General features: G+C 71.0%; 55 protein-coding genes and 1 pseudogene (1 of these 56 running past the window's edge). 20 read left to right on the plus strand and 36 right to left on the minus strand.

Going from position 1 to position 55,268, the window contains the following annotated elements; genetic code table 11:
• Positions 1-365: 365 nt before the first annotated feature.
• The 4 genes from pcaDC to EEJ42_RS27450 all read left to right on the plus strand — a co-directional run bounded on the left by pcaDC (position 366) and on the right by EEJ42_RS27450 (position 4,701).
• Positions 366-1,556, plus strand: coding sequence for a bifunctional 3-oxoadipate enol-lactonase/4-carboxymuconolactone decarboxylase PcaDC (gene pcaDC / locus EEJ42_RS27435; protein WP_123103981.1), 1,191 nt, complete (start codon positions 366-368; stop codon positions 1,554-1,556).
• A 90-nt stretch (positions 1,557-1,646) separates the two neighbouring features.
• Entirely contained in the window at positions 1,647-2,921 is a 1,275-nt protein-coding gene (locus EEJ42_RS27440) for an ABC transporter substrate-binding protein (protein ID WP_184503300.1), read from the plus strand.
• The gene (locus EEJ42_RS27445) at positions 2,921-3,835 is read left to right on the plus strand and encodes a carbohydrate ABC transporter permease (RefSeq protein ID WP_123103983.1); all 915 of its coding nucleotides are present in this window, start codon (positions 2,921-2,923) and stop codon (positions 3,833-3,835) included. The genes EEJ42_RS27440 and EEJ42_RS27445 overlap by 1 nt, the downstream gene beginning before the upstream one ends.
• A gap of 29 nt (positions 3,836-3,864) precedes the next feature.
• Positions 3,865-4,701: a carbohydrate ABC transporter permease gene (locus tag EEJ42_RS27450; RefSeq protein ID WP_123104090.1), complete on the plus strand. Its 837-nt coding sequence runs from the start codon at positions 3,865-3,867 to the stop codon at positions 4,699-4,701.
• Here EEJ42_RS27450 and EEJ42_RS27455 read toward each other — a convergent pair.
• Both EEJ42_RS27455 and EEJ42_RS27465 read right to left on the minus strand, forming a co-directional pair.
• Positions 4,659-5,735 (minus strand): ArsR/SmtB family transcription factor, encoded by a 1,077-nt coding sequence (locus EEJ42_RS27455; RefSeq protein WP_123103985.1) that lies wholly within the window; start codon positions 5,733-5,735, stop codon positions 4,659-4,661. The two genes, EEJ42_RS27450 and EEJ42_RS27455, sit on opposite strands and share 43 nt — an antisense overlap.
• A 526-nt stretch (positions 5,736-6,261) precedes the next feature.
• Entirely contained in the window at positions 6,262-6,972 is a 711-nt protein-coding gene (locus EEJ42_RS27465) for a maleylpyruvate isomerase family mycothiol-dependent enzyme (RefSeq protein WP_246097426.1), read from the minus strand.
• Between the two features lie 112 nt (positions 6,973-7,084).
• Here EEJ42_RS27465 and EEJ42_RS27470 point away from each other — a divergent pair, with 112 nt between their 5' ends.
• A complete protein-coding gene (locus EEJ42_RS27470) occupies positions 7,085-7,708 on the plus strand; it encodes a LysE family translocator (protein ID WP_123104094.1) in 624 nt (207 codons plus the stop codon).
• A gap of 139 nt (positions 7,709-7,847) precedes the next feature.
• Here EEJ42_RS27470 and ppdK read toward each other — a convergent pair whose 3' ends face one another.
• Positions 7,848-10,574 carry a pyruvate, phosphate dikinase gene (ppdK, locus tag EEJ42_RS27475; protein ID WP_123103987.1) on the minus strand — a complete coding sequence of 909 codons (2,727 nt, stop codon included), beginning with the start codon at positions 10,572-10,574 and terminating at the stop codon, positions 7,848-7,850.
• A 493-nt stretch (positions 10,575-11,067) separates the two neighbouring features.
• Here ppdK and EEJ42_RS27480 point away from each other — a divergent pair, with 493 nt between their 5' ends.
• Positions 11,068-12,417 (plus strand): MGH1-like glycoside hydrolase domain-containing protein, encoded by a 1,350-nt coding sequence (locus tag EEJ42_RS27480; protein WP_123103989.1) that lies wholly within the window; start codon positions 11,068-11,070, stop codon positions 12,415-12,417.
• Positions 12,418-12,421: 4 nt separating this feature from the next.
• On the opposite strand, the gene dusB is transcribed toward EEJ42_RS27480, so the two are convergent.
• Positions 12,422-13,573, minus strand: coding sequence for a tRNA dihydrouridine synthase DusB (gene dusB / locus EEJ42_RS27485; RefSeq protein ID WP_123103991.1), 1,152 nt, complete (start codon positions 13,571-13,573; stop codon positions 12,422-12,424).
• A gap of 133 nt (positions 13,574-13,706) precedes the next feature.
• Here dusB and EEJ42_RS27490 point away from each other — a divergent pair, with 133 nt between their 5' ends.
• Positions 13,707-15,206 carry an MFS transporter gene (locus EEJ42_RS27490; protein WP_123103993.1) on the plus strand — a complete coding sequence of 500 codons (1,500 nt, stop codon included), beginning with the start codon at positions 13,707-13,709 and terminating at the stop codon, positions 15,204-15,206.
• Here EEJ42_RS27490 and EEJ42_RS27495 read toward each other — a convergent pair.
• Positions 15,173-16,051, minus strand: a complete 879-nt coding sequence (locus EEJ42_RS27495) for a helix-turn-helix transcriptional regulator (protein ID WP_123103995.1) — start codon at positions 16,049-16,051, stop codon at positions 15,173-15,175. The two genes, EEJ42_RS27490 and EEJ42_RS27495, sit on opposite strands and share 34 nt — an antisense overlap.
• Before the next feature lie 101 nt (positions 16,052-16,152).
• Here EEJ42_RS27495 and EEJ42_RS27500 point away from each other — a divergent pair, with 101 nt between their 5' ends.
• The 3 genes from EEJ42_RS27500 to EEJ42_RS27510 all read left to right on the plus strand — a co-directional run bounded on the left by EEJ42_RS27500 (position 16,153) and on the right by EEJ42_RS27510 (position 19,492).
• Entirely contained in the window at positions 16,153-17,634 is a 1,482-nt protein-coding gene (locus EEJ42_RS27500) for an MFS transporter (RefSeq protein WP_123103997.1), read from the plus strand.
• Positions 17,635-17,876: 242 nt separating this feature from the next.
• Positions 17,877-18,896 carry an aldo/keto reductase gene (locus EEJ42_RS27505; protein ID WP_123104000.1) on the plus strand — a complete coding sequence of 340 codons (1,020 nt, stop codon included), beginning with the start codon at positions 17,877-17,879 and terminating at the stop codon, positions 18,894-18,896.
• An 8-nt stretch (positions 18,897-18,904) separates the two neighbouring features.
• On the plus strand, positions 18,905-19,492 hold the full coding sequence (locus EEJ42_RS27510) for a TetR/AcrR family transcriptional regulator (RefSeq protein WP_123104002.1): 588 nt from the start codon (positions 18,905-18,907) through the stop codon (positions 19,490-19,492).
• A gap of 45 nt (positions 19,493-19,537) precedes the next feature.
• Here EEJ42_RS27510 and EEJ42_RS27515 read toward each other — a convergent pair whose 3' ends face one another.
• Complete coding sequence (locus EEJ42_RS27515; RefSeq protein WP_123104004.1) at positions 19,538-20,182, minus strand: response regulator transcription factor; 645 nt, start codon at positions 20,180-20,182, stop codon at positions 19,538-19,540.
• Positions 20,170-21,381, minus strand: a complete 1,212-nt coding sequence (locus EEJ42_RS27520; RefSeq protein ID WP_123104006.1) for a sensor histidine kinase — start codon at positions 21,379-21,381, stop codon at positions 20,170-20,172. Before EEJ42_RS27520 ends, EEJ42_RS27515 begins: the two co-directional genes overlap by 13 nt.
• A 172-nt stretch (positions 21,382-21,553) precedes the next feature.
• On the opposite strand from EEJ42_RS27520, the gene EEJ42_RS51150 reads away from it, so the two are divergent.
• Positions 21,554-22,078 carry a hypothetical protein gene (locus EEJ42_RS51150; protein WP_184503301.1) on the plus strand — a complete coding sequence of 175 codons (525 nt, stop codon included), beginning with the start codon at positions 21,554-21,556 and terminating at the stop codon, positions 22,076-22,078.
• Here the strand turns inward: EEJ42_RS51150 and EEJ42_RS27530 are convergent.
• Positions 22,017-22,319 carry a hypothetical protein gene (locus EEJ42_RS27530; protein WP_123104008.1) on the minus strand — a complete coding sequence of 101 codons (303 nt, stop codon included), beginning with the start codon at positions 22,317-22,319 and terminating at the stop codon, positions 22,017-22,019. The two genes, EEJ42_RS51150 and EEJ42_RS27530, sit on opposite strands and share 62 nt — an antisense overlap.
• Positions 22,320-22,455: 136 nt before the next feature.
• Positions 22,456-23,838 carry a glycine--tRNA ligase gene (locus EEJ42_RS27535; protein ID WP_123104010.1) on the minus strand — a complete coding sequence of 461 codons (1,383 nt, stop codon included), beginning with the start codon at positions 23,836-23,838 and terminating at the stop codon, positions 22,456-22,458.
• Positions 23,839-23,991: 153 nt separating this feature from the next.
• Between EEJ42_RS27535 and EEJ42_RS27540 the strand changes: the two genes are divergently transcribed.
• From EEJ42_RS27540 to EEJ42_RS27555, 4 genes are all read left to right on the plus strand, one after another.
• Entirely contained in the window at positions 23,992-24,960 is a 969-nt protein-coding gene (locus EEJ42_RS27540; protein WP_123104012.1) for a metal ABC transporter substrate-binding protein, read from the plus strand.
• A gap of 41 nt (positions 24,961-25,001) precedes the next feature.
• Positions 25,002-25,871 (plus strand): metal ABC transporter ATP-binding protein, encoded by an 870-nt coding sequence (locus EEJ42_RS27545; protein ID WP_246097427.1) that lies wholly within the window; start codon positions 25,002-25,004, stop codon positions 25,869-25,871.
• 1 nt (position 25,872) lies between these two features.
• Positions 25,873-26,760: a metal ABC transporter permease gene (locus EEJ42_RS27550; protein ID WP_184503302.1), complete on the plus strand. Its 888-nt coding sequence runs from the start codon at positions 25,873-25,875 to the stop codon at positions 26,758-26,760.
• 98 nt (positions 26,761-26,858) lie between these two features.
• On the plus strand, positions 26,859-27,278 hold the full coding sequence (locus EEJ42_RS27555) for a Fur family transcriptional regulator (protein ID WP_009718029.1): 420 nt from the start codon (positions 26,859-26,861) through the stop codon (positions 27,276-27,278).
• Between the two features lie 19 nt (positions 27,279-27,297).
• Here the strand turns inward: EEJ42_RS27555 and EEJ42_RS27560 are convergent, their stop codons facing one another.
• The 4 genes from EEJ42_RS27560 to EEJ42_RS27575 are packed head-to-tail and all read right to left on the minus strand — an operon-like array spanning position 27,298 to position 29,104.
• Positions 27,298-27,717 carry a VOC family protein gene (locus EEJ42_RS27560; protein WP_123104100.1) on the minus strand — a complete coding sequence of 140 codons (420 nt, stop codon included), beginning with the start codon at positions 27,715-27,717 and terminating at the stop codon, positions 27,298-27,300.
• 10 nt (positions 27,718-27,727) lie between these two features.
• Positions 27,728-28,147, minus strand: coding sequence for a helix-turn-helix transcriptional regulator (locus EEJ42_RS27565; RefSeq protein ID WP_123104014.1), 420 nt, complete (start codon positions 28,145-28,147; stop codon positions 27,728-27,730).
• Positions 28,134-28,616, minus strand: a complete 483-nt coding sequence (locus EEJ42_RS27570) for a hypothetical protein (protein WP_123104016.1) — start codon at positions 28,614-28,616, stop codon at positions 28,134-28,136. The genes EEJ42_RS27565 and EEJ42_RS27570 overlap by 14 nt, the downstream gene beginning before the upstream one ends.
• A gap of 38 nt (positions 28,617-28,654) precedes the next feature.
• The gene (locus EEJ42_RS27575) at positions 28,655-29,104 is read right to left on the minus strand and encodes a DUF2000 domain-containing protein (protein ID WP_123104018.1); all 450 of its coding nucleotides are present in this window, start codon (positions 29,102-29,104) and stop codon (positions 28,655-28,657) included.
• 49 nt (positions 29,105-29,153) lie between these two features.
• Here EEJ42_RS27575 and EEJ42_RS27580 point away from each other — a divergent pair, with 49 nt between their 5' ends.
• On the plus strand, positions 29,154-30,104 hold the full coding sequence (locus tag EEJ42_RS27580) for a helix-turn-helix transcriptional regulator (protein ID WP_246097428.1): 951 nt from the start codon (positions 29,154-29,156) through the stop codon (positions 30,102-30,104).
• On the opposite strand, the gene EEJ42_RS53180 is transcribed toward EEJ42_RS27580, so the two are convergent.
• From EEJ42_RS53180 to EEJ42_RS27630, 10 genes and pseudogenes are all read right to left on the minus strand, one after another.
• Positions 29,991-30,380 (minus strand): hypothetical protein, encoded by a 390-nt coding sequence (locus EEJ42_RS53180; protein ID WP_246097429.1) that lies wholly within the window; start codon positions 30,378-30,380, stop codon positions 29,991-29,993. The two genes, EEJ42_RS27580 and EEJ42_RS53180, sit on opposite strands and share 114 nt — an antisense overlap.
• A 198-nt stretch (positions 30,381-30,578) precedes the next feature.
• A pseudogene (locus EEJ42_RS54750) lies at positions 30,579-30,728 on the minus strand (RHS repeat-associated core domain-containing protein); the annotation flags it as partial.
• Positions 30,729-30,798: 70 nt separating this feature from the next.
• Positions 30,799-31,287 (minus strand): hypothetical protein, encoded by a 489-nt coding sequence (locus tag EEJ42_RS27595; protein WP_123104020.1) that lies wholly within the window; start codon positions 31,285-31,287, stop codon positions 30,799-30,801.
• Positions 31,288-31,291: 4 nt separating this feature from the next.
• A complete protein-coding gene (locus tag EEJ42_RS27600) occupies positions 31,292-35,560 on the minus strand; it encodes a DUF6531 domain-containing protein (RefSeq protein ID WP_123104022.1) in 4,269 nt (1,422 codons plus the stop codon).
• The gene (locus tag EEJ42_RS27605) at positions 35,557-35,916 is read right to left on the minus strand and encodes a hypothetical protein (RefSeq protein WP_123104024.1); all 360 of its coding nucleotides are present in this window, start codon (positions 35,914-35,916) and stop codon (positions 35,557-35,559) included. Before EEJ42_RS27605 ends, EEJ42_RS27600 begins: the two co-directional genes overlap by 4 nt.
• A 105-nt stretch (positions 35,917-36,021) precedes the next feature.
• Positions 36,022-37,422 carry a cytochrome P450 gene (locus EEJ42_RS27610; RefSeq protein ID WP_246097430.1) on the minus strand — a complete coding sequence of 467 codons (1,401 nt, stop codon included), beginning with the start codon at positions 37,420-37,422 and terminating at the stop codon, positions 36,022-36,024.
• 187 nt (positions 37,423-37,609) lie between these two features.
• Complete coding sequence (locus tag EEJ42_RS27615; RefSeq protein ID WP_123104028.1) at positions 37,610-38,449, minus strand: isoprenyl transferase; 840 nt, start codon at positions 38,447-38,449, stop codon at positions 37,610-37,612.
• 42 nt (positions 38,450-38,491) lie between these two features.
• A complete protein-coding gene (recO, locus tag EEJ42_RS27620) occupies positions 38,492-39,238 on the minus strand; it encodes a DNA repair protein RecO (protein ID WP_123104030.1) in 747 nt (248 codons plus the stop codon).
• 113 nt (positions 39,239-39,351) lie between these two features.
• Positions 39,352-40,752, minus strand: a complete 1,401-nt coding sequence (locus tag EEJ42_RS27625; protein ID WP_123104032.1) for an oxidoreductase — start codon at positions 40,750-40,752, stop codon at positions 39,352-39,354.
• Positions 40,753-40,860: 108 nt separating this feature from the next.
• On the minus strand, positions 40,861-41,601 hold the full coding sequence (locus EEJ42_RS27630; RefSeq protein ID WP_123104034.1) for a class I SAM-dependent methyltransferase: 741 nt from the start codon (positions 41,599-41,601) through the stop codon (positions 40,861-40,863).
• 449 nt (positions 41,602-42,050) lie between these two features.
• Here EEJ42_RS27630 and EEJ42_RS27635 point away from each other — a divergent pair, with 449 nt between their 5' ends.
• The gene (locus tag EEJ42_RS27635; RefSeq protein WP_123104036.1) at positions 42,051-42,254 is read left to right on the plus strand and encodes a hypothetical protein; all 204 of its coding nucleotides are present in this window, start codon (positions 42,051-42,053) and stop codon (positions 42,252-42,254) included.
• A 10-nt stretch (positions 42,255-42,264) separates the two neighbouring features.
• Here the strand turns inward: EEJ42_RS27635 and EEJ42_RS27640 are convergent, their stop codons facing one another.
• From EEJ42_RS27640 to EEJ42_RS27665, 6 genes are all read right to left on the minus strand, one after another.
• Positions 42,265-42,501 (minus strand): hypothetical protein, encoded by a 237-nt coding sequence (locus EEJ42_RS27640; protein ID WP_123104038.1) that lies wholly within the window; start codon positions 42,499-42,501, stop codon positions 42,265-42,267.
• Positions 42,482-43,213: a hypothetical protein gene (locus tag EEJ42_RS27645; RefSeq protein WP_123104040.1), complete on the minus strand. Its 732-nt coding sequence runs from the start codon at positions 43,211-43,213 to the stop codon at positions 42,482-42,484. Before EEJ42_RS27645 ends, EEJ42_RS27640 begins: the two co-directional genes overlap by 20 nt.
• Positions 43,198-44,874, minus strand: a complete 1,677-nt coding sequence (locus tag EEJ42_RS27650) for a hypothetical protein (protein WP_123104042.1) — start codon at positions 44,872-44,874, stop codon at positions 43,198-43,200. Before EEJ42_RS27650 ends, EEJ42_RS27645 begins: the two co-directional genes overlap by 16 nt.
• Entirely contained in the window at positions 44,871-45,743 is an 873-nt protein-coding gene (locus EEJ42_RS27655) for an ABC transporter ATP-binding protein (protein WP_123104044.1), read from the minus strand. The genes EEJ42_RS27650 and EEJ42_RS27655 overlap by 4 nt, the downstream gene beginning before the upstream one ends.
• A gap of 5 nt (positions 45,744-45,748) precedes the next feature.
• Entirely contained in the window at positions 45,749-46,651 is a 903-nt protein-coding gene (locus tag EEJ42_RS27660) for a zf-HC2 domain-containing protein (protein WP_123104046.1), read from the minus strand.
• A 76-nt stretch (positions 46,652-46,727) separates the two neighbouring features.
• Positions 46,728-47,294: an RNA polymerase sigma factor gene (locus EEJ42_RS27665; RefSeq protein ID WP_123104048.1), complete on the minus strand. Its 567-nt coding sequence runs from the start codon at positions 47,292-47,294 to the stop codon at positions 46,728-46,730.
• Positions 47,295-47,573: 279 nt separating this feature from the next.
• On the opposite strand from EEJ42_RS27665, the gene EEJ42_RS27670 reads away from it, so the two are divergent.
• Entirely contained in the window at positions 47,574-47,900 is a 327-nt protein-coding gene (locus tag EEJ42_RS27670; protein ID WP_123104050.1) for a hypothetical protein, read from the plus strand.
• A 203-nt stretch (positions 47,901-48,103) separates the two neighbouring features.
• On the opposite strand, the gene EEJ42_RS27675 is transcribed toward EEJ42_RS27670, so the two are convergent.
• The 4 genes from EEJ42_RS27675 to EEJ42_RS27690 form a co-directional block, all read right to left on the minus strand.
• Positions 48,104-49,435, minus strand: coding sequence for a M20 metallopeptidase family protein (locus tag EEJ42_RS27675; protein ID WP_123104052.1), 1,332 nt, complete (start codon positions 49,433-49,435; stop codon positions 48,104-48,106).
• A gap of 73 nt (positions 49,436-49,508) precedes the next feature.
• Entirely contained in the window at positions 49,509-50,024 is a 516-nt protein-coding gene (locus EEJ42_RS27680) for a GNAT family N-acetyltransferase (protein WP_123104054.1), read from the minus strand.
• 71 nt (positions 50,025-50,095) lie between these two features.
• Positions 50,096-50,644, minus strand: coding sequence for a Clp protease N-terminal domain-containing protein (locus EEJ42_RS27685; protein ID WP_123104056.1), 549 nt, complete (start codon positions 50,642-50,644; stop codon positions 50,096-50,098).
• Complete coding sequence (locus EEJ42_RS27690) at positions 50,644-50,853, minus strand: helix-turn-helix domain-containing protein (protein WP_055553048.1); 210 nt, start codon at positions 50,851-50,853, stop codon at positions 50,644-50,646. The genes EEJ42_RS27685 and EEJ42_RS27690 overlap by 1 nt, the downstream gene beginning before the upstream one ends.
• A gap of 103 nt (positions 50,854-50,956) precedes the next feature.
• On the opposite strand from EEJ42_RS27690, the gene EEJ42_RS27695 reads away from it, so the two are divergent.
• Positions 50,957-51,607 (plus strand): GNAT family N-acetyltransferase, encoded by a 651-nt coding sequence (locus EEJ42_RS27695; RefSeq protein WP_123104058.1) that lies wholly within the window; start codon positions 50,957-50,959, stop codon positions 51,605-51,607.
• 88 nt (positions 51,608-51,695) lie between these two features.
• On the plus strand, positions 51,696-52,802 hold the full coding sequence (locus EEJ42_RS27700; RefSeq protein WP_123104060.1) for a glycoside hydrolase family 18 protein: 1,107 nt from the start codon (positions 51,696-51,698) through the stop codon (positions 52,800-52,802).
• A 22-nt stretch (positions 52,803-52,824) separates the two neighbouring features.
• Here EEJ42_RS27700 and EEJ42_RS27705 read toward each other — a convergent pair whose 3' ends face one another.
• The 3 genes from EEJ42_RS27705 to EEJ42_RS27715 form a co-directional block, all read right to left on the minus strand.
• Positions 52,825-53,538, minus strand: a complete 714-nt coding sequence (locus tag EEJ42_RS27705) for a response regulator transcription factor (protein WP_123104062.1) — start codon at positions 53,536-53,538, stop codon at positions 52,825-52,827.
• Positions 53,535-54,938, minus strand: a complete 1,404-nt coding sequence (locus tag EEJ42_RS27710) for a sensor histidine kinase (RefSeq protein ID WP_123104064.1) — start codon at positions 54,936-54,938, stop codon at positions 53,535-53,537. Before EEJ42_RS27710 ends, EEJ42_RS27705 begins: the two co-directional genes overlap by 4 nt.
• An 86-nt stretch (positions 54,939-55,024) precedes the next feature.
• Positions 55,025-55,268 carry the end of an MMPL family transporter gene (locus tag EEJ42_RS27715; protein WP_123104066.1) on the minus strand. Its footprint extends 1,904 nt past the window's final position, so only the last 244 of its 2,148 coding nucleotides appear in the window; its start codon lies off the right edge, out of view; it ends in the stop codon at positions 55,025-55,027.

Raw genomic sequence — 55,268 nt, forward strand, 5'->3', positions numbered from 1 at the left:
GCCGGGGCTCCGCCCCTGGACCCCGCTCCTCAAACGCCGGAGGGGCTGGAAGGCGGGCCCTCCGCCCCCAACCGAGCTGGAAAAGGAGCGCCTCCCGAGGCGAGCTGGCGCACCTCCCCAAGCGGACCGGACGCGCACACCTGGTTGTGGGCAATCGTTCCGCGGAGGGGGCACCTCCCAGCGGTAGCTGGGGGAGGAACGGGTGGGCACAACCCACCCACCGGCCCGCACCCGGCGGCGAGAGCCCGGGGTCCAGGGGCAGCGCCCATGGTTCGGGAAGGGGCGGGGTGGGGGACAAGCACCCAGGCACCGGCACCCGCATCCCCACCCAAGCCACCACACCACCACCCCCGGAGAGCAACCCCGTGAGCGACACCCAGGAACTCAACGCCACCCTGGACGGCCCAACCACCGCCCCGCCCCTCATCCTCGGCCCCTCCATCGGCACGTCCCTCGCCGTCTGGGAGCCGCAACTCCCCACCCTCGCCCGCACCCACCGCACCCTGCGCTGGGACCTGCCGGGCCACGGCGGCTCACCGGCGACGCTGCTCCCCCACGACGGCAGCGCCACCATCGCCGACCTCGCCGCACTCGTACTCAACCTCGCCGACACGCACAACTGGGACCGCTTCGCCTACGCGGGCATCTCGATCGGCGGGGCCGTCGGGCTGTACCTCGCCGCCCACCACCCCGACCGCGTCTCATCCCTCGCAATCGTCTGCTCCTCGGCACACTTCGCCGAGCCCTCCGTCTGGCGGGACCGGGCGAAGCTCGTACGCGAACAAGGCACAGAAGCGATGGTGGCGAGCCGCCCGGGCCTCTGGTTCTCGCACGAGTTCGCCGACACCGACCGCGGCCGCGCCCTGCTCCAGGACCTCCGCGACACCGACCGCGCAGGCTACGCCGCGTGCTGCGACGTCCTCGCCGACTACGACGTACGCGACGTGCTGCCGTCCATCACCGCCCCCACCCTGGTCGTGGCGGGCCGCGACGACCCGGCCACCCCTCCCCCGCACGCCCGCGAGATCGCGGACGCGATCCCGGGCGCAAGCCTGGTGGAGGTCGCCCACTCGGCCCACCTGGCGGGCGCGGAGCGCCCGGAGACGGTCACCTCGGCCCTGGTCACCCACTTCGCGAACACCGTCACGAAAACGGCCACGGACGACACCACCCGGCACGCCGCCGGAATGGCCGTCCGCCGCGCCGTACTCGGCGACGCCCACGTGGACCGCGCGGTGGCCCGTACGACCCCGTTCACCGCCCGCTTCCAGGACTTCATCACCCGCTACGCGTGGGGCGAGATCTGGACCGGGGACGGTCTGGACCGCCGGATGCGCAGCGCCATCACCCTCACCGCGCTCATCGCGCACGGCCATGACGCCGAGCTGGCGATGCACATCCGGTCCGCGCTCACCAACGGCCTGACCCGAGACGAGATCGGCGAGGTGCTGTTGCAGAGCGCGATCTACTGCGGCGTCCCGGCGGCCAACTCCGCGTTCGCCACCGCCCAGCGGGTCTTCGACGAGATCGACGGCGAGAGCAGCACCGGCGGTTGACATACGGCCGCAACCAACCTGTCGTAATCCCGCCCCATCGTTGATCGTTGAGTCTGACGGCGACGACGCAGTAAAAGGGGGCGCGGTCACATGTCCATCAGCCGTAGGAGACTGCTCGGCACCGGCGGCGGGCTCGCCCTGGCCGGGGCGACGGGCGCGGGGTGCGGGTCCAACACCGGGCGGGGCGGGGACGACGGAAACGGCAAGCCGACCCTGTCGCAGTGGTACCACCAGTACGGCGAGCCCGGCACCGAGCAGGCGGTGAAGCGGTACGCGGACGACTTCGACGACGCCCGCGTCAAGGTCCAGTGGCGGCCGGGCAACTACGACCAGCAGACGGCCGCCGCGCTGCTGACGAAGTCCGGGCCGGACGTCTTCGAGGTCAACGGGCCGACGTTGGACCAGATCCGGGGCGGACAGGTGGTCGACCTGACGGACCTCCTCGAGGAGGCGAAGGACGACATCAACCCGGCCGTGCTCGCCCCCAAGACGTACGAGGGCAAGGTCTGGGCCATCCCGCAGGTGGTGGACATGCAGCTGCTCTACTACCGCACCAGCATGCTGAAGGACGCCGGGGTGGAGCCGCCCCGGACCCTGGACGCGCTGGTCGACGCGGCGAAGGAGCTGACCACCAAGAACGTCAAGGGGCTGTTCCTGGGCAACGACGGCGGCCCCGGCGTCCTCGGCGGCACACCGCTCAACGCCGCCGGACTGGAGCTGATCACCGAGGACGGGAAGGTCGGTTTCGACGACCCTGCCGCCGCCCGTACGCTCGGCAAGCTGCGCCAGCTGTACGCGGAGAAGTCGCTGCTGCTGGGCGCGCCGTCGGACTGGTCGGATCCGGCCGCGTTCACCCAGGGGCTGACGGCCATGCAGTGGTCGGGCCTGTGGGCGCTGCCGCAGGTGAAGAAGGCGCTGGGGGACGACTTCGGGGTGCTGCCGTTCCCCAAGGAGGGCGCGCAGGGGCGGCCCGCGGTGCCGGTGGGGGCGTACGGGGCGGCGGTGAGCGCGCGCAGCGAGCACAAGGAGCTGGCGAAGGCGTACGTCAAGTGGCTGTGGGTGGAGAAGACGGAGTACCAGGAGGACTTCGCGCTCACTTACGGCTTCCACATCCCCGCCCGGATGTCGCTCGCGCAGAAGGCACCCAAGCTGCGGCAGGGCGCGGCGGGCGAAGCGGTGCGGTACGCCACCGAGCACGGCCACGCCGAGCCGCTGCTGTGGACGCCGGCGAGCAAGGTCGCGTACCAGGACGCGCTGAGCCGCATCATCAAGGGCGGCGCGAACCCGGAGAGCGAGCTGCGGTCGGTGGTCCGCAAGACGGCGGCGGAGCTGCGCCGCGTGCAGAGCGCGCAGAAGAAGAGCTGATGCCGGGCAGATTGCCGGGGCGTCAGAACCGCACGCTCTGGTTCTGGATCTTCGTCGGCCCCTTCGTCCTCGGTCTGACCCTCTTCACGTACGTTCCCCTCGCCTGGAGCGCCTACCTCAGCCTCTTCGACGCGCACAACACGGTCACGCCGACCCGCTTCGTCGGGCTGGACAACTACACGGCGATGCTGCGCGACGACGCCTTCACCGGCAGCCTGGTGACGTTCCTGGTCTTCACGGCCTTCATCGTCCCGGCGACCTACGTACTCTCGCTCTCCCTCGCGCTGATGGTGAACCGGCTGCCCCGGGCGCAGGCGTTCTTCCGGTCGGTGTTCTTCCTTCCCGTGGCGTGCAGTTACGTCGTGGCGGCGCTGATCTGGAAGATGTCGATCTTCAACGGCGTGCGGTTCGGGCTGGCCAACACCGTCCTCGGCTGGTTCGGCGCCGATCAGATCGCCTGGCTGTCGACCACCGATCCGCCCTGGTACTGGCTGGTGATCGTCACCGTGCGGCTCTGGCTCCAGGCGGGCTTCTACATGGTGCTGTTCCTGGCCGGGCTCCAGCGCGTCTCGCCGCGGCTGTACGAGGCGGCCGCCGTGGACGGGGCCCGGCCGGGGTGGCAGGTGTTCCGGCACATCACCTTTCCGCAGCTGCGGGCGACGTCGGTGGCGGTGGTGCTGCTGCTGGTGATCAACGCGTTTCAGGCGTTCGACGAGTTCTACAACCTGCTGGCCGACTCGCGCGGCTATCCGCCGTACGCCCGCCCACCGCTGGTCTACCTCTACTACACGGCGCTCGGTCAGGGGCAGAACCTGGGCCTCGGCAGCGCGGGCGCGGTGATCCTTGCGCTGATCATCGCGGTGGTGACGGTCGTCCAGGCGCGCTGGTTCGGCCTGGGCCGCAAGGAGGACTGATGCACCCTCGTTCCCGGAACACGCACGACATACGGGACGCCCTGGTCGCCGTAGGACGCGCGGTGCGACTCATCCTGCTGATCGCCCTCGCGCTGCTGTTCCTGATCCCGTTCTATCTCCTCGTCCGCAACGGCCTGTCCAGCGAGGCGGACATCACCTCGCCCGGCTGGACGTTCTTCCCCACCGAACTGCACTGGTCGAACGTCACCGAGCTGTTCGAGGACCCGAACGTGCCGATGGCGCACGCGCTGCTCAACTCCTCCCTGATCGCCGTCCTCACCACCCTCGGCACCGTGCTGCTCGCCTCACTCGCCGGGTACGGGCTGGCCCGCATCCCGTACCGCTACGCCGACGCCGTCTTCTACTGGATCCTGGGCACCCTCATGGTCCCGGCCGCGGTCACCTTCGTCCCGAGCTTCGTGCTGGTCAGCTCGCTCGGCTGGATCTCCACGCTGCGCGGTCTCGTCGTGCCGACGCTGTTCAGCGCGGTCGCGGCGTTCATCTTCCGGCAGTACTTCCTGGGCTTCCCGAGGGAGCTGGAGGACGCGGCGCGGGTGGACGGGCTCGGCTACTGGCGTACGTACTGGCAGGTCGTGGTGCCGAACGCGCGGCCGGTCTTCGCGGCGGTCGGCACGATCGTCTTCATCGGCGCCTGGAACGCCTTCCTGTGGCCGCTGGTCATCGGCCAGGACCGGGAGGCGTGGACGGTCCAGGTCGCGCTGTCGACGTTCACCACCGCCCAGAGCGTCAACCTGCACGAGCTGTTCGTGGCGGCCGCCGTGTCGATCGTGCCGCTGCTGGTCGTCTTCCTCGTCCTCCAGCGCTACATCGTCGCGGGCGTCGAACGCACCGGCATCGACGACTGACGTCCCACACCCCGCGCCGGCGCCACCGGGACTCCGCCGCGCAGCAGGGCGGCGCCCAGCGGGGTGAGGGTGTGCAGCACGGCGCCGCCCTGGCGCAGCGTGTGGACGAGCCCCGCCTCGCGCAGCACGCTCGCGTGCTGGCTGGCCGAGGCGAGCGATACGCCGACCCGGCGGGCGAGTTCGCTCGTCGTACAGCCGCCGCCGACCTCCAGCAGCACCGCCGAGCGGGTGTGGCCGACGAGCTTGCCGAGGACACGCGTCTGGCCGGGCGCGGCGGGCACCGCGGGCGCGGGCGCGATACCGGCCCGCGGCTGGGCCGGGACGCCGCTCCGCGCGTGCTCCACGGGATAGACGAGAACCGGGGTCAGCTCCGGGTTGAGATACGTCACCGGCATCCTCCGGCAGAAGAACGACGGCAGGAGCAGCAGCCCCCGGCCGCGCAGCTCCAGGTCCCGGTCGACGGGGTAGTCCACCTCCAGCACGGGCGCGCGCCAGCGCATGGTCGGCGGCAGCGAGGACAGCAGCCCGTCGGCGCCCCCGTCCAGCAGCGCCCGGCCGCGGGCCGCCCGGTCGGCCTCGATGCGGGCCTGGATGTGCGGCCAGTACGGGGCGACAGCGGCCTCGTGGTACGAGCGCAGCACCGTCACCAGCCGGTCCAGCGGCCGCCGTTCACCCTGCGCCAGCCCGCGTATCCACCCCGGCAGGGCCCGGGCCGACGGCAGCCGGTCGATCTCGGCGTGCATCCGCTCGGCGGGCGTCGCGCGCAGCGCGTCCATGGCGGCGTCGCACCCGATGACGCCTTCGGCGGGCGTCAGGAAGTCGGGGAAATAGCCCCGCGAGGGAATGAGCGGCGCCAGCAGCCGCCCTTCGCCGTTGAGTCGGTTACGCGCCTCCGAGCGCCATTCCCCGTATACGGTCTCCGCACGGTTCTCGCGCAACCGGTGGAAACTTAAAACGGTCTCCCAGAGCGCGTCCGGGCGGATTGCCATCCGCAGCCGGGCCAGATCGAGTTCACTGAAATGAACACGTAGCACCAGACCCTCACAAGTGACATGGTGACCGCCCCCCGACCACCGTTGAGTATGCACGCTGGCACGGTCAGTGACCACGCCCTTTTGGCCAGATGTGAAAGGGGGAGCGCTACGCCCCGTCCAAGAGGAAAGCTGTTCTCCGGGAAAACCGGGCGCGCCGGGAAACACCACCGACGTCCGTCCGTAATTCAACAGGCGGTGCTCTGGGCCGTATTGCTCGTTCCCGTGGGGGGTGACGAGTGCGCAACGGCGACAGGGCACTTGTTGCCGCCCGATCCGATGCCGGGCGGCAACGGCTCCCGTGGGGGGAGTGAGAGGGGGCGGCACCTCCGCACAAGGTGCCGTCCCTTCATAGTGCGGCCCGAGGACACCCGAACGGTCATCGCCGCGGGCGTGCGACCAGCCGGACGTCCGGGCCGGACCGCGAGACGTCCAGCAGCTCGCACCGCAGGATGTCGTCCATCGTCTCGATGGTGCCGCCCTGGAGCGCGCTCACGGCGCACCTCCCGCACCCTGCCCGGTGACGACGTCACACGCGGTCCAGACGCTGTGGCGGGTGGGGCGGCCAGGGCCCGAGAGCAGGCAGCTCCTCCAACGCCACCGGTGACACCACGGGCGTACGTCCGGCCAGCCAGGCCGCCAGGTCGCGCACGCGCCCGGTGACCACCGCACCCGGCGACCCGTCACCGACGGACCACTGGCGGCGCACGTCCTCGGCACGGACGCGTGTGCCTGCCGGAAGGCGGACGAGGAGGAAGTCAATGGCATGTGCGGCCAGGTCGTCGGGCCAGTCCTCCGGCCGCACGCCGAGTTCCAGATCGACCATGTGGATCCATGCCTCGCGCCAGCGCGCGAAGACGGTGGCGGCAAGGTCCGCGTTGCGGAACGTGACCGGACGGCTCCAGTCCACGTCGGCGGCGCGCGCCCAGACCGCCTCCAGCCCGGCCGTGTGCGCGGCGAGTTCCGCGCGGTGCTCTGCGGCGCTGCGGCCGGCCGTAGCCTCGATGATCGCGTTGCGCTCGTCCACCCCGCCGTCATAACCCGCTACGAGCTCACCGCGCAGGGCGTGCTCCGCGAGACGGGCGAACATGCGCGCGTTGTCGGTGAGATGAGCGAGGACATGGCCGCGTGACCAGCCCGGAAGGGCGGACGCCTCCGCGACCTGCTGGTCGTTCAGTCCGGCCACGAGCCTTTCCAGCATCCGGTGGGCTTCGATCACTGCTGCGACAGGGGGTTGCATGACTCTCCGTCCTCCAGGGCACCGGCCACCGTACCGAGCCTTGTCCATCCGGTTCCGCGCCTTGCCGGGACGAGCCTTGTGGGGCATCGACACGCTCGGCGACGCTGCCTCGATGATGACTTCCTTCGTTGCGTTCGTCGGTGCGGCCTTTCTGATCGCCATGGTCCCAGGGCCGAGCACGGTCGTGATCCTGCGCCGAGCGGTGGTGAACGGCCGGCGGACGGGTATGGCCGCGGTCCTGGGTAATGAGTGCGGGGTGCTGCTGTGGGGCCTCGCCGCGGCCTTCGGTCTCTCGGCCTTGCTCCTGGCCTCGCAGGTCGCCTACGACGTCATCCGGGTTGCCGGCGCCGCGGTGCTGGTGTGGATGGGAGCGCGTGCCCTGTGGCAGGCGCGGCGAGCCGGCCGGCCGGATGAGGGACCGGCGGTAACAGCCGCGGTGCCGCTTCGGCGGGCGTACTGGCAGGGCCTGGTCACCAACGTCGCCAATCCGAAGGCCGGTGTGTTCGCCGTTTCCTTCCTGCCGCAGTTCGTGCCGCATGGAGCCCCCGTTCTTCCGACACTGCTCGCCTTCTCGGTGATCTGGGCCGTGGTCGACCTGATCTGGTACCTGCCGCTGGTCTGGCTGGCCGGACGGGTGGGAGGGGTGCTTCAGCGGCAGTCCGTTCGGCGCCGGATGGAACAGGTCTCCGGGGCGGTCCTGGTCGGGCTGGGGGTACGTCTGGCCACCGAGTCCTGACAAAGAGGGGGCGGCACCTCCGCACAAGGTGCCGCCCCCTTTGAGAGCCGGGGCCGGTGCCGGGTGAGGGTGGGTGTCCCGGCTGTGGTGCCCCGGTGGCCTTATCGGCTCGCCGCCGTCAGCGGCTCGGCGTTCGCCGTCAGCGGCCGTTGGCCGCCGCGCGGCCCGACTCCAGGCGGGCGACGGGGATGCGGAACGGGGAGCAGGAGACGTAGTCCAGGCCCACCTCGTGGAAGAAGTGGACGGACTCCGGGTCGCCGCCGTGTTCACCGCAGACGCCGAGCTTGAGGTCCGGGCGGGTGGCCCGTCCGGCCTGGGCGGCGGCGCGGACCAGGGAGCCGACGCCGTCCTTGTCGATCGTCTCGAAGGGGCTGACGCCGAAGATGCCCTTCTCCAGGTACGCGGTGAAGAAGCTGGCCTCCACGTCGTCTCGGGAGAAGCCCCACACGGTCTGGGTGAGGTCGTTGGTGCCGAAGGAGAAGAAGTCGGCGGACTCGGCGATCTGAGCGGCGGTCAGCGCGGCCCGGGGCAGCTCGATCATGGTGCCGAGGGCGAGCTTGAGGTCCACGCCGTGGGCGCGCTCGACCTCGGCGATGATCTGCTCGGCCTCCTCGCGGACGATCTCCAGCTCCTGGACGGTGCCGACGAGCGGAATCATGATCTCGGCACGCGGGTCGCCCTTGGCGTTCCGGCGGGCGGCGGCGGCCTCGGCGATGGCCCGGACCTGCATGGCGAACAGGCCGGGGATGACGAGTCCGAGGCGTACGCCGCGCAGGCCCAGCATCGGGTTCTGCTCGTGCAGCCGGTGGACGGCCTGGAGCAGCCGCAGGTCGTTCTCGTTGTGGTCCTTGCGGGACTCGGCGAGCGCGACGCGCACCGACAGCTCGGTGATGTCGGGCAGGAACTCGTGCAGCGGCGGGTCGAGCAGCCGGACGGTGACGGGCAGCCCGTCCATCGCCTCGAACAGCTCCACGAAGTCCTTCTTCTGGAGCGGCAGCAGCTCGCCGAGCGCGGCGTCGCGCTCCTCGTCGCCGTGGGCGAGGATCAGCCGCTCGACCATCTCGCGGCGCTCACCGAGGAACATGTGCTCGGTGCGGCACAGCCCGATGCCCTGGGCGCCGAAGCGGCGGGCGCGGGCGGCGTCCTCGGCGTTGTCCGCGTTGGCCCGTACCCGCAGGCGGCGGACCCGGTCCGCGTACGCCATGATCCGGTGGACGGCGCCGATCAGTTCGTCGGCGTCGTCGGCGCCCGCGTGCATGCGGCCCTCGAAGTACTCGACCACCGGGGACGGGACGACCGGGACCTCGCCCAGGTAGACCTTGCCGGAGGAGCCGTCGATCGAGACGACGTCGCCCTCCTCGATGACCAGGTCGTCCTTGCCGTCCGCGCTCGGCACGATCATGCGGCGGCGCTTGGTGTCGACCTCCAGGTCCTCCGCGCCGCACACACAGGTCTTGCCCATGCCGCGGGCGACGACGGCGGCGTGCGAGGTCTTGCCGCCGCGGGAGGTGAGGATGCCCTCCGCGGCGATCATGCCGTCCAGGTCGTCGGGGTTGGTCTCGCGGCGGATGAGGATGACCTTCTCACCGGAGCGGGACCACTTGACGGCGGTGTACGAGTCGAAGACGGCCTTGCCGACGGCGGCGCCCGGGGAGGCGGCGATGCCGCGCCCGATCTTCCGCACGGCGTCGCTCGCCGCGGCCTCCTCGTCGAAGCGCGGGAACATCAGCTGCGCGAGCTGCGCGCCGTTGACCCGGCGCAGCGCCTCGGCCTCGTCGATCAGGCCCTGGTCGACCAGCTGGGTGGCGATCCGGAAGGCGGCACCGGCGGTGCGCTTGCCGACCCGGGTCTGGAGCATCCACAGCTTGCCGCGCTCGATGGTGAACTCGATGTCGCACAGGTCCTTGTAGTGCGTCTCGAGCGTTTCCATGATCTGCATCAGCTCGTCGTACGAGCGCTTGTCGATCTGCTCCAGGTCCGCGAGCGGAACGGTGTTGCGGATGCCCGCGACGACGTCCTCGCCCTGGGCGTTCTGGAGGTAGTCGCCGTAGACGCCCTGGTGGCCGCTGGCCGGGTCGCGGGTGAAGGCGACGCCGGTACCCGAGTCGGGGCCGAGGTTGCCGAAGACCATGGAGCAGATGTTGACCGCGGTGCCCAGGTCGTGAGGGATGCGCTCCTGGCGGCGGTAGAGCTTGGCGCGGTCGCCGTTCCAGGAGTCGAACACGGCCCGGACGGCGAGGTCCATCTGCTCGCGCGGCTCCTGCGGGAAGCTGCGGCCGGTCTCCTGGGAGACGATCGTCTTGAACTCGGCGACCAGTTTCTTGAGGTCGGCGGCGTCCAGGTCGATGTCGACGGTGACGCCCTTGGCCTGCTTGGCCGCGTCGATGGCCTCCTCGAAGAGGTCGCCGTTCACGCCCAGCACGGTCTTGCCGAACATCTGGATGAGGCGGCGGTAGGAGTCCCAGGCGAACCGGTCGTCGCCCGCCTGCGCGGCGAGCCCGGCGACGGACTCGTCGGAGAGGCCGATGTTGAGGACGGTGTCCATCATCCCGGGCATCGAGAACTTCGCGCCGGAGCGTACGGATACCAGGAGCGGGTCGTCGGCCTGGCCGAGCTTCTTCCCCATCTTCCCTTCGAGCGCTTCGAGGTGCGCACTCACCTCGTCGCGGAGGGCCGTGGGCTCGGAACCACTGTCGAGGTAGACCTTGCACGCCTCGGTGGTGATGGTGAATCCCGGTGGCACGGGGAGACCGAGATTGGTCATCTCGGCGAGGTTCGCACCCTTCCCGCCGAGCAGGTCCTTGAGATCCTTGTTGCCCTCGGTGAAGTCGTAAACGAACTTCTGCTGATCTTGTGTTTCCGGCACGGGACTCGATCTCCTCGGCTCGGCTGCCCTGACGGCGGGGAGCGTACCCAGATCGAAGGCTCCTGAGTATGTCCACTCCACCGTCATTCGGCTGTAACCACCCGCCTGCCACGTGTTCGAAAGCGCACCGCCCAAAGGAGTGGCGCGGGTCACTCCTTCAAGAGTCGAACACATGCACACGCCATGCATGTCACCGACAGGCAATTGGTCACTGTGTGTTATCGCTGGTTCGAGGCTTCGAACATCGGGAGCATGGCACTGAGTGCCATGCATTGAGGAGGTGAGCACAGCGGACGACCGCCGACCCACCCCTCCACTTCCGCTCATCTGAGCGAAGGCTTGATCAGAGTGGCGAGAATCACCCCCCTCCAGAGTGCCTCGTCTCACTCTGCGGACACCAACGAGAGGATGCTCGCTCAGATGAGCGATTCGCAGGTGAGTGCCGGTCGCGGGGCCGGTATCGTGCCCCCACACGCCATGACGAGGAGGCCCCGTGACCAGCGCCCGGCGCGCGCTCGCGCAGGTGGTGCCCGGCGCGCGGCGCGTCCTCGACGAGAACTGGACCGGCTCCTCCACGGTCCCCTCCCGCGGCCTCTATCCGCACCAGTGGAGCTGGGATTCGGCGTTCATCGCGATCGGATCGCGTCATCTTTCGGTACGCCGTGCCCAGCGGGAACTGGAAACCCTGCTCACGGCCCAGTGGGACGACGGACGGATCCCCCACATCGTCTACAACCCCGCGGTGCCGCCGGGCGCCTACTTCCCGGGCCCCGACTTCTGGCGGCCGTCCACGGGGAACACCGGCGCGCCGCCCGGCGTCGCGACTTCCGGGATCATCCAGCCGCCGGTGCACGCGCTCGCCTGTCTGCTGGTGCACCACGCCGACCCGCGCGCCTCGGTGCGGTCCGGCTTCCTGGCCCGTACGTACCCCCGGCTCGCCGCCTGGCACCGCTATCTGACCGACCGGCGCGATCTGGGCGGCGGCGGTCTGGTGGCGGTGGTCCACCCCTGGGAGCCGGGCATGGACAACAGCCCCTGCTGGGACGCCCCGCTGGCCCGCGTCGAACCCGTACCGCCGGAGACGTTCCAGCGCGCCGACCTCGACCACGGCGCGGCCACCGACCGCCCCACGAACCTGGACTACGGGCGGTACGTGCGCCTCGCGGCGGACTACCGGGACGGGGGCTACCGGGACGGGGGCTACGAGGACCGCCCCGGCGCGGACCGCCCCGGCGCGCCCGCCTTCGTGGTCGAGGACCCGGGGGTCAACGCGCTGCTGATCGCCTCCGAACACGCCCTGGCCGAGATCGCGCAGAGCGTCGGCGCGGACCCCCGCCCGCACCACGCCGGGGCGGCCCGGCTGACGGCCGCCCTGCTGGACCGGCTGTGGGACCCGGCCGCCGGGCTGTTCCTGTGCCGCGATGTGGTGGGCGGTGGCCTGATCCCCGAGCTGAGCGCGGCGGGCCTGCTGCCGCTGCTCGTCCCGGAGCTGCCCCGGGCCACGGTCGACGCGCTGCTCCGTACCGCCGCGGGCGAGCACTTCGGGCTGGGCACCTCGGTGCGCCTGGTGCCCAGCTACGACCTGCGCGGCCGCGTCTTCGACCCGTCCCGCTACTGGCGGGGACCCGCCTGGTTCAACGTCAACTGGCTCCTGGAACGGGGCTTGCGGCTGCACGGCGCCGTCCCGGAGGCGGACGCGCTGCGGGCCGCGGCCCTGGAGGTGGCCGCCGCCTCCGGGTTCGCCGAGTACGTCGACCCGTACACGGAGGAGGCGCGCGGCACCCGGGACTTCAGCTGGACGGCGGCGCTGGCCCTGGACCTGGCGGTCGGCTCGTCCCGCTGAGCCCTCAGCCGCCCGAGGTGTCCAGCTCCGCGTCCGCGGTCACGCCCGCGCAGTCGTACGGGTCCGCCAGCCAGCCGTCCGGGAGCACCACCCGGTTGCGGCCCGAGGTGCGGCCGCGGGGGCCGTCGGCGCCGGGCGGCCACTCCTGGTCCAGGTCCAGCTCGGCCAGCAGGTCGTCCAGCTCGGCCAGGGACGAGGTGATCGCGAGCCGCTTGCGCATCTCGGAGCCGACCGAGAAGCCCTTGGTGTACCAGGCGACGTGCTTACGGAAGTCGATCACGCCGCGCTCCTCGTCCTCCAGCCACTCGGCGAGCAGCTCGGCGTGGCGGCGCATCACGGCGGCGACCTCCTTCAGCGTGGGCCGGGCGGAACCGGCACCGGCGCCGGCCCCGCCGCCGGGTTCGAAGGCCGCCACCAGGTCGCCGAAGAGCCACGGCCGCCCCAGGCAGCCGCGCCCGACGACCACGCCGTCGCACCCGGTCCGGTCCATCATCCGCACCGCGTCCTCGGCGGACCAGATGTCGCCGTTGCCCAGCACCGGGATCTCCGGGACGGTCTCCTTCAGCCGCGCGATGGCGTCCCAGTCGGCGGTGCCGCCGTAGTGCTGGGCGGCCGTGCGGCCGTGCAGCGCGATCGCGGTCACGCCCTCCTCGACCGCGATCCGGCCCGCGTCGAGGTAGGTGATGTGGTCGTCGTCGATGCCCTTGCGCATCTTCATGGTCACCGGCAGCGGTCCTGCGCCCGTCACGGCCTCGCGCAGGATCGCGCGCAGCAGGTTCCGCTTGTACGGGAGCGCCGAGCCGCCGCCCTTGCGGGTCACCTTGGGCACCGGGCAGCCGAAGTTGAGGTCGATGTGGTCGGCCAGGTCCTCGTCCACGATCATCCGCACGGCCTTGCCGACGGTCGCCGGGTCGACCCCGTACAGCTGGATGGAACGCGGCTTCTCGGTGCCGTCGAAGTGGATCAGCCGCATGGTCTTGGCGTCCCGCTCGACCAGCGCCCGGGTCGTGATCATCTCGCTGACGAACAGCCCCTTGCCGCTGCTGAACTCCCGGCACAGGGTGCGGAACGGCGCGTTGGTGATCCCGGCCATCGGTGCGAGCACGACCGGTGGCTGAACCGTATGCGGGCCGATCTGCAGCTGCGTCTGGGTCATGGGATGAGCTTCCTTCGGGGGCGGGTAGGAGGGTTCGTACGGGCCGGACCTCTCATTGTCCCGCACCCGCGCAGGGGATCCGCCCGGGCGGTTCGCACCTCCGTAATCCACGACATCGTTGTAGCGTTCAACCATGCCTGAGCTCAGCCCTCGGCGGCGCATGCTCGTGCTGGCGATCTGCTGCATGAGCCTGCTGATCGTCAGCCTCGACAACACCGTGCTGAACGTCGCCCTGCCCTCGATGCGGACCGATCTGAACGCCTCCGTCTCCGGAATGCAGTGGACGATCGACGCGTACACGCTCGTCCTCGCCGCGCTGCTGATGCTCGCCGGGTCGACGGCCGACCGGTTGGGGCGCAAGCGCGTCTTCCAGGCCGGGCTGGTGATCTTCACCCTCGGCTCCGCGCTGTGCAGCCTCGCCCCCAGCCTGGGGGCGCTGGTCGGCTTCCGCATGGTGCAGGCCATCGGCGGTTCGATGCTCAACCCCGTGGCCATGTCGATCATCACCAACACCTTCACCGAGCCCCGGGAGCGGGCCCGGGCGATCGGGGTGTGGGGCGGGGTCGTCGGCATCAGCATGGCCGCCGGGCCGATCGTCGGCGGGGTGCTGGTGGAGTCGGTCGGCTGGCGCTCGATCTTCTGGATAAACCTTCCGGTCGGGCTCGCGGCGGTGGCACTGACCGCCCGTTTCGTGCCGGAGTCGCGCGCTCCGAAGCCCCGCAGGCCCGACCCCATCGGCCAGTTGCTGGTCATCGCCGTCCTCGGCTCCCTGACGTACGCCATCATCGAGGCGCCGGGGCACGGCTGGGGCTCGCCGCTGATCTCCGTCTGCACGGCGGTCGCCGTCGTCGGGCTCGTCGCGCTGATCCGCTACGAGCGGCGGCGTCCCGAACCGCTGATCGATGTGCGCTTCTTCCACAGCGCGCCCTTCAGCGGGGCGACGGTCATCGCGGTGAGCGCCTTCGCGGCGCTCGGCGGCTTCCTCTTCATGAACACGCTCTACCTCCAGGACGTCCGCGGGCTCGACGCCCTGCACGCCGGGCTGTGGATGCTGCCGATGGCGTTCATGTGCTTCATCTGCGCACCGCTGTCCGGGCGGCTGGTGGGCCACGGCGGGCCCCGGCTGCCGCTGCTGCTGGCCGGGGTGACGATAGGAGCCAGCGGGGTGCTGTTCGCCGTGTTCGACGCCCAGTCCAGCAATGTGCTGCTGCTGACCGGCTTTGTGCTGTTCGGCATCGGGTTCGGACTGGTCAACGCACCCATCACCAATACGGCCGTCTCCGGGATGCCCCGTTCGCAGGCCGGGGTCGCCTCCGCCGTCGCCTCCACCAGCCGTCAGGTGGGGCAGTCGCTCGGGGTCGCGGTGATCGGCGCGGTGCTGGCCGCGGGCGCGGCGGCCGGGGCGGCGGGTGCGGTGCCGGGCCACAAGGCGTCGGCCGCGGCCGCTGCCGCGTTCGTGGACGCCGCCCGGCCCGCCTGGTGGATCATCGCCGGATGCGGTGCCGTCATCCTGTTGCTGGGTGCCCTGACCACCGGCCGCTGGGCGCTGGCCACCACCCGGCACGCCGCCGCGCTGTTCGGGGACGGCGGGCCGACGGGTCAGACCTCGGCCAATTCGAGCGCGAGGGCGTGAAGCTGCTCCAGCCGCTCACGGGTCTCGGTGTCCACCGGGGTGTAGGTGAGCAGCTTGGGCCCCTGGTTGGGGCCGGTCCACAGACTGGTCGAGGTCAGCCGCAGCACGCCCACCGTCGACTGCCGGAAGACCTTGATCTTGTCGCTGGGCCGCAGCACCTCATGGCGCGCCCAGATCTCCCGGAACTCCGGTGAGGCCTCCTCCAGCCGCCTCAGCAGCGCCTTCCAGGCGGGCTCGGCGACGTGTTCGGCCATCGCGGCGCGGAACTTGGCGGCCATCAGCCGGATCGTCTCGTCCCGGTCGACCAGGCTCGCGCGCCAGTCGTCGTTGGTGAAGGCCAGCCACATGCAGTTGCGGTCCTCCGGCGGCAGCGCGTCCAGGTCGCACATCAGCAGCCGGTAGGTGCGGTTGTACGCGAGGAGGTCGAACCGGGCGTTCTGCACGCACGCCGGGAACGGCTCCAGCTGCTCCAGCATCACCTGGAGCGACTGCGGGACTCCGGAGCACTCGCTCCCGGGGGTCGGATCGATCTCCCCTGCGAGGACGAAGAGATGCGCGCGTTCACTGCGGTCCAGCAGCAGCGCGCGGGCGATGGCGTCGAGGACCTGCACCGACACATGGATGTCCCGGGCCTGCTCCAGCCAGGTGTACCAGGTGACGCCCACCGTGGAGAGCTGGGCGACCTCCTCGCGGCGCAGCCCGGGGGTCCGCCGGCGGCGGCCGCGGGGCAACCCCACCTGCTCGGGAGTGATCCGCTCCCGGCGGCTGCGCAGAAAGGCCGCCAGCTCGGTCCGTCTGATCGCGGCCCCGCCGGTGGACGTGGCACCCTGCACCGTGATGGTCATGGCTCCAGAGTGCCCCAGGGCTCAGCCGGTTGCCAGGTACTTCTTGTACCAGGATAAAGACACTCTGGTACCCGGCTGAGCGCGGCGGGATCGTCTGAAGCATGACCGAAACAGAGATTCGTGCCAGAACCGCCGCCCCGGCCGCCCGGGGCACCGCCACGACGCCGTCCGCCGCGACACCGCACGGCGGGACACCTCACAGTGGGACGCTGAGTGGCCCGGGGCTGTTCACCCTGCTGCTCGGGGCGGCGCTTCCTCTGATCGACTTCTTCATCGTCAACGTGGCCCTGCCCACCATGGACCGCGACCTGAACGCGGGCCCCGCCGTCCTGGAACTGATCGTCGCGGGATACGGCGTGGCGTACGCGGTGCTGCTCGTCCTCGGCGGACGGCTGGGCGACTCCTTCGGGCGGCGACGGCTCTTCCTCGCCGGAATGGCGGCCTTCGGGGTGACCTCGCTGGCCTGCGGGCTCGCCCCGGACGCGTGGAGCCTGGTCGCGGCGCGCGTCGCACAGGGCGCCGCGGCGGCGCTGATGCTGCCGCAGGTGCTCGCCACCATTCACGCCTCCACCAGCGGCTCCCGCCGCGCCCGCGCGCTGAGCATGTACGGCGCGACGGCCGGTCTCGCCATGGTGGCGGGGCAGATCCTGGGCGGGGTGCTGGTGGCCGCGGACATCGCGGGCACCGGGTGGCGCGCGGTCTTCCTGGTCAACGTCCCGGTCGCGCTGATCGGCCTGGTGCTGGCCGTGCGTACGGTGCCCGAGACCCGCTCGGACCGGCCCGCGCCGGTGGATGTGCCGGGCACGGTGCTGCTGGCCGTCTCGCTGATCACGCTGATGGTGCCGCTGACCGAGGGACGGGCGGCGGGCTGGCCGCTGTGGACCTGGCTGCTGCTGGGCGTGTTCCCCTTCGCGGCGGCGGCGTTCTACGTGATCGAGCGCCGCGCCGACCGGGCCGGTGCCACTCCCCTGCTGCCGCCGAGCCTGTTCGCGCTGCGCGGGCTGCGGCGCGGACTGCCGATGCTGGTGCCCTTCTCGATCGGCTTCGGCGGCTTCATGTTCGTCATCGCGGTCGCCCTGCAACAGGGCCTGCGATACGGGCCGGTCGCGGCCGGTCTGGCGCTGGCACCGATGGCCGCCGCCTTCTTCGTGGCCTCGCTCATGGGGCCGCGTCTGGTCGGCCGGTACGGCAGCCGCGTGGTGACCACCGGCGGACTGCTCCAGGCAGTGGGCCTGGGGCTGCTGATGCTGGCCGTGGCGCGTGACTGGCCGGACCTGTCCCTGGCGGGGCTGCTGCCGGGGGTCGCGCTGGCCGGTTTCGGGCAGGGGCTCCAACTGCCGGTGCTGGTCCGGATCGTGCTGTCCGAGGTGCCGAACGAGCGGGCCGGGGTGGGCAGCGGCGTGATGGTCACGACCCAGCAGTCCTCGCTGGCGCTGGGCGTCGCCACGCTCGGCACGCTGTTCCTCGCGCTGGTGCCGTCGGTGGGAATGGGCGACGCGCTGGTGATCACGCTCGCGGCGCAGCTCGCGGCGGTCGCGCTGACCGTGCTGCTGAGCTTGCGACTGCCGCGCGTGGTGGCGTGAGCGGGCCGGTGGGCAGAGCAGACGGGCGATGACGGTCGGGCGATGACAGGCGGGCGATAGCGGCTGAGCGATGACAGCCGAGCGATATCAGACGGGCAATGACAGCCAGGGGATGACGGTCAAGGGATGACAGACAGGCGATGACGGGTAGGCGATGACAGATATTGAAATCTGTCATCGCATCTGCCACGCTTGTCAACGCACCCGTATGGAACCCCCGAGTCCCCGCAAGGAGCACCCCCATGCAGATGCGCCAACTCGGCACCACCGGCCCCCAGGTCTCCGCGATCGGCCTCGGCTGCATGGGCATGTCCGCCCTGTACGGCCCCACCGACCGCGCCGAGTCCCTCGCCACCATCCACGCCGCGCTCGACGCCGGGGTCACCCTGCTGGACACCGGCGACTTCTACGCCATGGGCCACAACGAACTGCTCATCAACGAGGCCCTGCGCACCGCCCCCGTCGGCCACCGCGAAAACGCCCTGCTCAGCGTGAAGTTCGGAGCCCTGCGCGGCCCCGACGGAGGCTGGTCCGGCTATGACGGCCGCCCGGCCGCCGTCAAGAACTTCGCCGCCTACTCGCTCCAGCGCCTCGGCGCCGACCACATCGACATCTACCGCATCGCCCGCGTCGACCCCGACGTCCCGATCGAGGAGACCGTGGGTGCCATCGCCGAGCTGGTGGAGGCCGGGTACGTACGGAACATCGGGCTGTCCGAGGCGGGCGCGGAGACCATACGCCGGGCCGCCGCCGTCGCCCCCATCTGCGACCTCCAGATCGAGTACTCGCTGATCTCCCGCGGCATCGAGGACGAGATCCTGCCGGTCTGCCGCGAACTGGGCGTCGGCATCACCGCGTACGGCGTGCTCTCCCGGGGGCTGATCAGCGGCCACTGGAGCCGGGACCGCAAGCTCGCCGAGGGCGACTTCCGCAGCTTCAACCCGCGCTTCGGCGCAGAGAACGTCGACCACAACCTCGGCCTGGTCGAGGCCCTGCGCAAGGTCGCCGACGACAAGGGCATCAGCGTCGCGCAGACCGCCATCGCCTGGGTGCTCGCCCAGGGCCCCAAGCACGCCACGGCCATCGTGCCGTTGATCGGCTCCCGCACACGTGCACAGCTGACGGAGGCGCTCGGCTCCCTGGGCGCTACGCTCGACGCCGACGACCTGGCCGCGATCGAGGAAGTCGTACCAGAAGGTGCTGCCGCGGGCGACCGCTACCCGGAGGCGCAAATGACCTTCCTCGACAGCGAGAAGAAGTAAGGGACCCGATGCCGCCGCCCGAGACACCCCTGACCCCCGACCGCGTCCTCGAAGCCACCGAGGACGTGCTGCGCCGCTTCGGCCCGGCCAAGGCCACGGTCGTGGACGTCGCCCGCGCGCTCGGGGTCAGCCACGGCAGTGTCTACCGCCACTTCCGCACCAAGGCGGCCCTGCGCGAGGCGGTCACTGAGCGGTGGCTCGACCAGGCACACGACGAACTGTCCGCCATCGCCCGCGCCAAGGGCCCGGCGGCCGAGCGCCTGCGCGAGTGGCTGGCCACCCTCTTCGCCGCCAAGCGGCGCAAGGCGGGCGACGATCCGGAGCTGTTCGCCACGTATCTGTCCCTGGCCGCCGAGAACAGCGGCACCGTCGCCCGGCACATCGAGACGATGGTCGGCGACCTCACGAAGATCGTGGAAAGCGGCCTCGCGAGCGGCGAGTTCACAACGCGCAACGCCCGCAAGACGGCCCAGGCCCTGTGGTCCGCGACGGCCCACTTCCACGACCCGGTCTACGCCAACGAGTGGTCGGACCCCGGCGCGGAGCTGGCCTTCACCGACCTCTTCAACCTGCTGCTGAACGGCCTGCGGGCGTAACCGCACACGAGACGCCCCGGCCCCGGGCCACCTCGGCGGCCGGGGTCAGCTCACCCCCAGGAACCGCAGCACCGCCAGCACCCGGCGGTGGTCCGCATCGGCGACCGGCAGGTCCAGCTTCACGAAGATGCTGTTGATGTGCTTGGCCACCGCGGACTCGCTGACCACCAGCGCCGCGGCGATCCCCGCGTTCGACCGGCCGCCCGCCATCAGCTCCAGCACGTCCCGCTCCCGGCGCGTCAGCCGGTCCAGCGGGTCGCTGTGGCGGCGGACGAGGAGCTGGGAGACGACCTGCGGGTCCAGCGCGGTGCCACCCCCCGCGACCCGCCGCAGCGCGTCGATGAACTCCTCCACGTCCGCCACGCGTTGCTTTAGCAGATAGCCGATCCCGCTCGTGTGCGCGGTGAGCAGATCGGCCGCGTAGCGCTCCTCCACGTACTGCGAGAGCAGCAGCACCGCCGTGTCCGGCCACTGCTGCCGGATGAGCAGGGCGGCCCGGACGCCCTCGTCCGTGAAGCCCGGCGGCATCCGCACGTCCACCACGGCGATGTCCGGTCGGTGCTCCTCCACCGCCGTCAGCAGCCCCTCCGCGTCCGCCGCCTCCGCCCTCACCTCGAAGCCCGCCGTCTCCAGGACTTTGACCAGGCCGATCCGCAGCAGGACCGAGTCCTCGGCGATCACAGCACGCACGGCAACTCCACGGTGATGACGGTCGGGCCCCCGCGGGGGCTGCTGATCTCGAAGGTGCCGTCCACCGAACCCGCCCGCTTGGCGAGCCCGGTGAGGCCCGTACCCCGGGCGGCATCGGCCCCGCCCTCCCCGTCGTCGGCGACGACGACCCGGAGCGTGTCCCCGGTGCGGACGACCGTGACGTCGGCCCGCTCCGCCCGGGCGTGCTTGGCGACGTTGGCGAGGGCCTCGGAGACGACGAAGTACGCGACGGCCTCGACGGTCGGGGCGGCTCGTTCCGGCACGTGGACGTGGAGCCGGACCGGCAGCGGGGCGCGCGCCGCGATGCCGGAGAGGGCGGCGTCCAGCCCGAGTTCGTCGAGGACGGCCGGGTGCAGCCCGCGCACCAGGCTGCTCAGCTCCTCGATGGCGCCCTTGGCCTCCCGGTGCGCCTCCTCGATCACCTGCCGGGCTTCATCCGGCAGATCGGTCAGGGTCGCCTTGGCCAGGCCCAGGTTGACCGCCATGGAGACCAGCCGCTGCTGGGCGCCGTCGTGGAGATCCCGTTCGATGCGGCGGCGCTCGGCGTCGGCCGCGTCGACCGCGCCCGCGCGGCTCTCGGTCAGATCCTCGACCCGGCGCTCCAGTTCCTCGGTCGGCAGAGGGCCCAGCAGCGCGGTCGCGGCGCGCGTGTCGAGCCGTACGAGGGCGCCGATGAGCGCGTAGGCGAGGGCCAGCAGGATCACGCCGCTGGCCGTCACAAACGCGGCCTGGGTCGAGTAGCCGACGTGGTCGACCCGCCAGGAGAGCGGGAGGCCCCATACCCAGATGTACACGGTGGCCGCCGGCAGACCGACGAGGGCCATCGCGACGGCCAGCACCCCGCCGAAGGCGACGGCCGGGCCCGCCAGAAGGTGGTACCAGAGCTGCCGCCAGGCCCTGCCGGGACCGGTGATCTCGATGTCGGGCAGCGCCCTGAACCGCCGCCGCTGGACGCGCGTCAGCACCGGCGTGGCCACGGCCGGAACGATGAGGGGCACGGTGAGCGCGACCATGATCCCGACCAGGTTCGACGTGTCCTCGTAGATCAGCCACGGTATGGCCATCGGCACCGCCCAGGCCACGAACTGCACCGCCGCGCCCGAGACACCGAACACGAGGTCGCGCCGCAGCCGGTGCAGGCGTTCGCGTACGGACCGCGGCACGGTCGGGAGTCTCATACGGCGACTCTAGAGCGGCGCCGGGCGGCCGCGCGCTGGAGCTCAGGCCCGGAAGGGGGGTGCACCTGGTGCCACCCCGCCTCGGCAACTGCCATGAACGACACCGGCGGTGGCGCCGACCAGGCTTCCGGACAGGCCCGAACCCCGGGCCGTCCGGAAGGAGATCCGTCCCATGACCGCCCTGTACGCCCCCGCCCGGCCCGGCCGGAGCACACGTCGCTCCCGCCTGGCGTGGATCACCCGGGTACGCCCCGAGCCGGTGCTGCTCGCCGCCGGGGTGGCGCTGGTCCCCTGGCTGTACGTACTGGCGCGGACGCTTCCGTCCACGACCCAGGTCAGCCACTGGAACCTCGCCTGGGTGGGCCTGGACGCGCTCGAGTCGCTCGGGCTGCTCTCCACCGCCGTCCTGCGCATGCGCGGGGACGACCGCCACCGCGTCACCGCGGCTGCCACCGGCACGCTGCTGGTGGTGGACGCGTGGTTCGACACGGTGACGGCCGCTTCGGGCGGGGAGCTGGCCGGTGCCCTGGCGATGGCGCTGGGCGCGGAGCTGCCGCTGGCCGCGGTGTGCGCGGCGCTCGCGCTGGGCGCCCCGCGTCGGGGCACGCCGCCGGTCAGCCCTCACACCCCGCGGGTCAGCCCTGGGACGCCGCCCACCACAGCATCACCGCTGCCACCGCGAAGCACGCGAACATGATCAGGAGGGCTTGGCGGCGGGCGGCCGCGTCGGCCGTCATGCGAGGGGAGCCGAGGGCGCCGTGGGCCTGGGCGAGGTGGTCGAGGCCCTTGTGGCGGGCGCCGCCGTAGGTGATCTGTTCCTGCCAGTCACAGTGCAGGCAGCCGAGGAGCCGCCGCTGTCCCCGGCCGTAGCCATAGCTGACCTCGAAGACGGTGCCGTCCTCGCTGGTGGCCGTGATGTGATGCGTCACGCCTCGCATGGTTGGTGAACCCCCGTTCCTGCCGAACCCCTGCCGAACCGAACCTGCCAAGCCGACGACGGGCTCCGGCGCCGCGGCATTCTATCCGCGGTGCCGGAGCCCGTCCTCGTGCTGTGCGCCCTGTCGTACGCGCTGGTCAGCAGCCGATCAGTCGGCCGCCCAGGTACGACTGGATCTGGTCGAGGGAGACCCGCTCCTGCTTCATCGTGTCGCGCTCGCGCACGGTCACCGCGTTGTCGTCGAGCGTGTCGAAGTCGACGGTGACGCAGAAGGGCGTGCCGATCTCGTCCTGACGGCGGTAGCGGCGGCCGATGGCGCCCGCGTCGTCGAACTCGATGTTCCAGTGCTTGCGCAGGTCCGCCGCGAGCCCCTTGGCCTTCGGGGACAGCTGCGGGTTGCGGGACAGCGGCAGCACCGCGACCTTGACCGGGGCGAGCCGCGGGTCGAGCCGCATCACGGTGCGCTTCTCCAGCTTGCCCTTGGCGTTGGGCGCCTCGTCCTCGATGTACGCGTCGAGCATGAAGGCCAGCATGGCGCGGCCGACGCCCGCCGCCGGCTCGATGACGTACGGGGTCCAGCGCTCGCCGGCCTCCTGGTCGAAGTACGACAGGTCCTGGCCGGACGCCGCGGAGTGCGCCTTGAGGTCGTAGTCGGTGCGGTTGGCCACGCCCTCCAGCTCACCCCACTCGGAGCCGCCGAAGTTGAAGCGGTACTCGATGTCGGCGGTGCGCTTCGAGTAGTGGGAGAGCTTCTCCTTCGGGTGCTCGAACCAACGGATGTTGGCTTCCTGGAGGCCGAGGTCCCGGTACCAGTTGTAGCGCTGCTCCATCCAGTACTCGTGCCAGGTCTCGTCCTCACCCGGCTTGACGAAGAACTCCATCTCCATCTGCTCGAACTCACGGGTGCGGAAGATGAAGTTGCCCGGCGTGATCTCGTTCCGGAAGGACTTGCCGACCTGCGCGATGCCGAACGGCGGCTTGCGGCGCGAGGTCTGCTGCACGGCGAGGAAGTTGGTGAAGATGCCCTGGGCGGTCTCGGGGCGCAGGTACGCGACCGAGCCGGAGTCCTGGGTCGGGCCGAGGTGGGTGGAGAGCAGCCCGGAGAACTGCTTGGGCTCGGTGAAGCTGCCCTTGTTGCCGCAGTGCGGACAGTTGAGGTCGGCCATGCCGTTCTCGGGCAGCTTGCCGTGCTTGGCCTCGTAGGCCTCCTCCAGGTGGTCCGCGCGGAACCGCTTGTGGCAGGAGGTGCACTCGGTCAGCGGGTCCGTGAAGGTGGCGACGTGGCCGGACGCCTCCCAGACCTCACGGGCGAGGATCACGGACGAGTCGAGTCCGACGACGTCGTCGCGCGAAGTGACCATGGAACGCCACCACTGGCGCTTGATGTTCTCCTTCAGCTCCACGCCGAGCGGTCCGTAGTCCCAGGCGGCGCGCTGGCCGCCGTAGATCTCGCTGCACGGATAGACGAAGCCACGGCGCTTGCTCAGGCTGACGATGGTGTCGATCTTGTCGGCGGCCACGGTGCTCTCTTCATTGATGACGACATTGGAGGACGCGAAGCGAATGCTTCAGGTTACCGGCGGCGGCACCCCCCGGATCAAATCGATACCGGAAATGATCAAGAACAAGACCCTTGTTGACAACCGTTTCCAATTTTGTTGAAAATGAGAGTCATGAACATACGCCGCCTCTCCCCCGCAGCAGCCCTCGTCGGGGCCGCCGCGATGGGCTTGACCACCCTCACAGCCTGCTCCTCCAACACCGGGGACGGAAGGACGGACGGCAAGCTCGACGTGGTCGCGTCGTTCTATCCGATGCAGTTCCTCGCCCAGCGCATCGGGGGGAACCATGTTCATGTCTCCACCCTGACCAAGCCCGGCGTCGAACCGCACGACCTGGAGATAAGCCCCCGGCAGACGGCCCAGCTCAGCGAGGCCGGTCTGGTGGTCTACCTCAAGGGGCTCCAGCCGTCCGTCGACCGGGCCGTCGGCCAGGCCAAGCCGCGACACGTCGCCGACGCCGCCTCGTACACCACCCTGGAGGACCACGGGACGGAGGTGGAGGGCGAGGAAGGCCACGGGCACGGCCACGAGGCGCACAAGGCCCATGAGGGCGACGCCGCCACCGATCCGCACATCTGGCTGGACCCGGTGCGCTACGCCCAGGTCGCCGAGGGCGTCGGCAAGGCGTTGCAGAAGGCGGACCCCGACCACGCCGCCGCGTACAAGAAGAACACCGCCGCCCTGGTGAAGCAGCTCGGCGCCCTCAATGACGACTTCAAGAGCGGATTGAAGGGCCGCAGCACGGATACCTTCATCACCACCCACGCCGCGTTCGGCTACCTCTCCGAGCGCTACGGGCTGCGCCAGGAGGCCATCTCCGGGCTCGACCCGGAATCCGAGCCGAGCCCGGCGCGGATGCGGGGGCTGCACACGACCGCCAAGAAGGACAAGGTCAACACCGTCTTCTTCGAGACGCTGGTGAGCGACAAGACGGCGAAGACCCTGGCGGGCGATCTCCATCTGAAGACGGACGTCCTCGACCCCATCGAGGGGATCGGCGACAAGTCCAAGGGCCGCGACTACTTCGAGGTCATGCGGTCGAACCTGACGGCCCTGCGCAAGGCGCTCGGCGCGGGATGACGCGCGATACGCCCGATACGCGCGAAACGACGGAGGAATCCATGGCCAAGGAACCCGGCGGCAGCGCACGGCCCGGCGAACCGGCGGAACGCGAGAAAGCGGCCCAGCGCGGGGCGGCGACCGAGCACGCCGCGACGGCGGGCGACGCCGACCCGGTCATATCCCTGCGCGGCGCCACCGCCTCCCTCGGCGGGCGCCCGGTCCTGCGCGGCGTCGACCTGGCCGTGGGCCGCGGCGAGGTCGTCGCGCTGCTCGGCGCGAACGGCTCGGGCAAGTCGACCGCCGTACGCGCCGTCGTCGGCCAGGTGCCGCTGACCGGGGGCGAGCTGGCACTGTTCGGCACCCCCGGGCGCCGGTTCCGCGACTGGGCCCGCGTCGGCTACGTACCGCAGCGGACGACCGCGGCCAGCGGCGTCCCCGCGACCGTCCGCGAGGTCGTCTCGGCCGGGCGGCTGGCCCGCCGCCGGTTCGGGCCGCCGCGCAAGGCGGACCGGGCGGCCGTCCGCCGTGCCCTGGAGCTGGTCGGCATGGCCGACCGCGCCCGCGACCCGGTCGGCGCGCTCTCCGGCGGCCAGCACCAGCGGGTGCTGATCGCCCGTGCGCTGGCCGGTGAACCCGAACTGCTGATCATGGACGAGCCGATGGCCGGGGTCGACCTGGCCAGCCAGGAGATCCTCGCCGGGACGCTGCGCGAACAGGTCGCCGCGGGGACCACCGTCCTCCTCGTCCTCCATGAGCTGGGCCCGCTGGAGCCGCTGATCGACCGCGCGGTGGTGCTCCGCGACGGCTGTGTCGTCCACGACGGCCCGCCGCCCAAGGCCGTCGGCCAGCATGCGCTGCCCGGCCACGATCACGTCCACCCCCACGCGGCGCCCGACGCCGAACCGATCCGGACAGGGTTGCTGACCTGACATGCTGGAAGTCCTCGACTACGCCTTTATGCAGCGGGCCCTGCTCGCTGCCGTCCTCGTCGGCGTCACCGCCCCCGCCGTCGGCATCTACCTCGTCCAGCGCCGCCAAGCGATCATGGGCGACGGCATCGGCCACGTCGCGCTCACCGGGGTCGCGCTCGGCTTCCTGACCGGCACCAACCCGGTCTGGACCGCCATCCTCGTCTCCGCCCTCGGCGCCGTCCTGATGGAGCTGATCCGCTGGTACGGCAAGACCCGCGGCGACCTCGCGCTCGCGATGCTCTTCTACGGCGGCATGGCGGGCGGCGTCCTGCTGATCAACCTCTCGCCGACCGGCTCCAACGCCAACCTCACCACGTACCTCTTCGGCTCGATCACCACCGTGTCGCAGCAGGACGTGGTCGTGATCAGCCTGCTCGCCGCGTTCGTCGTACTGATCACGCTCGGGCTGCGGCGGCAGCTGTTCGCGGTCTGCCAGGACGAGGAGTTCGCCCGGGTCACCGGGCTGCCGGTCCGTACGCTCAACCTGCTGCTGGCCGTCACCGCGGCGGTCACCGTCACCGTCGCCATGCGCGTCGTCGGCCTGCTGCTGGTCAGCGCCCTCATGGTGGTCCCGGTCGCCGCCGCCCAGCAGGCCACCCGCGGCTTCGCGATGACGCTGGCGCTGGCGGTCGGCATCGGCGTCGTGGTCACCCTGTCCGGCACGGTCTTCTCCTTCTACAAGAACGTGCCGCCCGGCGCGAGCATCGTCGTCCTCGCCATCGGCGTCTTCGCCGTCATCACCGCGCTCGCCGCGCCCCTGGCCAAACGCCGGGCCACCCAACGCGCCGGGCGGTCCGCGGCGGCGGCCGAGGGGCGGTGCACCCTGAAGGACGATGTGCTCGTGTAGCACGGAGTCATCCACAGCTCGTCCGTAGCGGATCCGTTAGCTGGCACAATGGCCAAGCAGACAGAGCGCTACGGGCAAGCGAGGTTGAGGAGGCAACTGTGGCGACCGCGGGTCCCCCAGTACGCGGCCGGTCCACCAGGCAGCGCGCGGCGGTGGCGGCAGCGCTGGACGAGGTGGACGAGTTCCGCAGTGCGCAGGAGCTTCACGACATGCTCAAGCACCGGGGCGACTCGGTCGGCCTGACCACCGTCTACCGCACCCTCCAGTCCCTCGCCGACGCCGGCGAGGTCGACGTCCTGCGCACCACCGAGGGCGAGGCCGTCTACCGCCGCTGCAACAGCGAGGAGCACCACCACCACCTCGTCTGCCGCTCCTGCGGCAAGGCGGTCGAGGTCGAAGGCCCGGCGGTCGAGAAGTGGGCCGACGCGATCGCCGCCGAGCACGGTTTCGTGGACGTCGCCCACACGATCGAGATCTTCGGCACCTGCGGCGACTGCGCGGCCCCCGCGACCGGCTGACGGCTGTCGCGGCTATCCGCTATCGCTTCGGCTGGTTGAACCGCAGCAGGTTCCCCGCCGGATCGCGGAAAGCGCAGTCGCGCACGCCGTACGGCTGGTCGATCGGCTCCTGCAACACCTCGCCGCCCGCCGCCCGGATGTGCTCGAACGTGGCGTCGACGTCGTCGGTGGCGAAGAGGACCCCGCGCAGCATGCCCTTGGCGAGCAGTTCCGCCATGGCCTGCTTGTCGGCGGGCGAGGCGTTGGGGTTCGCGGCGGGCGGTTCGAGGACGATGTTGACGTCCGGCTGCGACGGCGAGCCGACGGTCACCCAGCGCATTCCCTCGAAACCGACGTCCTGGCGCACCTCCAGGCCCAGGATGTCGCGGTAGAACTCGAGCGCTTTGTCATGGTCGTCGACGGCGATGAAGCAGGTCGAAAGCGTGATGTTGTTGTTCATGTCTGTCACGCTACGGCCGGGAAGCGGGCTTCGCTTCTCCATTCCTGACCGGTCTGGTGAAGACCTTGGCGACACACGCCGGAATCTCCGCACCGTGCTCATGATCGCGCGCCCGGTACGCGCTCGGGCTCTCCCCCACCAGCTCCGTGAACCGCGAGCTGAACGACCCCAGCGACGTACACCCGACCGCGAAGCAGACCTCCGTCACCGACAGGTCCCCCCGCCGCAGCAACGCCTTCGCCCGCTCGATCCTGCGCGTCATCAGATAGCTGTACGGCGTCTCCCCGAAGGCCTCGCGGAAGCTCCGCGCGAAGTGCCCCGTCGACATCAGCGCCCCGCGCGCCAGCGCCGGCACGTCCAGCGGCTGCGCGTAGTCCCGGTCCATCCGGTCCCGCGCCCGCCGCAACCGGACCAGGTCATCCAGATTCACTCCCAGAGGATCCCACGCCGCCCCAGACGGCTGCCAGATCCCGGCAGTGCACGACGATCACCGCATCGGTCAGGACGATCTCATGGCTGCATCCGGCGTCATGCGGAAGGATCTCGTCGAGCAGGACCGTGTCCGTCTCCATCCAGTCGATGGCGTGCTCGTACGTGATCGAAAAGTGCCGTACGCCGGTGTAGCGGATGCGCAGCCCCGCGTCGTGCTTCCACCTGTTCGGCACGAAGGTGAGCGTCAGCCCGCTGTCCTTGCCCCCGGGGATGTCGACCCCGGCCAGCCCCAGGTCCTTCACACACCTGGTGCCGCTCCCGAGGCGGTAATGCCCCTCATCGGAAGCGAACGCCCACGCCCCGGGCGGCAGAGCCGCCCGCAGCCGCGGCAGCTCCGCCAGATAGGCGGACGGATCGACCCGGAACCCATGCAGCTCCGGGTCCCATGCAGCCCTCGCGAATTCCATGATCCTCAGGCTAGCGACGGGGGCGGGCCCCGCCCCGCTCAGTGATGCATCCGCGCACCCTTGAGAACCTTGTCCACCGCGTTGCGCGGCCCGTAGACGGCCAGCCCCACCAGGTCGAGCTGGTCGGTGCCCACCGCCCGTACGGCCGCCCGGTTGTCCCGGTCGTTGCCCGTGCCGAACAGATCCGAGGTGAACACGGCCCGCGGCAGCGCGCGGGACAGCGCACGCCCGTGCGCGGTCGTCAGCGTCTCCTTCGTCCCCTCGAAGACCAGCACGGGCTGGCGGAACATCGGCAGATACGCGGTCCCGTCGGCGTCCGCGTACGGCTCGCCGATCACCTCGGGTTCCGTGGTACCGAGCCCGCTGACGAGGAACGCGGTCACATTCAGCCGCTGCCAGGTCTCCAAGTCGTCGCGCAGCAGTACGGCGATCTTCGTGTCGAACCGAACGGGGGCGCTCTCCGCCCCGTTCTCCTCACTCGTTCTCATGCTTCGAGACTGACGGCTGCGGGCCCTCGTCGTCTTGTACGTTCTTTGCATGGCGTCCCGACAGGAAATCTCTGCCTGGCGCCCGTCGGTCCCGGGCGTCAGCGAGGTCTTCCACGCCCACTTCACCGAGCACGCGTACCCCATGCACGTCCACGACGCCTGGACCCTGCTGATCGTCGACGACGGCGCCGTCCGTTACGACCTGGACCGCCACGAGCGCGGCACCCCGAACGACACCGTCAGCCTGCTCCCGCCGCAGGTCCCGCACAACGGCTCACCCGCCACCGCCCACGGCTTCCGCAAGCGGGTGATCTACCTCGACATGACCCAGCTGGACGCGAGCTACATCGGTCCGGCGGTCGACGGCCCGGACCTCACCGACCCCCTCCTGCGCCGACGCATCGCACAGTTGCACGCCGCCCTCGCCACCCCGGGCGACGAACTCGAGGCGGAAAGCCGCCTGGCCCTCATCAGCCAGCGCCTCCGCGAGCACCTGCGCCCCGGGCCGACCGCCGCCGACGCGATGCCCGACCGCGGCATCGCCCAGGACCTGCGGGACCTCCTCGACGAGCGCTACGTCGAAGCCCCCACCCTGCAAGAGGCCGCCCGCCTCCTCCACGCCCACCCCACCCACCTCGTACGCGCCTTCAGCACCGCGTACGGCATCGCCCCGCACCAATACGTAACCTCCCGCCGCATCGACCTGGCCCGCCGCCTCCTCCTTGACGGCCGTCCCCCGGGGGATGTCGCCACCGCGGTGGGCCTCTACGACCAGTCGCACCTGACGCGCCACTTCAAGCGGGTCGTGGGGGTAGCCCCGGGCCAATACGCCCGTACCACGGTGAGGTCCAGGACCCTACGGCGGCCGTCGTATGTGAAGTCGGTCTCAGACCGACCTCCCAGCCTCGTCGGCCGCCGATGTCGCCAGGGACGTGCGGAATCTGCCCAGCCAGCGGTAGCAGAGGTCGGGCGTGACGGCTTCGAACAGCTCAGGCGTTGAGATCTCGAACAGGAACTGCGTCAGCAGGTCCTCGTACCCCTCTTCGAACTCCACGTCTTCGTGAAAGTGCACGGTGTGAGCCCAGAGGGAGAGTTCGCCGGGCTCGGCCAAGCCCTCCGCGACCTTTTCCAACGCGGCCGCGACGGTGGCGCGGTCGAGGATGCCGACCGGTGACGCGTCTTCGTCCCGCACCGCGTGGATGAGGTCGGCCAGTGTGCCGCGCCAGCGAAGGAGGTCCTCAACCGCTCGCTTCCCATTCATGTCCACGCTGTCCATGGTCCCAGGCCAGAAACGATAACCCAACCGTCCCTCGCGTCGTGCGGACTCCGATGGCGGATGACGGCAATGCCGGCCCAACGGCGCAGAATCGTCTCTCTCATGATTCTGACTCCGTTTTGCGCGTTCCCGAGAACCTTGTTGGCTGCCTTCGTGGCCCGGCAGCCAGCTGGCCCGAGTCGATTCACCCAGGTGTGGGGGATTACGGACGTAGGTCGCCGGGTTGGGTGCGGGTTCGAGGCCGAGAGGGTCGGGGGTCACCTAGCGGGCAGTCTCGGGGTCGTAGTGGCGGAAGTAGTTGTAGTACAGGCCCGTTTCGGGGTCGGCGTATTGGCCAGGGAATCGGAGGGAACAGTCGGGCGGCGGGTGGGGTGGTCGCGGCGTCCTGATCAGGTGGTCAGCGCCTCACTGAGCTTCATCAACCGAAGCTCACGCTGAAAATGTCACCCCGGCCCGGGCAGTCATCGCGATCCATCTGATCGCCCACAACCATCACGGAGACATTCGTCTCTGGGGCCCGGTATTCGAGGTAACCGCCTTGATAGCGAAGCTCGAAAGTAGGTGCATCGGGGGTTTGGGACAACTCTTCTCGCAGCTCACTCCAGGAACAGTACTCGGGAAATTCAACACCCATATCCCGATGCCATTCGGCCGCCATACCCTCGTCATCGGCCGCCAGCCGATGAAGTTCGATCATGCCGCTGGTCATGACCCACTCACCCGTACCACCGGAGAAGTAGAGTTCCACGAACCCGTAGTCCCTGCGTAGCGTTCCGTATTCTACATCCTCGACTTCGATGAAGTCGGCCTTCACTGCCTGATCGACCTCTTCGATCGAGGCTCCGGGGCCGATGCTGTGAAGTCGACCAGTGGCGACGAGACCCACCAAGAAGGAAATTCCGTGCACGTGATCAGCCCTCCAGAAAGTCAATGAGTTTCTGCATTTCCTCGGAACGATTCTGTTTGTTCCCCCAGTTGTGGTCGTCCATGTGCTCCTTCGCCGATTTCGCCTTCGCCAGCAGATCGGCACGAAGCTTCGCGTCGTTGTTAACGGCGTCCACAGCTGTCTTCACACTCTTGTCGGATGCCCAACCGGTCGACTTGAGCCGGATTGGCTCTCCGGCGACCTTTCCGTCCTTGTCGATGTAGACGCGGACCTCGTCCTTCCCTACATGGACATGTGCCCCCTTGGTCGCCCAGTCCGACGCCACCGGGGAGACGCTCGGCTTGCAGCCCTTGCCCTTTAGCCCCAGGGGGTCGATCTCCGCATGGGGATTATGCACGTAGACATGGTGGTTGGGGGCGGGTTCAAGGCCGAGAGGGTCGGGGGTGACGTAGCGGGCGGTTTCGGGGTCGTAGTGGCGGAAGTAGTTGTAGTACAGGCCCGTTTCGGGATCGGCGTATTGGCCAGGGAAGCGGAGGGGGCAGTCCAGGGCGGCGGGTGGGGTGGGGAGGTGGGTGCCCCAGAGGGTGGTGCGGTGTTGCCAGGCCAGGGCGCCATCCGCGGTGACCAGCTCGGTCGGGGTGCCGACCAGGTCGGTGATGATGGCGTGGAAGCGGGTTTTGGCCTCGGGGCCGCCCTCGAATTTCGAGATGAGGGATTCGCCCGGCTGGTGAGTCGGCGTTCGGTGATTCGTCTGAGCGACGGGGCGGTGGGTGCCGGGGGCGTAGTCCCAGGTGGTGTGCATGCCGTTGGGAGTGGCCTGTTCCGCCAAGCGGGTGTCCTCCCAGATGAAAATCACCGAATCGGCGGTCGTGCCGTCCTCCGCGAGGCGGTGTTTGGATATGCGGCGGCCGAGGGGGTCGTACGCGTAGTGCCAGTGTTCGCCATCCGGCGTGGTGGCGTCGGTGAGACGGTCCTCGGCGTTCCAGGTGTAGGTCCAGGTACGGGTCTGGCCGTTGAGGAGTTTTCGGGTACGGCGGGTCAGGCGGCCCTGGGCGTCGTGTTCGTAGGTGGTGCGGCCCGCGCGGTGGAGGATCGTGCCGGTGAAGGCGCGGTCGCCGGGGGTTTCGTGGTCCGGTGCCGTGGCGTGGGTGAGGTTGCCCGCCGTGTCGTACGCGTACGTCTCGGTCCAGCCGTGGGCATGGACGGCGGTGACCCGGCCGACCGGGTCGAGGTCGAAACGGCGGGTGCCGGAGGTGAGTTCGCGGATCTCAGTCAGGTAGCCGTCGGCACGGTACGCGTAGGCACGGTGCTGGAGGAGGTGGTCGGCGGCCTCCGGACCCCGGGTGAGGGTCTGGGTGGTAAGGCGGTTGGCCTTGTCCCAGGTCTGGGCGAGGGACACCCCGTCGTCCAGACGGCGTTCCGTTTCGCGCCCTGCCGCGTCGTACGCGAAGGACAGCGCTCCTGCCCCATTGTCGACGCAGGCGGGGCGGCCTGCCGCGTCGTACGTCCAGGTGGAGCGCAGACCACTCGGAGTCGTGCGCTCGGTGCGTTGTCCCAGGAGGTCGTATGCGTACTGCGTGGTCCTGCCATTGACCGTTTCGGACAGGACACGTCCCAGGGCATCACGCTCGATGCTGACCTCGGCGTCGGCGTTGGCCGCGTGGATCAGACCGCCCAAGGCGTCATAGGCGTATGTGAGGGTCTCACCTGCCCCGTTGCGCTGTTCGACAGTGCGGCCCAGCGCGTCGCGGGTGAAGTGGAGCGTCTCGTCCGCACCGTTGGTGCGGGTCAGCAGGTCTCCGGCGGCGTCGTGGGTGTAGGTGAGGGTGCGGCCGTTGAAGTCGGTCTCGGCGGTGAGACGGCCCGCCGCATCGTACGTGTACGTCCAGGTCAGACCCTGTGGATTGGTGACCTGGGTCAGCCTCAACTCGGTGTCGTACGCGAAGGCATAGCTGGTGCCGTCGGGGTTGGTACGGGACACCGGGACGTCGAAGTGGGTCGTGGTCTGGCGGGTGGTGTTGCCTACCGGATCGGTGTGGGTGAGGAGGTTGCCCTCGCCGTCCCAGGCCCAGCTCTCGGTGGTGCCATCAGGGTGCTCGCGGCGGCTCGGTCTGCCCTCGGTGGTCCACTGGGTGCGGGTGGTGTCGCCAAGGGGGCCGGTGGCCTCGGTGATGAGGCCGAAGGCATCGCGGCGGACCGTGGTGGTGTGACCCAGCGGATCGGTGACAGCGGCCGGAAGCCCGGCCGCGTCGCAGGTGATGCGGCGGGTATGACCCAGCGCGTCGGTTATCCGGGCGAGATGCCCGTGATCGTTGTAGGCATAGTGGGTCGTCGCTCCGGCGGGGTCCGTGGTGGCGGTGAGATTGCCGACCCCATCGTAGGCATGGCGCCACGTGGTGCCGCCCGGTTCGGTGACCTCCACGGGCAGGCAGAGGTCGTTGTACGTGGCCCGGGCCTCGCTGCCGTCGGGGAGGGTGACGGCGGCGAGGTTGCCGTCCTCGTCGTAGGCGTAGCGGGTGGTGTGGCCCAGGGGGTCGGTGACCGAGAGACGGCGGTCGCCCCGGGTGTTCCACGTGGTGAGGGTGGTGTGGCCGAGGGGATCGGTCTCCTCGATGACCTGGCCGTCGCTGTTGTAGCGGTAGGTGGTGCGGTGGCCGAGGGAGTCGGTGTAGATGGTCGTGCGCGCGTCGTCGTCGTATTCGAGGGCGCCGTTGTAGACGCCGTCGCTGCCCTCGGTGCGGATCACCCGGCCGTCCGGGCCGTAGACGTACGCGAACGACGTGCCGTTGCGGTCGGTCCAGGACGCGACCCGGCCCTGCGCGTCGTAGGTGTAGCGCATCGGCTGGTTGCTGGAGTTGATGACCTCGGCGAGGTTTCCGGCCTCGTCGTACGCGTAGCGCATCACCATCGTGCCGGCACCGTCGCGGCCCTGGGGCTCGTAGATCGAGGGCGCCTCGTCGAGCAGGCGCAGGGCGGTGACGCGCCGGTGCTCGTCGGTGTCGATGGCCACGTAGTAGCCGCCGGAGTGGCGGAGCGCGAGAGGGTTGCCGGACAGGGCGCGTTCGATGTCGATGCGGGCGCCGTTGCGGTCCTGGAGGCTGTCCAGCCACAGGTGGACGGCGCCGGACTCCTCCGTCGGGGCCGGGCGGGTGAAGGTCCGCACGACGCCGGTCTGCGGATCGGTGACGGTCATGACGCCGTCCGGCTTCCCGTCCCATTCCAGCGGCCAGCGGGCGCCCTTCTCCGGCAGGGTGGGAACGTCGGGCTCCGGCACCGGGTACACGAGCCGCATGCCGTCGGCGGCGGCGAAGACGACGCCCTCGGAGTCGAGTTGGATGCGCTCGTCCAGCAGACAGGTCCAGGTCGGGCCGAAGCTGGTGCCGCCCCGGTAGGAGGAGAGGTGGGTGCGTTCGAAGACCAGCGGCAGGGACCCCGGCAGGGTCAGGTCGGTCTGCTCCATCAGCATCGCGCCGGTCGCGATGTCGATGGGTTCGCCGACCTTCGGAGTCTCCTTGGTGGAGCGGCCGGCGGGGCCCTTCTCGATGAGGTTGGGGCGGATACCGGGCGGCTTCAGCAGGCCGGGGACGCCGCCGGTCTTGGGGAGGACGCCGGGCTTGAGCACGCCCGCTCCGGCACCGAAGAGGCCGCCGTAGATCATGCCGTCCTTGGCGGCGGCGTTCACCTCGTCCAGGCTGAAGCCGTTCTGCTGGCCCAGGGCGATCTTCACGGGCTGGGCGACGGCGACGTCCACGGTCACCGAGAGAATGCTGGTGAAGGCCGCACCGACCAGCATCTCCGCGGCGATGGTCGCCACCGCCCCCTCGACCGCGACACCCAGGCCCGCCGCCATCGCGACGATCTCCGCGGCGACCGCGTCGGACGTGCCCCCGGTCACCAGGGTCAGCAGCCCGCCGCCGACGATCGCCACGGCATCGATGCTGATCTGCGTCCACAGCGCCTCGATCGCCTCATCGACCTTGTCGGCGAAGGTGTCCAACGCCTTGGCCATGCTGCGGGCGGACTTGGCGAGGTCGCTCAGCCAGCCCTCGTCCTTGCCCTTGGCGTAGCGCTCCCAGAAGGTCTCGAAGGCGTCGATCGCCTCGCCCTTGTTGTTGTGGATGAGGGTCGTGGCCGCCTTGTTGGACGCGGCTCGCACGTCGTCCACGCTGTCGGCGAAGGTGCGCCAGGCGTCGGCCGCGTGGCGCAGGGTGCCGGAGTTGGCGTCCGGCCACCACATGCCGAGCTTCAGCAGAAGCGCCTTGGCCTTCTCCTCGACCTCGCTCCCGAAGCTCACTTGTGGCCGTCCCTGCCAGGCGCGTTCTTCGCCTTGGTGAACATGCCCTCGATCAGCTTGTCGTTGTCCACGTGGCCGTCGGCCATGTCCTGCATCGCCTCGTGGATGCTGGTCAGGCCGAGGACGAGGACGCCGGTCGCCGACTCGATGTGCTTCTGGTTCGGCTTGTAGTGCTTCGCGAAGTCCTTGCCCGGCTTGTCGTCCCCCCACGGCTCGCCATAGCCGTCCAGCGTGTTGATCAGCGTGGTCAGCGCCTCGCTCAGCTTGACCGCCTGGTGGTGGAACGTCGGCGAGACGGACTTGATGTCCGCCACCTTGATGTCCAGGACCTCGCCCTTGCCGTGGCCGTCGCCCATGCCAGGTCTCCCCCTCCGGCCTTCGTGGTGCAAAGTCCCCAGCCTAGAGGGGGCGTGATCATGGCCCGTTCAATGTGGGCTCTGCAACGAGTAAAGAGTGACCGCCTACCCCCGGCGCAGGCTCGCCAGGAACCGCCAGAGCGCGGAGCGGGGGCGGGCCGGCTGGGCGGGCGCGGCCGCGGGCTCGGGGGACGGTGGGGTCAGCCCGGGGGCCGGAGCGGGCGCGGGCACGGGGAGTCCGGGGGACAGTGGCACCGGGGCCTGCCGCGCGCGCATCCGGAACCGGACCGGGAAGGACTTCAGGCCGCGTACGTACGTCGACGAGCGCCACGGCAACTGGTCGGCGGGCAGCCCCAGTTCGAAGTCGCACCGCTCGAACAGCCTGCCCACCGCCGTGGTCACGATCATGTCCGCGAGTTCCCGCCCCGGGCACTGGTGCGGCCCCGTGCCCCAGGCCAGATGGGCGCGCGAGCTGACCGACCTCTCATAGCTGTTGGTCGTCGTGAACATCGGGTCGCCGTGCGCGGCGGCGATCGAGGGTACGACCATGTCGCCCGCGGCGAGCCGGAAGTCCCCCAGGTCGGTGTCGGCCACCGGGTAGCGGGCGGTGAGGTTGACCCACGGGGGCGAGGCGATGTGCACGCGGTTGACCAGTTCTTCGGTGGGGCCCGCCATGAGGGCCGCCTGCGTCCCCGCCTCTCCGTCCAGCACCTCCAGCACACTGTTGGTGATGGCGTGGCTGACCAGCTCGGACGCGATGACGAGGATCGCGTACAGCTCGAGGCCGATCTGTTCCACCGTCAGGGGAGGGTCGGTGGCGAGCAGCCGTGTGGTCAGGTCGTCGCCCGGGTTCTCCCGCTTGTACGCGGCCAGCTCGGTCGTCGCCGCCACCAGCCGCCCGACGGCCGCACCGGCGTCCGGGCCACCGTCCACCATCCGCCACGAATCCATGAAGACGTCATCACCCTGGTCGACCGGGAAGCCGAACAGCCGGTTGACGACCATCAGCGGCAGCGGACGGGCGAACTGTGCGCCCAGGTCCACCCATCCGCTGTCGCTGCCGTCCGCGAAGAACGTGATCAGCTCGTCGGCGTGCCGGGAGATGGCCTTGTGCAGATCCCAGGACTGTGGCGCCCGGGTGTCCTGGAAGGGACCGAGCGCGTCGTCCACGGCGGCGCGCGTCGCCTTGCGCTCCTGATCGTCGCTCAGCAGCAGATGGCTGACCTGATAGGCGGGCAGATGCGGCCAGTCGGACGGCACCAGGCCCTCACGCAGCAACCGCCAGTGCTGGACGTTCTTCTTCCACTTGCTCTCGTCCCGCAGGACCTCCCACACCTCGCGGTAGCCGAGAACCAGCCACACCGGGACCCCGTGCAGGTCCACGGGCGCCACCGGGCCGTACCGGCCCCGCAACCGTGCGTAGACCGACCCGGGCCGGGTCTCGAAATCCCGGGTCATCAGCGGCTCAACGGCCAGGGACGCCAGCTCGGACGGGGGGAATTGCATGTTCGATGTCCTTGGTGCGACAGCAGTGCTCATTCCGGCCAGGCCTTGTGGTCCGTGGTGGGGGAAGAGCCACAGGGCATCCTGTCGCGCGACACGGAGCGAAAGCGACCCGCTACTGGGCAGACACACTAGCGGCCGGACCAGGGACTGAACAGAGCGGCCCGGGTCCGGACCTGCCGGAAGGCCCTCATGCCGACTGTGGGCCGTCCTCCTTCTTCAACTGCTCCTCGTTCGGGATCGCCCCGCCGAAGCGGCGGTCGCGGGAGGCGTATTCCAGGCAGGCGCGCCACAGGTCGCGGCGGTCGAAATCCGGCCACAGGACGTCCTGGTAGACCATCTCGGCGTAGGCGCTCTGCCAGATCAGGTAGTTCGACGTGCGCTGCTCGCCCGAGGGGCGCAGGAACAGGTCCACGTCCGGCATGTCGGGGTAGTAGAGGTACTTGGCGAGCGTCTTCTCGTTCACCTTCGACGGGTCGAGCTTGCCCGCGCGCACGTCCTCGGCCAGTGCCTTCGCCGCGTCCGCGATCTCGGCGCGGCCGCCGTAGTTCATGCAGAAGTACATCGTCATGGCGTCGTTGTCCTTGGTCTGCTCCTGCGCGACCTGGAGCTCCTGGGCCACCGACTTCCACAGCTTCGGCATCCGGCCCGCCCAGCGGATGCGGATGCCCATCTCGTCCATCTCGTCGCGGCGGCGGCGGATGACGTCACGGTTGAAGTTCATGAGGAAGCGGACCTCGTCGGGCGAGCGCTTCCAGTTCTCGGTGGAGAAGGCGTAGAGGGAGAGGTTCTTGACGCCGAGCTCCAGGCAGCCCTTGAGCACGTCCAGGACGACGCCCTCGCCGACCTTGTGGCCCTCCGTACGCGGCAGCCCGCGCTCCTTGGCCCAGCGGCCGTTCCCGTCCATCACGCAGGCCACGTGGTTCGGCACCAGCTCGCCGGGGATCTTCGGCGGGCGGGCGCCGGACGGGTGCGGGTCCGGGGCCCGGTACTCGCGCCGCTGTCGGCCCAGAATCCCGCGTCGTGCCATGGCTTCGCGTCTCCTCGTATGCGGTGTGCTGTGTGCTTGGTGTTATTTCTCTACGTACCGGAGCGACCTGAGGCCCCGCTCCAGGTGCCAGTGCAAGTACGCCGCGACGAGCCCGCTGCCCTCCCGGGCATGGCGCAGCTCACATGCGTCCGCCGTCTCCCAGTCCCCGGTCAGCAGCGCACCCAGCAGCGTCAGCGACTCCGCAGAGGGTACGACGCTTCCGGGCACCCGGCACTCTCCGCAGATGACCCCGCCCGCGCCGACCGAGAAGAACCGGTTCGGACCGGGCATCCCGCACTTCGCGCAGTCGTCGAAGCTGGGTGCGTAGCCGTTCACGGCGAGTGAGCGGAGCAGGAACGCGTCCAGGATGAGATGCGGCTCGTGCTCCCCGGAGGCCAGCGTACGCAGCCCGCCGACGAGGAGCAGATACTGCTGCACGGCGGGCTCGCCCTCATGGTCGGTGAACCGCTCCGCCGTCTCCAGCATCGCCGTACCCGCGGTGTAGCGGGCGTAGTCGGCGACGATTCCGCCACCGTACGGAGCGATCGTCTCGCTCTGTGTGCACAGCGGCAGCCCGCGGCCGATCAGCTCGCCACCGCGGGCGAAGAACTGCACGTCCACATGGGAGAACGGTTCGAGGCGCGCGCCGAACTTCGACTTCGTACGGCGCACCCCGCGGGCCACGGCGCGGACGCGGCCGTGGTTGCGGGTGAGCAGGGTGATGATCCGGTCCGCTTCGCCCAGCTTCTGGGTGCGCAGCACGATGCCGTCGTCGCGGAACAGACTCATGCGCCTCATTGTCCCTCAACGGGACAGGTGGTCGAACCGGCCCGGTGGCAGGTGGCCCGCGGCGGCGTCGGCTTGTGCGGCCGGGGCCGCCGTCAGGGCCGACGGCCCGCCCGTCAGCTGCGGTTCAGCACCCGCGTGACACCCGCGACGACCGCCGTCGTCAGCAGCCAGCCCGCCGCGATGAGCGCGTAGGCGAGCCACTGGACGGGATCCGACGGCCAGTACCAGGCGTTGCGCTGGCCCAGGCCGCCGATGGGGATCAGCAGGTCGAGGGTGTAGACGAGCGGGCTGAACGGGGCACCCTCCCCCGGTTTGACCGGTTTCGGGTGCGCGGCGCGGAAGACCGCCGTACCGAGCAGGGTGAGGGCGGTGAGCCAGAGTCCGGCGAGCCAGGGGCGGTAGCCGTAGCCGACCGTCGCGTCGAGCAGATGGCCCCAGACCCGGCCGAGGGGGCGCTGGGTGGCGCGGCGGTGGCGTTGCCTGGCCAGCAGGACGGCGCGCGCGTCGTCGTCGTGGCCGATGGCCTGGTACGTGGCGGCGAGCTGCTGGTACGGCTGGGGGCGGTAGCCGTCGGGGTCGCGCGTGACGAGCGACAGGCAGCGGTCGACGGGCAGGTGCGGCTCCAGCGCCCGGTAGGTGAGCCCGTCGAGGTGGACGGGGGCGGGAGACGTGCCGGGCGGGAGGTGCCATACGTCGAGGCGGCCGTGGCGCAGATCGACGGTGCCCTCCACCCGTGCGGTCCGCAGGTCCAGTTCCCCGGTCTGGAGGTGCCGGGCGTCCACCGCCTGCCCGGTGGGGTGCAGGATCGTGGCGCCCCGGAAGCTGACGGCCCGGCCGGCGGTGGCGCTCGTCAGCACGACCGCGCCCTCGGCGCGGAAGCCCTCGCCGCAGTCGATACGGGAGCCGACCTGGATGCTCTCGGCGCACAGGGCGTCGCCGCCGGGGTGGTGGAGGTGCGCACCCTCCAGGCGCAGCGCCTCCCCCACCCGCGCCTCGTGCAGCCGTATCTCGCCCTCGGCGCGGAACCCCTCCCGGCCGACGATGCCGCTGCCGACCTCCATCCGCGAGCCGTCGAGGGCCACCCCGCCGGGGTTGGACAGCCGCGCGCCCTGGAGGAGCAGGCTGCCGTCGATGCGGGCGCCCGCCAGGTTGACCATGCCCCGGATACGGGTCTTCATCAGGTCCAGGTTGCCCGCGACCGTCACGGTGTTGATCGAGAGTCCGGGCAGATACGAGCCGCCGAAACCGGTGACGTGCAGCGCGGCCCCGTACAGCTGGGGCGGCTCCTCGAACCAGCACTTCTCCAGCCGCAGCACGCAGCACGCCTCCGAGAAGACCAGCTTCAGCCGCCCCGTCACCCGGGCGCCGACGAGGTGGACGACCGGGGTCTCACCCGGCCGGGTGTCGGCGCCGCCGAGCAGCAGGGAACGGACGACCTCCGCCCGTACGGTGCGCCGGGGACCCCAGCCGGAACCGTCCTCCTCCGGCTCGTCCGCCGTCGCGGCGTCCCGCACGTCGACCTCGGCCCCCGTCGCGAACGCATCCCGGAGTCGCCGCTCCGGCTCGGTGAGCGTCGTGGGGCAAGTACGCCTTGCCAGTGGGGAATTGGCAACTCCGGGCGATCACCCGGCGATCGCGGCTCCGGCGGACGTCGGGCTCGCCCCCGGGCCCCGCTCCGCCGGGCGCTGGAGCTGCCAGACGTGGGCCGGGGGCAGGTTGGCCCACACCGCGCTGCGGCCGGTGGCGTAGTGGCGCTGGTAGTCGGCCAGCACCTCCTCGGAGGCCCGCTGCCGCCGCGCCTGGGCGCGGGAGGCCAGGGACAGCAGGGTGCGGGCCGGCCGGGTGCCGCAGTAGGCGAAGTACGTCAGCAGGCCGCCGGGGCGCAGGAGCTCCAGATACCGGCCCATGATCGCATCCACCTGGTGGGGGTCGAAGTTGGCGAAGGGCAGGCCCGAGATGATCGCGTCGTAGCGGTGGCCTATGTCCAGCTCCTCCACGTAGGCGTGGTGCACCCGGGCCTGACCGGGCTGTCCGGTCAGGACGGGGTGGGTGCGGACGAGGTGGCGCAGCCGGTCGGTGAAGCGGGGATTGGCCTCGACGATGTCCAGACGGCTGCCCGCGGGCAACTGGGGGATGAGGGAGCGGGTGACCGAGCCGGTACCGGCACCGACCTCCAGGACGTTCAGCCGCCGCCCCGCCTGTGCGCGCACCGGTTCGGTCAGCGCGTGGGCCAGCGCCCGGCCGCTGGGAGCGAGGGCCCCGGTGGTGCGTATGTCCCGGGCGGCCTCCAGGAGGAACATCCAGTTCCCGGCACCGCTCTGCGCGAGGACACGATTGTGCGAGGGGGTGATCGAGTCGTCCATGGCACGACGCTACAAACAGGCCACGCGACGGCCGATGCTTCTCCGTGTGACGGTGCCCACCCATGATGGCAGGGCGGCGGCGCGGAAGATCGGCGAGGGGGTTCCGGAGGGCCGACCGCCACGCGTTACGGGGCGAGTTGAGGCGGAAAACCGGGGCGGGAGCATGCGGGCGCCGTGCTCTAGTGGCGCTGGTCACACTCGCCGTTTCCGGGGCCGTGCATCGACCGCCCGTGACCGCTACCCGACGGTACGCACGGACATGGCAAACGCCGTACGGGCCACCCCTGGGCTGATCTCACAGCCTTGTGCTGGGCCGAGCCTGGTCCGGTCACAACCCGGGCCGGAGGCGGGAGTTGGGGCGGCAGGGCGGGAGCGGTTGCGCACACTGGATGCCACGGGGCGGGTCGGCGCACTGCTGACCTGCGCAGAAGCGACACCGGAGGTGTGCCATGGCGGCTGGTTGCCGCGACTGCGAGAGGTGTACGAAGTCATGGCTGGGGCGGGTGCTGGAGAACGCCGCCGTGGGGCTGATGCACGTGTGCACGATCGGCATCAGCTATCTGATCAAGAGGGGCTTCCGGCGGCACTGCCCCCAGTGCAAGCACCTGCTGTCCCGGCATGCGCGCAGGGCGGACGGCTCGTTCCGGGACTAGCGGTGCTGTGTCAGGTGGTGTCCTGCCGGTGGCGGATGCGCCGCAGGACGAGCACGGACACAGCCAGGGTGGCCAGGGTGGTGGCGTACACGATCAGCGCCGGAGTGTCGGTAAGGCCACCACTGCTGGTGGTGCGGCCGTCGGCGTCGGTGGTGCTCTGCCCGCCCACGACGGTGGTGAGGCCGACAACGAGGACGAGGAGCGGTGCGGCGCAGACGAGCAGGGCGTCACGGATGGATCGCTTCACGGGATTCTCCAGAAGGGGCGGGCTGTGGGGAGCCGGGTCGGGTGTGCCGGGTGGACGAGCGACGCGTGGTCGGACGGCCTTCGCGCAGGAGCACGGCCGTAACGCCGGCCGTCGTGACCAGCGCCACCGCCCACCCCCGGCGGGAGGAGTCCCAGCCCTCGGCGTATGGGGCGGCGAACAACACCGAACGGGCGGGCGTGAGGGTGAGGACCAGCGGCAGCAGCACGCTGCTCGGCGCGGCGAGCAGGCTGCCTCGGCCTGCTGCGGAGAGGCGGAGGCCGAGCGCGGCCACCATGACCGTCGCCGCCCCGAGGGCGGCCGCCTCCAGAGCTAGTCCCGGCACCGACCAGGCCACCCGCTCGTCCGGGCGCAGGGCGGGCCTCAACAGGAATCCGCACACCGTCCACGCCACGGCGAGCGGTGCCAGAGTCAGCGTCAGCCGCAGGACCCGCCGCGCTGCCAAAGACACGGGCAGTACCGCGGTGGTACGAGCCGCCGGGTCGTCCAGCGCGAACGCCGCGGGGACAGTGCACAGCACCGCGGCCACGCGGAGGAGCAGCGCTGCGTCCCCTGGCGCCGGATGGGTGGAAACGGCGAGCGGCAGCGAACAGACCACGACGGCAAGCGCGCTTCCCAGCACCATCGGTGTGCGGGGCAAGGTGCGCAGCAGATGGGGAACCAGGGCCCTGATCAGAGTCAGCTGACCGCGCATGCGGTGTCCTCCGATCCCTGCTCGCTGTCCTCCGGCACGGAAGCGCCCATCAGTTCGGCGGCCTCCTTGGTGCTCGTGCGGTCGTCGACGAGGGTGTCCCAGGATGACTTCAGCCGATCGCCGACCTCGTCCGCGGGCCGATCCAGCAGTTCTCGGACGACCTGGGCCTCCGGGCCGTTGACGGAAAGGGAGTCGGACGAGCCCAGCGTGGAGAGGGTGACACCGCCGATGCTGCGCTGTTCCAGCGAGCGCAGGGCCTCGGCCGTCTCAGGGGTGGCTTGCGCCGCGAGCCACAGGACGGTTACGGCGGGGGCGCGGCACAGGGTTTGCGGAGCTGCTTCGCCGCCCCGGGCGGGGCCGTCGACGACCACGCGGGCGGAGAACCGTACGGCGAAGGAGAGCATGGCGTCGCCCCCGATCTCATCGGTGCCCCATTGGGTGCCGACGGTGACCGCCGATGGGGTGTGGTGCCGGGCGTCGTCCTTGGCCCACGCTTCGAGCGGCGGCCGGCCGGTGACGCCTTCCCGGTCGGCCCCGAAGAACAGCCGCTGACGTACCGCGTAGGGACCGTTCTGCTGGTCGTCCGGCACCCTGCGAAGGATGCCGTCGGTGACCTGCCGCCAGTCCTTCGTACGTCCTTGGAACTCGGGGAAGGCGCAGAAGGTGACCTTGCCGTCGCGCCGACAACGCTGCTGATCTCCCGGGTACTTCTCCGCCGCGGTCCGGTGTTCGTCGAGGGACTCGGAGGGGGAGCGGTACTGTCCGGCTCCTGCCACGACGGCGGCCACCGCCAGGAGGGCCACCGCTCCGCGTGCCGGGAGGGTGCGCAGCCCCGCCCGGACGAGGGCGATCAGCGCCAGGAGCCCGCTCACCGCGGCCAGATAGACGAGATGTGTCAGGGCTGGACGGTCCCTCAGGTTCATGGGCAGCGGCGCCGCGAACTCGCTCTCCACGCCGAGCGGGCCCAGCCATTTCATGCCGCGTACCTCCAGCGCGCTGCACAGGACGAGCGCGCCGAAGAGCAGCACCGCGAACGGCCCTGCCGAGACCGCCGTGGTGAAACGGGCGAGCGCCGCACCGGTACACCCTGCGAGCACCACGACGGCTGGGCCCGTCGCGAGCTCGACCGGCGAGGGGGTGCCGACCGCGGTGGGAGCCAGGGCGTAGTAGGCGATGCGTGACAGGGTCACGAATGCGGCCAGCACCGCCAGCGGCAGGATGGCCACGAGGTGCGCCAAGGTTTGCCGCCACGGTGGCAGCGTGAGCACCTCGCACAAGGGTTCAGCGCCGTGCCGGTGCATACGGGTCATCGCCATGTGCGTCGTCAGGAGGGCTCCGGCTGCCAGCAGGAGCAACGGCATCTGGGTATAGCGGTCCTCGTCCTGCAGCACCGGGTACCTGCTGTCGAGTCCTGTGCTCAGCGCTTCGTACGCCCAGAGCGCGGCGTAGAGAAGGAGAGCGGCCACGACAGCTGGATGCCGTAGCGCCCGGCCGGACTCGGATAACGCGAGCGCCCACTGGGCGTGGCGCGCGCTCCGGGGTTCCGGTTCCGGGGGGAAGCTCTGACCGGGAGAGGGGGCGCCGACGATGGATGAGTCGTCGGCGATGACGGTGGTGCGGCGCTCTTCGGCCTGGTGCGCCTTGGCCTGGTTTCCGCTCACGCCGCGCCTGCCGATGCCTTTGCGCCGTCGAGCAGCAGCAGGTACCCGTCCTCGATGGTCGGCTCCACCAGAGTGGCGTCCGCCGGAGGGACGCCGATGTTGCGGAAAGTGCCGACGCCAGTGCGCCAGGCCGCGAGGGCCGTGGAAGCGCGCTCGCCGCTGCTCCAGACGCGCCCCTGCGCGAGCAAGGCCAGTTCCTGGGGGGAGCCCTGGAACTTCACGCCGCCGTGATCGAGGACTACGACCTTGTGGCACAGGGCGGCGACATCCTCCGTCTGGTGCGTCGAGAGCAGAACGGTTCTGCCCTCCCCCAGTTCGGCGATGAGTTCGCGGAAGCGGAGACGTTGCTCGGGGTCGAGCCCTACGGTGGGCTCGTCGAGGATGAGCAGCTCGGGGTTGCCGACGATGGCGGCTGCGAGACCGACGCGCTGGCGCATGCCGCCGGACAGCTTCCGGATGCGTTTACTGCGGTCGGCGGTCAGCCCGACCTCTTCCAGTACCCGGCGGGCCTCGTCGCGGCGGGCGCCCCGGTCGCTGATCTCCTTGAGGATTCCCACGTAGTCAATGAACTCGAAGGCTGTGAAGTGCGGAGGGAAGCCCGGGTTCTGCGGCAGATAGCCGAGCCGCCGACGCACGGTCTGACGGCCCGCGGCTGTCAGGGGATCGAGGCCCAGTACCCGCAGTGTGCCCGCGTCCGGGGTGCTCGCCGTGGCGAGGATGCGCAGCAGCGTGGTCTTCCCCGCCCCGTTGGGTCCCAGCAGGCCGGTCACCCCTTGTCCCAGGGAAAGGGACACGTCGCTGAGTGCGTTCAGGCGTCCGTACCGCACGTCCACACCCGACAGCTCAACTCGCGGTGCTTGATGTTCCATCCACCTCAGTCCTCTCGGCCCACGGCGGGGACCGTCCAGCCTTGGTTGCCGTACCTGTCGAATCCGTCGCGCAGCGCTATGACCGCGGCGGCGGCCAGCACGGCCACCGCCGCCATGGCCAGTTGTACCTCCGGCAGGAGTAGCCGTGTCCCGGCGACTACGTCCGGGTTGTAGGAGATCGTGAGACCCACCAGCCAGGTGCCGAGCGTCAGCCCAATGGCCGGAACGGCGTCCATGCGGCTCGACAGAGCGAGACAGACGGCTGTGAGCATGAGGGACGGGACGAGCCAGCCGAACAGGCACGACAGAGGCAGCGGCAGACCCGCCGCGCCCACAGCACTGAGGACCAGCATCATCATCTGCACGACCGCTGCCCGCAGCAAAACGACGCGGAGCCCGCTCAACGGCGAGACCGCCAGCCACACGTACGCCGGGTCGAAGCGCTGACCGGTGACAGCGGCCACGCCGACGGCCGACAGTGCGGGCGCGAGCGCGAAGAACAGCAGGGGCCCCGATGCCGAGTCAGCCCAGCGCGCCATGGCGACGGCCACCATGAGGAGCAAGGCCGCGCCGCCCCACCAGGACCAGCGCAACGAGGGCATGGCCGCGCACAGCCTGGCGGTGTGCTCCGGTACTCCCAGGCGCAGAGCGCATCGCTCCATCAGCCCCCTGGCCGGCTCGTCGGTGGCGCGATCTACCTGCTGCCAGAGGGAGAGCATGGTCTCGGCCTCCATCAGCGGGGCGAGCCGCGTCCGGCAGGTGGGGCACCTGTCCAGATGGCCTTCGATCAGGACGGCAGCCGCTCGGGGGAGCGGTCGCGCCGCGTATGCCTGGAGCAAGTCACGGTCCAGATGCCCCGAGCTGCGGTCCGGTCCCTCTTGCGCCGTCGCCGGTTCCGTCTCTGTCATCTGCCCCTCCTCCCTGTGGCCGCGGCTTGAGGCGCAGCCTTCGCTGCGCCGGTCTCCGTTGCCCTGACTGTCATGGTCATCGCGCCAGGTCTTCTCTGAGCCGGTGCCTTGCCCGTGACGCTCGGGACTTGACCGTCCCGGTCGGTACCCCCAGCCGTTCGGCGGCCTCCTGCACCGTCAGCCCTTCCAGAACGGTCGCCCGGATGACCGCCTTGAGTTCGGTCGGCAACAACTCCACGGCGGCCAAGGCATCGTCGCCCAGGTTGGCGAGGAGTTCCTCCTCCGCAGAGTCCACGTGACGTCTCGGGAGGCTCGTCAGGCGGCCCAGCAACCGGCCTCGCCGCTCCTGCCCCCGCCGCGCGTCGATCAGACGCCGTGAACCCACTCGCCATAACCATCCGCTCACGTCCGTCACTTGGCCGAGACCACGGGACGGACGGCGCTCACGAGGCCGCCAGACCTCGACGAAGACATCTTGGACCACTTCATCCACGAGCACCGGATCAGCACAACGCTGCCGCAGACGAGCCCGGAGCCAAGGGGCGAACCTCCGGAAGAGTTCCTCGAACGCCTCACGGTCCCCCTCAGCAACCGCGCCCAAAAGCTCGGCATCGGCATCGGCGCCCCTCCGTTCGACCGTCACACCCCCCTCGTCGTCCCGAACGACCGGCGTGGTTCACGACAGAAATGTGACCCGCATCACTGTCACTCGAGAACCCCCTGTCGGACGACCGAGTTCCATTTCGCAAACAACCAGGCGAGATGCGACCAAGAACACTCATCAGCGACCACTCAGCCATACAACACAGCCCAACCGCACCTTCATACCCTCTTGCCCACAACACGTCAGACCATAAGACTCACGTCGATCCACCTCGAACTGACCATCGAGGGAATCTACTGAAACAGTGGATATTTACGCATGCGTATTTCGCGAACCGTCAAGAGGGTCTCCGCCCTCGGCGTGGCGACCATCGCGCTCTCCGGTGTCACGGCCGTGGCTCCCGCCGCAGCCGCGGAGACCGGCGCCCAGGGCGCACCTCCGACCTGCGTGAAGGGCTGGGTGAACAGCGGCGTCCTCACTCAGACCGCATACGCCAAGAACAACTGTCCCAGGAAGACCTACCGGGTAAAGATCCTGTGGGACTTCGGGGTCGACGGTCCTTGTCAGACGATGGATCCGGGTGACCAGCAGAGCCACAAGGTCGCCATCGCTCCGCGCAACTTCGCCGGGTTAGGCCTCTGCTGAGCCACCGCTAGGCGCTAGAGCAAGCAGGCCGGGTATCGACCGCATTGCAGCTGCGGTCGATACCCGTTCTTGCATTATGGTCGCTTCTTTGTATCCGAGCCGCAGCGCGTGACCGCGAGACGCTGACAGCGATCATCTTTGCCCCCCCGGTGAACCGCACTGCAGCACTTCCCTTCCAGCTTCGGCCCATCGGGGCCGACCACTCAGTCTGGGAAGGAGAGAGCCCCATCAGACTGTGCCACGGTGCGCTCCGCGAGCAGGCCCGCCATCGTCCGTACGCCAAGGCCGATGGCGCGCTCATCCGGGGCGAAGTCGGGAAAGTGCGGATAGGCGGTGGTGACGGGTGCGCCGGGGGCACGGACGCCGAGGAAGGTATACGTACCGGGGACGCGGTCCAGGTACAGGGCGAAGTCCTCGCCGCTGAAGGGCGGGAAGGCGGCGTGCAGCTGGACCACCGCGTCCCGGCCGACTGAGTGGCGCAGGTGGCGGGCGAGCCTGCGGGCGTCGGGCTCCGGGCAGACCATGGCGGGGAACGGATCGGCGGGAAAGCCGACCGTGGCCCCCGGGTACGCGGCGGCCAGTCGGCGGATGTCCGCGCGGACCTCGGCGTACCGCTCCTCCGGCCAGCAGCGGGAGGACACGCTCACCGTGTCCCCCTGCGCGGTGGCCCGGACGGCCACGAAGCGGGCCAGCGGCCCGTGCGGCACCTGGGCGTCGGCGATCAGCCGCTCCAGGTCGGCCGGGGTCCGCGGCTGGGCCACCGTGGCGAGCACGGCGATGTCGGTGGCCAGGCGCCCGGCGGCATCGGCCGCGTCCGGTCCCGTGAGCGCCACTTCCGCCGTGTCCTGGCCGGGCAGCCCGTAGCCCGGCGTCACGGCGAACCGGCCGACGGGAAACGGTCCGCAGTGCAGCGCGTGGATCTCCTCGACGCCGGTGCGCTCCAGCACCCCCGCGTCGATCAGCGCGCGGGCCCCGGACAGGGCCTCCTCGGCGGGCTGGAAGACGAACACCACCGTGCCGCTCAGTCGCGTGCGCAGGTGCGCCAGGACCCGCGCGACGCCCAGGGCCACCGTGGTGTGGACGTCGTGCCCGCAGAGGTGGGCCGCCGCCGGGCCGCCGCCGATGATGTCCTTGGGCGGCACCGCGTCCATGTCGGCCCGGTACGCCACGGTCCGGCCCGGACGTACGCCCCGCAGGACACCGACCACGCCGTGGCCGCCCACGCCCGTGGCAACGGTCAGCCCGGCCGCCCGCAGCTCCCGCGCCACCACACCGGCGGTGCGCCGCTCCTGCCCCGGCGTCTCGGGGTGCCGGTGGAGGTCCCGCCGCAGCGCGATCAGCTCGCGCTCCAGGCGCGCCACCTCGGCGTCCACCGCCCCCTGCGCCACCCCCCGCTTCCTTCCGTGCGCGGCGGCCCGCCCCGCGGTCCCCCACGCCACTCCCGCGCCGGTTGCCGCCGTGGCGGCCAGCAGCGTACGGCGGGCGAGAGCGCGCCCCTCGAGAGGTCTGGCCGTTCGTTCTTCGTGGTGTGTCATCCCGCAACCATCGCCGCTCGCACACCCCGTGGCCCATCCGGCGGGCCACCGCTCGGGGGTGGGGCCAGCCCTCTCAGACGCGGTCGAACGGCTCGGCGTAGGCGAAGGGGCCCTTGAGGGTGGGTTGGTACGCGGTCAGGGGGCGGGCCTGGAAGTAGTCGCCCCAGGCCGGGTCGGGGGCCGTGATGCCGTACGCGGCCGCGGGGCGGAAGCCGAAGCGGCCGTAGTACGCGGGGCTGCCGAGGAGCGCGACCAGTGACTCGCCGAACGCGTCCGCCGCGCCCAGGATCGCGTGCATCAGCGCCAGGCCAACGCCCCGGCGCTGGTGGGTGGGGTGGACGCTGAGGGGGCCGAGCCCGAGGGCGAGATCGGGTCCGACGTGGCCGCGGGTGCACACCACATGGCCGATCACATCGCCGCGGTCGTCGGCCGCGACGAACGACAGGGCCGGCAACCAGGCGTCGCAGGTGCGGAGTTCATCGAGGAGGGTGACCTCGACCGGGACCGCGGCCTCCGACTTGCCGAACGCTGCCGCCGTGACGTCGCGTACGCCGGCGAGGTCGGAGGGGGTTTCTCGTCGGATCAGCATCGGCACAGGATGCGCGGCGGATCCAGCCCGGGGCAACCCATTTGTGCGGTACGGAGCCCCTGCGGGGGCCGCTACGCGGAGCGCGCGCGGGTGGCGAGGGCCCGTTCGGCCCGGACGTACGTCACGTCGTGGTCGGCGAGGACGTTCGCGGCGACACCGGGGCGGGCGAGGAGGGCGAGCAGGAGGTGTTCGTCGCCGATGTGCTTGTCGCCGCGGCCGTGCGCAATCCGCAGCGACCGTTCGAGCACCGACTTGGCCTCGGGGGCGAAACGGCCGCGGGAGCGGCGGCGGCGCGGCGCGGCGGCCAGGGCGCCGACGCCGTGCTTCTCCTCCACGCGGGAGACGATCGCGTCCACGTCGATGCCGAGCCCCGCCAGCGCCTCCGCGTCCGCGGGCGAGATGCCGCCGCGGCGGCGGGCCTCGGCCAGGGCGCGTTCGATCGAGCCGCGCCGGGCGGTGGCGCCCAGGGTGGCCAGGACGTGGGCGGCGGGGCTGTCCGCGCGGTCCAGCAACGCGAGCAGCAGCTCGGGCTCGCCGACCGTGGCGCCGCCCGTTTCGTCCGCCTGCCGGACGGCCCCGCGGACGACCTCGCGGGCACTGGTGGTGAACCTCTCGAACATCAACGCCTCCCGTGCTTCTTGTGAACGGCCTGGCGGCTGACGCCCAGTTCGGCCGCGATCTCCTGCCACGACCAGCCCTTGGCGCGGGCGCTGCGCACCTGTACGGCCTCCAGCTGCTCCAGCAGCCGGCGCAGCGCGGCGACGGCGCGCAGTCCGACCCGGGGGTCCCGGTCGCCGGCGCGCGCGGCGAGATCCGTTGCTTCGGTCATGCTGTCAATGTACGTTGACACGCCCTCGGACGTCAACTGTGATTGACAACCCGCGGCGGTAATGGGGTCGACGCGCCCTCCGCGGCTCCGGCAACCTCTCGCCATGGACCCCCATCACTGGCCCCTCTACGGGCTCCGCCTCCGCACCCCACGCCTTGAGCTGCGCCTTCCCGACATCGCCCTGACCGACGAGCTGGCCGCCGTCGCCGCGGGCGGGGTGCACGACCCGGCGGAGATGCCGTTCAGCGTGCCGTGGACCGACGCCGCCCCGGAGGAACGCGGCCGCGCGACGTTCCAGCACGTCCTGCGCACGATCGCCGAGTGGCGACCCGAGGACTGGACGCTGAGCCTCGCCGTCCTGCACGAGGGCACGGTGATCGGACGGCAGGACGTCACCGCCACCGGCTTCGCGGTGACGCGGGAGGCGCAGACCGGCTCCTGGCTGGGCACCGCCCACCAGGGGCAGGGCTTCGGCACGGAGATGCGCGCGGCCGTGGCGCATCTGGCGTTCGCCGGGCTGGGGGCGCTCGGCCTGACGTCGGCCGCGTTCATGGAGAACGGGCGCTCGCTCGGCGTCTCGCGCCGCCTCGGCTACCGCCCCGACGGCCTGGAAACGGTCGCCGTACGGGGCGAGAAGCGGACGCTCCAGCGACTGCGGCTGGACCGCGCGGCCTGGGAGGAGCGGCGCACCGTCCCCGTCGAGGTGCGGGGGCTGGAGCCGTGCCGGGAGATGTTCGCCGCGCCGCCCCCCTAGCATCCCCAGGGCCTGCGGGACAGGCCCGGTGCGGTAGCCGCGCCGTACGGCCGAAGGCGTCCGTACGGCGCTCGCTACTCTCCCGTACGTGACCAAGCCCCCGATATCCCCGGCCCTGGCCGCCGCCCGCACCCGGCTCCGCCGGGCCCGCTCCGCCGTCGTCCGCTGCTGGTCGCATCCCCGGCTGAGGTGGCCCAAGCGCGTCGTGGCCGCCCTCGTGGGGTGCCTGGTGCTGTCCCTGCTCGCGGCCGGGATCACGCTGCGGCTGAACTACGCGGGCGATCCGGAGCCCGGCACCCGCACCCGGGGCCGGGACGCGGTGTGGCTCGGCCACGCCTGGGTGGACGGCCGCAACGGCGACGCCGAACTCGCCGCCCTGGCCCGGCGGATACGCGGCACCGGCGTCCGCGACCTGTACGTCCACGCGGGCCCGCTGGACCACGACGGCACCCTGTCCGCGAAGCGCTACCCGCACGCCGGGTGGCTGCTGAAGGCCGTCCACCGCGAACTGCCCGGCGTACGGGTACAGGCGTGGCTCGGCGACGTCCTGGCCACCGAGGGCCCGACCGGGCTGCGGCTCACCGACCCGCGCAGCCGGGCCCACGTGGTGCGCTCCGCCCGCCAGGTCCTCGACGCGGGCTTCGACGGCGTCCACTTCGACCTGGAGCCGCTGCACTCCGGCGACCGCGACTACCTCACCCTCCTCGACGACCTGCACGCCCTCACCCGCGCCCGCCGCGCCCCGCTCTCGGTCGCCGCCCACCAGATCGACCCGCTGCCCGCGCTGCACTCGGTGGCGGGCTTCTTCTTCAACCACCCCAAGTGGTGGTCCCAGGCGTTCTTCGGACAGGTGGCGCGGCGGGTCGACCAGATCGCGGTCATGTCGTACGACACGTCGATGCCGCTGGAGAGCCTGTACGGCGGCTACGTGGCCCAGCAGACGGAACTCGCCCTGGAGGCCACCCCGCCGGGAACGGACCTCCTCATGGGCCTCCCCGGCTACCACACCAACAACTGGGGCCACCACGCCTGGGCCGAGACCGTCACCGCCGCCGTCCGCGGCACCCGCCTCGGCCTCGGCCGCGAGGACCGCCTGCGGAAGCGCTTCGGGGTGGCGCTGTACGTGGACTTCGCCGCCACGGACGCGGACTGGACGGCGTACCGCGAGGACTGGGGCGCCCGGGGTAAGGACTGACGCCCCCTCCTGGGGCGGCTGATCACGGGCCGGAGGGGGTGACCAGGCCCGATTCGTAGGCGGCGATGACCAGTTGGGCCCGGTCGCGGGCGCCGAGTTTGCCGAAGATGCGGCTGACGTGGGTCTTCGTGGTGAGGGGCGAGAGGCCCAGGGCCTGGGCGGCCTCGGTGTTGTTGAGACCGCGGGCGACGAGGGCGAGCACCTGGCGTTCGCGTTCGGAGAGGGCGGACAGGGCCGCCGGGGGCGGGGTGCCGGGGGGCGGGGCGTCCGGGAGGCGGAGGGCGCGGGCGATGAGCCGGGCGGTCGGGCCGGGTGAGAGCAGCGACTCTCCCGCCGCCACCGTTCGTATCGCGTCGAGCAGTTCGGTCGGCCGGGTGTCCTTCACCAGGAAGCCGGACGCGCCCGCGCGCAGCGCCTCGACGATGTGCTCATCGGTGTCGTACGTGGTCAGGATCAGGATCTTGACCCCGGCGAGGTCCTCGTCCGCGGCGATGCGGCGCGTGGCCTCGATGCCGTCGAGGTCGGGCATCCGGATGTCCATGACCACGAGATCGGCCCGGGCGGTGCGGGCCAGTTCGACGGCCTGCCTGCCGGTGCCCGCCTGGCCGACCACCTCCATGTCGCGGGCGGACGCGACGAGCATGGCGAAGGCGGAGCGGACCAGGGTCTGGTCGTCGGCGAGCAGAACGCGGATCGGGGTCGCGGCCCCGGGCGTCGAGTCCTGCGGGGTGGTCATGCGGTGGCCTCCGTGGGGCGTGAGGGGGCCGCTGCGCCCCTGCCGTACGGTAGCGCGGCGGTGATGGCGAAGCCGGGGCGGCCGTCCGGGCGCGGGCCCGCGGTCAGGGTGCCCGCCACGCTGCGGGCGCGCTCGCGCATGCCGACGAGGCCGTAGCCCCGGGGGCGGCCCGGTTCGGCGGGAAGGGCGGTCCCGTCCGGTGGGCCGTCGTCCACGGCGGCGACGCACAGCCCACACTCGTCCCGCGTCACGCTGATCCGTACGCGGGTACCGGGCGCGTGCCGCACGGCGTTCGTCAGCGCCTCCTGCACGATGCGGTACGCGGCGGCGCCGACGGCCGGGGACGGCTCCGACGCGTCCACATCGACGGTGAGTTCCACCCGTACGCCCGCCGCCTCCGCCGCCGCGGCCAGGTCGGCGAGTCCGGCCAGGCCCGGCAGCGGTCCCGTGCCTTCCCCGTCGTCACCGTCGCCGCCCTCGCCCGCCCGCAGCACCTGGAGGGTGGCGCGGAGTTCGGCGCGGGCGTCGCGGCAGGTACCGGAGATCCCGTCGAGTGCCTTGGCCATGGCCGCACGGTCGAGGCGGTCGGGGTCGGCGATCAGGACGTGCGCCGCGACCGAGGTCTGGACGCCGATGAGGGTGATGCTGTGGGCCAGCAGATCGTGCAGATCGCGCGCGATCCGCAGCCGCTCCTCGGCGACCCGGCGCGCGGCCTCCTCCTCGCGGCTGCGCTCGGCCCGCTCGGCCCGCTCCAGGATCGCGCCGATGTACTTGCGGTGCATACGCACCGCCTCGCCGAACACCACGACCGACAGCACCCAGCCGGAGCTGCGCAGCATGTCGGCAGCCCCGTGCGGCTTGCCGCTCAGGGACATCACCACCACCATGAACGTGATCACCAGGGAGACGGTGAGGAAGGACCGCAGCGGCGGACCGATGACGGCGAGCGTGTAGACGGCGATGAGCCCGGCGGGGACGACGGCGAGGTGCACGTTGTCCATGGCGTGGTACGGACCGACGATGAACACGACGGCCGCCGTGACCACCATCGGGCTGTGCCGCCGCCCGATGAGCACGGCGGCGCTGCCGAAGAGCAGCGCCCAGCCGAGGGCGTCGGGGCGGTGGCCGTTGCGGTCAGGGTTGAACAGGGCCACAGCGCACTGGAGGGCGAGCACCGCGCCGGCGATCACGGCGTCGGTGCGCCGCCGGGCGCGGGACTCGGCCCGGGTCTCGGCGGGGCGGGGGCCGCTGTGCAGGGCGTGCACGAACCGGCTCAGCCCCCGCGTCACGCTCCGGGACACGCTCTGAGTCTCGCTCCGGGACACGCTCTGGGGCACGCTCTGGGTCACGGGGTGTGCGGACACGGCTCCATCCTCGGGGATCGGCCCCGGGCCGACCATAGGCGCGTACGGGCTCACCGGGGCGGGCCCCGGGCCGGCCGTCCCCTGCGCGGCCGACCCGGGCACCCGCCTCCCCGCGGTACGGGTCAGGACTTCCCGGCAGGGGCGAGGGTGACCGGTTCGGGCCGGGCGTCCGCGTCCGCCGCTGCGGGGCGGGAGAGGGGGCCGGGCCACCAGACCCGCCGTTTCAGCAGCAGACTCGCCGACGTCACCAGATACGTCCGGACGAGGAAGGTGTCGAGCAGGACACCGACCGCGACCACAAAGCCCAGTTCGACCAGCATCACCATGGGCAGCGACGCGAGGACCGCGAAGGTCGCCGCCAGCACC

Origin of the sequence: Streptomyces botrytidirepellens, assembly GCF_003721215.1 — a bacterium.
GTDB classification, from domain to species: domain Bacteria; phylum Actinomycetota; class Actinomycetes; order Streptomycetales; family Streptomycetaceae; genus Streptomyces; species Streptomyces himastatinicus.

Excerpts from the sequence above, each read along its gene's own strand:
- EEJ42_RS27505 (WP_123104000.1), top strand. The coding sequence starts at position 17,877 with ATGCAGATGCGCCAACTCGGCACCACCGGCCCCCAGGTCTCCGCGATC.
- EEJ42_RS27655 (WP_123104044.1), bottom strand. The coding sequence starts at position 45,743 with ATGGAACATCAAGCACCGCGAGTTGAGCTGTCGGGTGTGGACGTGCGG.
- EEJ42_RS27660 (WP_123104046.1), bottom strand. The coding sequence starts at position 46,651 with ATGACAGAGACGGAACCGGCGACGGCGCAAGAGGGACCGGACCGCAGC.
- EEJ42_RS27495 (WP_123103995.1), bottom strand. The coding sequence starts at position 16,051 with ATGACCATCACGGTGCAGGGTGCCACGTCCACCGGCGGGGCCGCGATC.
- EEJ42_RS27540 (WP_123104012.1), top strand. The coding sequence starts at position 23,992 with ATGAACATACGCCGCCTCTCCCCCGCAGCAGCCCTCGTCGGGGCCGCC.
- EEJ42_RS51150 (WP_184503301.1), top strand. The coding sequence starts at position 21,554 with ATGACCGCCCTGTACGCCCCCGCCCGGCCCGGCCGGAGCACACGTCGC.
- EEJ42_RS27705 (WP_123104062.1), bottom strand. The coding sequence starts at position 53,538 with ATGACCACCCCGCAGGACTCGACGCCCGGGGCCGCGACCCCGATCCGC.
- EEJ42_RS27445 (WP_123103983.1), top strand. The coding sequence starts at position 2,921 with ATGCCGGGCAGATTGCCGGGGCGTCAGAACCGCACGCTCTGGTTCTGG.
- recO (WP_123104030.1), bottom strand. The coding sequence starts at position 39,238 with ATGAGTCTGTTCCGCGACGACGGCATCGTGCTGCGCACCCAGAAGCTG.
- EEJ42_RS27440 (WP_184503300.1), top strand. The coding sequence starts at position 1,647 with ATGTCCATCAGCCGTAGGAGACTGCTCGGCACCGGCGGCGGGCTCGCC.
- EEJ42_RS27695 (WP_123104058.1), top strand. The coding sequence starts at position 50,957 with ATGGACCCCCATCACTGGCCCCTCTACGGGCTCCGCCTCCGCACCCCA.
- EEJ42_RS27670 (WP_123104050.1), top strand. The coding sequence starts at position 47,574 with ATGCGTATTTCGCGAACCGTCAAGAGGGTCTCCGCCCTCGGCGTGGCG.
- EEJ42_RS27470 (WP_123104094.1), top strand. The coding sequence starts at position 7,085 with ATGATGACTTCCTTCGTTGCGTTCGTCGGTGCGGCCTTTCTGATCGCC.
- EEJ42_RS27675 (WP_123104052.1), bottom strand. The coding sequence starts at position 49,435 with ATGACACACCACGAAGAACGAACGGCCAGACCTCTCGAGGGGCGCGCT.
- EEJ42_RS27570 (WP_123104016.1), bottom strand. The coding sequence starts at position 28,616 with ATGGAATTCGCGAGGGCTGCATGGGACCCGGAGCTGCATGGGTTCCGG.
- EEJ42_RS27690 (WP_055553048.1), bottom strand. The coding sequence starts at position 50,853 with ATGACCGAAGCAACGGATCTCGCCGCGCGCGCCGGCGACCGGGACCCC.
- EEJ42_RS27605 (WP_123104024.1), bottom strand. The coding sequence starts at position 35,916 with ATGGGCGACGGCCACGGCAAGGGCGAGGTCCTGGACATCAAGGTGGCG.
- EEJ42_RS27630 (WP_123104034.1), bottom strand. The coding sequence starts at position 41,601 with ATGGACGACTCGATCACCCCCTCGCACAATCGTGTCCTCGCGCAGAGC.
- dusB (WP_123103991.1), bottom strand. The coding sequence starts at position 13,573 with ATGACCCAGACGCAGCTGCAGATCGGCCCGCATACGGTTCAGCCACCG.
- EEJ42_RS27520 (WP_123104006.1), bottom strand. The coding sequence starts at position 21,381 with ATGAGACTCCCGACCGTGCCGCGGTCCGTACGCGAACGCCTGCACCGG.
- EEJ42_RS27550 (WP_184503302.1), top strand. The coding sequence starts at position 25,873 with ATGCTGGAAGTCCTCGACTACGCCTTTATGCAGCGGGCCCTGCTCGCT.
- EEJ42_RS27545 (WP_246097427.1), top strand. The coding sequence starts at position 25,002 with ATGGCCAAGGAACCCGGCGGCAGCGCACGGCCCGGCGAACCGGCGGAA.
- EEJ42_RS27710 (WP_123104064.1), bottom strand. The coding sequence starts at position 54,938 with ATGGTCGGCCCGGGGCCGATCCCCGAGGATGGAGCCGTGTCCGCACAC.
- EEJ42_RS27635 (WP_123104036.1), top strand. The coding sequence starts at position 42,051 with ATGGCGGCTGGTTGCCGCGACTGCGAGAGGTGTACGAAGTCATGGCTG.
- EEJ42_RS27610 (WP_246097430.1), bottom strand. The coding sequence starts at position 37,422 with ATGCAATTCCCCCCGTCCGAGCTGGCGTCCCTGGCCGTTGAGCCGCTG.
- EEJ42_RS27685 (WP_123104056.1), bottom strand. The coding sequence starts at position 50,644 with ATGTTCGAGAGGTTCACCACCAGTGCCCGCGAGGTCGTCCGCGGGGCC.
- EEJ42_RS27575 (WP_123104018.1), bottom strand. The coding sequence starts at position 29,104 with ATGAGAACGAGTGAGGAGAACGGGGCGGAGAGCGCCCCCGTTCGGTTC.
- EEJ42_RS27645 (WP_123104040.1), bottom strand. The coding sequence starts at position 43,213 with ATGCGCGGTCAGCTGACTCTGATCAGGGCCCTGGTTCCCCATCTGCTG.
- EEJ42_RS27530 (WP_123104008.1), bottom strand. The coding sequence starts at position 22,319 with ATGCGAGGCGTGACGCATCACATCACGGCCACCAGCGAGGACGGCACC.
- EEJ42_RS27680 (WP_123104054.1), bottom strand. The coding sequence starts at position 50,024 with ATGCTGATCCGACGAGAAACCCCCTCCGACCTCGCCGGCGTACGCGAC.
- EEJ42_RS27490 (WP_123103993.1), top strand. The coding sequence starts at position 13,707 with ATGCCTGAGCTCAGCCCTCGGCGGCGCATGCTCGTGCTGGCGATCTGC.
- EEJ42_RS27560 (WP_123104100.1), bottom strand. The coding sequence starts at position 27,717 with ATGAACAACAACATCACGCTTTCGACCTGCTTCATCGCCGTCGACGAC.
- EEJ42_RS27465 (WP_246097426.1), bottom strand. The coding sequence starts at position 6,972 with ATGCAACCCCCTGTCGCAGCAGTGATCGAAGCCCACCGGATGCTGGAA.
- EEJ42_RS27500 (WP_123103997.1), top strand. The coding sequence starts at position 16,153 with ATGACCGAAACAGAGATTCGTGCCAGAACCGCCGCCCCGGCCGCCCGG.
- EEJ42_RS53180 (WP_246097429.1), bottom strand. The coding sequence starts at position 30,380 with ATGGACAGCGTGGACATGAATGGGAAGCGAGCGGTTGAGGACCTCCTT.
- EEJ42_RS27615 (WP_123104028.1), bottom strand. The coding sequence starts at position 38,449 with ATGGCACGACGCGGGATTCTGGGCCGACAGCGGCGCGAGTACCGGGCC.
- EEJ42_RS27580 (WP_246097428.1), top strand. The coding sequence starts at position 29,154 with ATGGCGTCCCGACAGGAAATCTCTGCCTGGCGCCCGTCGGTCCCGGGC.
- EEJ42_RS27510 (WP_123104002.1), top strand. The coding sequence starts at position 18,905 with ATGCCGCCGCCCGAGACACCCCTGACCCCCGACCGCGTCCTCGAAGCC.